The sequence below is a fragment of the Pseudomonas graminis genome (assembly GCF_900111735.1).
In the GTDB taxonomy this organism is placed as follows: Bacteria; Pseudomonadota; Gammaproteobacteria; order Pseudomonadales; family Pseudomonadaceae; genus Aquipseudomonas; species Aquipseudomonas graminis.
Genome location: NZ_FOHW01000001.1, coordinates 282759 through 338441, shown reverse-complemented (window position 1 = coordinate 338441; position 55683 = coordinate 282759). Strand labels below are relative to the sequence as shown.

Below are 55683 nucleotides of genomic sequence, written 5' to 3'. Positions count from 1 at the left end.
GAAACTGAAAGAATATGAGGGCAGTTTTCATCAAGGCATCCCGTTCAACAAACAAGCGCCGCAACTCCCGATCGTAGGATTTGATAACCAGAAAAACGCCCTGATGCTGCTCACCAGCGACCCGGCCAGCGGCATACATTACTTGCTGCGAGCGTCTTACAGCTGGAGTGGCTATTGGGATACTCGCAGCCCGGCGTTGGTGGCTCTGACCGAAAACCAAGAGCTTTTTCGCCAGCTTGAAACCATTAAAACCACTGTATTCACCGCCTTGGGCGCCCTGGACCAGATCCAGCCAAAAACCCAGAACGTCAGCTTCATCGGCGTTCGGGATGTACCCCAAGGCCTGTTGAAGAATGACCGCGACAGCTGGTTCTATGAGATCAACATAAGCCGCAACTGGAACACCAAAAGCTGGCAATTCAACCCACAAAACGCCAACAACTACCTGTTCAGGCATGAAGCGCAAGCCGCCGAAGAAAAGCGCATGGCCGACCTTCAGCGCCAGTACGAAGAGCAGAGAAAACTTGAGCAGGCCGGCTATCAGGCCCAGACCCAGCTTCAACAATTTGCCCAGTTGAAGAGCGAGAGCAGCGACGCTAACTACATCCGCTCTCGACTGCTGTCCGACGTCAGCTACGCGCCCACTTCCGGGGGAAGCTATGCGCGGCTGGTGGCCGGCGGCAAAGCCGCTTACAGCCAGATCGTGCACATAGTCGGCAAGACGGATGAGCGCTGGGAAACCGATTATCCCTACGAATCCCAACTGAATATTGTTGGCCACAACCTGAAGCCTGAGAAAGGCTGGTTCCTGGCCAAAGGCGAGGTCACTGTGGACCCGGTCAAGCGAGACAGCGAAGACCTGCCGTTGACACTCGTGGCAGTCACCTACCTCCAGGCCTGCACCGAAGACGGCTGCACAGATTTGCGTGATCCACTGAAAATAATGCGCATGCAATTGGGTGACGACAACTGGACGCCCGACGCGGCGCGCCAGGTATTCAAGCAGGCCTGGCCTGACCGGAACATTCAGGGGGATGTGCAATGATCCAGAAAAAACTGCTTATCCCCGCTGCGGCTGTGGCGATAATCGCCGCGGGCTACTTTGGCTTGTGCGCCTATGCCAGCAAACAGGCACAGAAGCGTCTGGATGACTTCGTGTATGACAACCATCTCAATGGCACCGTCAGCTGGGCGTCCGTAAGTTCCTCACCCTTTGGTGGCAAGGTCGTGATCAAAGGTGTCGAGTTTGGAGAGGGCAAGGCGGGCGGTCTGCGCGCCGATAAAGTCATCGTGACCGACCTGATCAACAATGATAGCCGCAGTCGTGTGCGCATCGAAGCCAGCGGCATACAGGCTTCCAACAGCTCTTTGCAAAGCTTGCAGGACCTGGGCGGAATGGCCGGCCTGATAGGGATGGGCGGTGGTTCAAGGGGCATGAATAATTTTGGCCCGTTATTAAGCAGCGGCCGCAACGAGCTCAAACCGTTCGACCTCATGCTGTTCCTGGACCTGGATGACGATGCCACTCTTGCCACGGGTGAAACCTTTGTGGACATGCCAGACCTGTTCACCTTCAGCGCCAGCTATCGCATGGATAACGTCAAGGACCTTCACCGTACGATCACCGACTTGCAGCGCGATGGTGAAATGGCCGTCTATGGATTGCTCGGCGGTGCAGCACAAGGCATGCAGGCCGCATTCGCCCGAGCTGAATTGAGCGAATTGAACGTCAGTTTCAAGGACAAGGGCATGGTCAAACGTAGCGCATTGCTCGAACAACGCTACGCCACGCCTTTGGACCCGACTGCCGGCAGCGCGGACAAACAGCGCCAGGCCTGGTTCGAGAAAAGCCTGGATAGCTGGCAGAAAAACTGTGAAAGCGGGATGCGGGTAAAAGCCCCGATGCTCAGTGATGGCTGCGAACTGATGGTTAAACTGTTCAAAGGCAAAAATGACGGCATCCAGCTGAGCGTCGACCCCAAAGACCCGGTCCGGGTCATGGACCTGATGAGTCTGTTCGGCGGCGGCAATAGCAGGCAGGTGCTTGAGCGGTTGAATCCGGAGGTGAGCTCGCTGTAGGTTCGGCGAGACTGGCACTGTTTTATTTGATCAGGACGACGTGCGTACTCGCTTGTAGAAGTTGTTGGCAACCGTTCGGGTGCTTCGCTTGGCATGTCGATGCTCTCCGAACCTCTGTCGACAAGTCACCCGCGCCCTGCACGGCGGACATAGCGGCGCACATCGTCCAGCGCAGGCACGACCGCCAGCACGCCAAGCACCAGGGAGAGGGGCACGGTAGCGGTGTACCCCACGTGCTTAAAGCCGTACGCACCCACTACACCGCCGGCGAAAAAGCTCAAGGCCAGCGCGGTCAATAGTTTCAGGCGCCCCCGATTCGCCAGCACGCGTGGTTGCCCGGGCGGTGTGGGGCCGTTCCAATAGAAGAGCTTGCCGAGTTCAATACCGATATCAGTGATGATGCCCGTGACGTGGGTCGTTCTGATTTCGGCCTTGGACACCTTGGTGATCAAGGCATTTTGCAGGCCCATGATGAAGCACAGCAGCATGACCGTGAGGGAGACGACCAGTCCGTCCACTGCCGCCAGCCTGGGACCCAGAAAACCGAAGCACAGGAGCAAAAACGCCTCGAACAACAGAGGCAGGGCGAAGGCGCTGTGCAGGCGTCTGCGGCGGGAGTAGTTGACCATGATGGCCGAACAGGCGGCGCCTGCCATGAAAGACAGCAGGGCGCTGGCCCCGCGAAGCAGCAGGTCGTATGCACCCAGCACTGCGTTGTCGGCCATTGAAGAGACGATGCCGGTCATGTGCGACGTGTACTGCTGAACCGCCAGAAAGCCCCCGGCGTTGATGGCGCCGGCCACAAACGCCAGGGCTAGTCCCAGCTGCCGGTTGGCGTCCGGGGTGCGTCTTCTGCCGGTCAGGCTGCGGATGTATCTGATCGCCATCAAACGTTCCCGTGGCTGTAGGTTTTCCTGGGGTCGTTGTCATCCGACCTGTGCAATGACTGCGTCGATTCGCCAGTACGCAACCCGCCCATAGTGCTCATACAGCGCCTCTTCGCGCTCGCGATTCAACTGCTGGGTGGATTCGTAATGAGGGGATTTCCTGACGGCGGCCTGTTCGAGGTCCACCGCGACGATCCTGTCCGGCCACGACACCTCGGCGATCCACTCTGGCGCGATCAGCACCTTGTGTCCATGCCACCAATGGCTGGTGTTGACCACCAGGTACTGAATCGCCCAGGTGTCTTCGTTGATCAGCACGTCATCGACATGGCCGATGTCACCGTCTGTGGCTTTGATGTGACAGCCGATCAGCGCCCGGCAACTGCGCAGGCTTTGATCGTCGGTTGGCTCCTGCGTCGGGGCCGCGATGGCCCAACTCTCGACCGCCGGCCGATGTTCAGCGGCTGCGATGGCGCGCCGATTATGTTCGGATTCAAGAATGTCCGTGCCCCCCTGCTTTTCAACGTTAATGGGCAACCGGCGTGATGCCCAATCAGGCAGTCCGATGGAAAACGGTGAAATCAGCACCTGGCCGCCGAATAGCCAGGACCCGGTCTCGACCACCAGGTACCTGATCACCCAGGCTTCGTTGTCGAAATAAAAGTCGCTGACATCACCGATGTCACCGTCGATCGCGACGAGGGTGAAACCTTCAAGGTCTCGCATGCTACGTAACATAAGGGTGTCCTTTGTTGTGCCGTTCGAGTGTTCGGCACAGGGGAAGGGTGCAAGCCAGCCGCTCGATAGGGCCACGGACACTCTGCGCGGTGCTGCACGTCGCGTCTGTTCGTCAGCGCACGGTGACAGCGATGCGTCGCCCGGCGCTCAGAACAGTCCCCTGCTCGGCGCCGCAGCAGCAACGGATATCACTCCCGTCGGCGGGCATAGCTCAGCAAGCGGTCGGACTCGGCCTTTACCACCGAGTAACATTCGCAGCTCAACCGTTCCAGCCGCGGTCGATCGAGGACCTTGATCTGGCCACAGGTGTATTCGATCACGCCCTGGCGCTGCAGCTTGCCCGCCGCCTCGGTAACGCCTTCTCTGCGAACGCCCAGCATGTTGGCCATCAACTCCTGGGTCATGGTCAGCTGATTGCCTTGCAGTCGATCCAGTGACAACAGCAACCACCGGCACAACTGCTGGTCGATCGAATGGTGACGATTGCACAGGCCGGTCTGCGACATTTGCGCAATCAAGGCCTGGGTGTAGCGCAGCATGAGCAGCAACAGGTCGCCATGACGATCGAACTCCTCCTTGAGTTTAGGCCCGGCCAGGCGGAAGGCGCCCCCGGCACTCTGCACGACCGCGCGGCTGGACGTGCTCTCGCCCCCCATGAACACCGCGATGCCGACAAGCCCCTCGTTGCCGACCACGGCGATCTCTGCCGAGGCGCCGCTTTCGGTGACTTGCAGCAGGGACACGATCGAGTCGGTGGGGAAGTACACCTGGCGCAAGGTATCCCCGGGTTCATACAGCACCTCACCCAATACCAGGTCCACCCACTCCATGTGCGGCGCCAGGCGCAAGAGTTCTGCATCCGCCAGCGCAGCGAGCAGGTGGTTATCGACGGGCTGCGGCGCGGTGCACATGGTGGCACTCCGGTAGTAAGGACGACGAACAGAGGGTACTCCAGCGCGGCGCTGGCACTGGAGGTCAATCATCGGCGGCCTTCGCGTATTCCACTGCCGCTGGCGCTGCTGGCTGTGAACCGCCGCACTGGATGCGCACCACCAGCGCAAGCGGGTCACTCATTAATGCGGCCAACCCGCACAATGCGAGCAGGGGCCCGATCCACATCTCGCGGTAGAGACCCGGCAGCGGGTTTTGCGTGTTGCGCTCCACTTCGCGGGAGGGTTGCCATTGCAATAACAGGCGACGGCTGAACAGGATCCGCCAGAGCGAACGTGCGATGGCGCCCACGCTGTAATACATCTCTAACGGCAACCATGCGACGCTGGCAGCGATCTGCGCGAGGTCTTTCCCCAGACTCCTGCACAGCGCGGCCAGGTATTGCCGGTAAGGCACGTTCAACGGTGGTTGCAGCCCGTCGGTCAGGGTCCTGAGCAGCGGTTGCATGACCAGCAAGCCGACCACCGCCAAGGTCCAGGCCAGCGGTTCACTGCTGGCGAACCAGCCCCAGGCCAGCATCAGCAACACCGCCGCCGGCTCAAGACTGCGGCGCAGGTTGTCGAGAATCTTCCAGCGGGCCATGACATCAAGGCGGTTGCGTGCCCGTTCGCCGCGCGTGTTCAGGGTCCAGGGCAGGATCCAGTGGATCAGCTGCCAGTCGCCGCGAATCCAGCGATGGCGTCGTTTGACGTCCACGCTGTAGCGGGACGGGTATTGCTCGTACAACTGCACGTCGCTGAGCAAGCCTGACCGGGCGTAACAGCCCTCGATCAAATCGTGACTGAGGACCTGGTTGTCCGGCAGACGGCCCTCCAGTGCGCAGGTGAAGGCGTCGACATCGTAGATGCCCTTGCCGATGAAAGAGCCCTGTTTGAATAAATCCTGGTAAATGTCCGAGACCGCCCGGGTGTAAGGATCGACGCCGCCGCCACTGCCGAACAGGCGCGAATAGATCGAGCGGGGGGTGCTGGTCAGGCTGATGCCGACCTGGGGTTGCAACAACGCATACCCGGAAATGACACACTCACGGTCCGCGTCGAAAACCGGGCGGTTCAGCGGGTGCATCATGGCGGCCACGCACTGGCGGGCCACCTCGCAAGGCAGGAGCGTGTCCGTATCAAGGGTCAGCACATAACGCACATCCTTCAGGACAGAGGTGTCGCCCACGATGGTGGTAAAACGATTGTCGCCCTCGCCACGCAGCCAGGCGTTGAGGTCGGTCAGCTTGCCGCGTTTGCGTTCGTGGCCCATCCAGGCCCTCCACCAACTCGTCGACGTCCGAATGCGAGCCGATCAGGGTCGGAATGGCCACCAGCGTGCGCGCCTCATCGGGAATCCCGTTGGCGTAGTCCATCTTCGGCAGCATGGCGGGCGTCAGGCTGAAGGTGACCAGCCAGTTGATGAGGCTGAAGGCCAGGCGACTGGTCATGACCAGACAAGGCACTGCCAGTGCGATGAGGGCGAGATCGGGCAGTCCGTCGCGGTGCCGAAGACAGCAGCGGCAGCGCAAAAATAATCGTCAGGGCTCCCGCAGGCGCCAGGTAGAACGTCAGCGGCGAGCTTTCCAGCAGGCGTTTCCAGCGTTCGTGAAAAGGCACACGGGCACCGAGTTTTTGCTCGAGAACGCCGATGCCGGGGCCGACCAGGAAAAAGCCGATATGGCGGGCGAGATCGTCTCCGTCTAGCGCGTCCCGATGTTCCGCTGACAGCGCCACAACGGTCTGGGCGACGAACATTTCAGTGTGTCGACTGCGCCTGGCCAGCCGTTCGATCACATGGCGATAGCTGTCGCGGGTGGCGAAATCCATGCGCGGATAGACCTCGGCGGGGTCCTGTTGAAGGGTCTGCTCGACATGGCTCATCCCCTCGACGAACTCACGCCAGGGGGTTGCTGACAGCAGGCGCAGGCTGGCGATGCTGTTGCTGATGGACATCTGATCCGCAGACTGCTGCTGCGCATCGAATTGCACCTGTCGCTCGATACTCGAACCGGTTTCGGCGAGCAACTGCTCGATCCAGTTGAGCGGCAGTGCCAGGGCAGCGCTTTGGCCCTGCAATCGGCGGGCGAATTCGGCGGCGAATGCAGCCGTCGTGGGCGGCGATGAATGCGCCATGTCGGCGACGCTCAACACCACGCTTTTCACGTCATGCTCGGACACCTCGATGAGCCGTTCTGCCCAGTCATCGGCAAGGTTGCGATCGTCCCAGTTGGCCATGACCCGCGAGGCCACACGCCGCAGGTTCTCGATCAACGCCAGGCGCAGCATGATCGGGATGGCCCACAACTCGCCCAGCGCCAGCGGCATGACCGTCTGATAAGAGACGACGAAGCGCGTGAGGCTCAGTTCGTCAAACCGGCCATCACCATGGGAAATCGTCTCCAGGGCAATGTCATACACCCTTGGCAAACCGCTGGAGGGCCCGTTGCTCAGGCGCGGCAACTCACGGCTGTAACCCTTGGGCAGGTGGGACCTTGCGGTGCGGATATGATCTTCAATCAGGAAAAAATTATCGAGTAGCCACTCGGCGGCAGGGGTGATGCGACGGTCGGAGGCCTGGGCTTCGGTCAACGCGCTGCAGCTTTGTTTGAGCAACGCTTCGTTGTCGTCCAGCCTGCCCAGCAGGAAATCCCGCGTGTTCACTGCACCGAGCTGATGCCGGGTGGCCAGGTCAATTCCGTGGCTGGCCATCTGGTCGGCGTTGAAGAGTTCGGCGCGCAGCAGCCGTTCGTAGGCGAACGCAAGCTTTGGATGGGGCCCGGCCCGACCCGCAAGCCTGACCCGGGAGATCGCCTGTTTGGTGCGTGTCCATGTGCTCGTCATTAGTTTCCCTGAAATGACTTGCACCCCGGCGGACGCACCGTATTGGGCAGTGTGCGCAGCGGAGCGCCGGCACTGATGTGCCCTGGTGAACGAAGCGTTCAGACCACGACAGTGTGAGTACGCTTTCTCAGGGCTGTCTGTTCGCTGGCGCACATAGTGTCGCGCGCAAGCCTTTCCCGGGACGGTTCTCCATGATGATTTCCCCGCCCAGGCGCCGTGCAATGGTTTGCACGATGGTCAGGCCCAGCCCGACGCCCTGATCGTTGCCGCGGCTGTAAAAGCGCTCGAACAGGCGCTCCCGCTCGGCCTCGTCGATGCCAGGCCCCTCGTCGGCAACGCTTAGTTCGAAATAGGGGTGTCTCAAGCCCAGGGTGACCATCACCTGACCGCCTGAAGGCGAGAAGTTGACCGCATTGGTCACCAGGTTTTGCAGGGCGATGTCGATGGCGGCGAAGTCGGTTCGTACCGTCAGAGAAGGCTCATCGCAGTCGAACACCAATTCCAGCCCCCGGCTCAGTACCCACGGCGTCATTTGCACCAGGCTGTCGCGCACGGCCGCAACGAGATCGGCATTGCGGGTCACAACGGGGCCTGCACCGGGTTCCATCCGCGCCACGGTCAGCAGCTGATTGACCAGCCGCGTCGTGCGGTCAACGCCGACGATGAGGTAACTCAGGGACTCGTTGCGCTGCGCCTCGTCGTGTGCCTCCAGCACGTTTTGCGCATGCACCCGCAGCACCGCCAGGGGCGTGCGCATTTCATGGGCGGCGTCGGCGATGAAGCGCCGCTCACGGCTCAGCACCTCCTGAATCTGTCCGAGCAGTCTGTTCAGGGCCGCTTGCATGGGCTCCAGCTCGCTGGGCAGCGGGGCCAGTTGCAAGGGTTCGAGGGAGCCCGGATGACGACCGCGCAGCGTGGCGGCCAGATCGGCCAGCGGCTTGAGTCCCCAGCCAATGGCCAGCCAGATCGCGCCCATCAGCAGCAGGCTGCCGATCAGGTTGGGGATCACGGTGTGACGGACGATGCGGTTGACCAGGTCCGAGCGCACGTCGTCGCGCTCGCCGACCCAGATCAGCAAGTCGTGCTGCTCATCCCTGAGCACAAAGGTGCGCCACTCATGTTTGCCGAGGTCATTGATGTCGCTGAAGCCGGTGTACTGGGGCGCACGGGTCAGGCTCGGCGCGCTGGGGGTATGCACCAGCAGCCGGCCTTGAAGGTCCCAGACCTGAAAGGCGATTTTGCTCTCGTAGGGGTGGCCGTCGACTCGCGGTTCGGCCTGAGCCAATGCCTGATTGAACGCCTGGTACAGCTGCGCGTGCTCTTGCCGCGCCAGGGGCATGCGCATGACGCCCTGCAGCAACCTGGCATTGGTGGCGAGTTGCGCGTCATAGACTTCGGCGATTTCGTGGTTGCTGTCATGGAGGTTGACCAGCGTCAGGATCAGCAGCCCGATCAACACCAGTCCGAGGATCAGGGTCAGGGTGCGGCGGCGGATCGACGTCACGGGCGATCCTCCACCAGGTAGCCGACGCCGCGCACCGTGCGGATCAGCTCGCTGGAAAACTTCTTGCGCAGGTGATGGATGTGCACTTCGAGGGTGTTGCTCTCTGCTTCTTCGTTCCAGCCGTACAACAACTGCATCAAGCGTTCGCGGGTCATCACCCGGCCCGGTGGCGAGAGCAGTTCGTACAACAGCTGGTATTCCTTGGGGGTGAGGGCGACGGGTTCAGCTTTGTAAGTGACTTGCTGGGTGGTCGGGTCCAGGCGGATGCCCGCGTGCTCGATCATGACCCGCGCGCGCCCGGCACTGCGCCGCAACAACGCCCGCAGGCGGGCCTTGAGTTCGGACAGGTCGAAGGGCTTTATCAGGTAATCGTCGGCCCCCGCATCGAGGCCGGCGATGCGGTCCTCGGTGGCGTCCCGTGCCGTCAGGATCAGCACCGGCAGGGCCGAGCCACTCTCACGCAGGCGCCGCAACACCGCCAGGCCGTCCAGCCTGGGCAATCCGAGATCGAGAATGGCCAGATCGAACACTTCGCTCAACAGCGCATGGAGGGCGCTGGCGCCATCTTTCACCCAGTCCACCGTGTAGCCTTCGCGAGTCAACGCCTGATGAATGCCCTCACCGAGGGCAACATCGTCTTCCACCAACAGCAAACGCATGAATGCTCCGTCATTTCAGTTTTTTGTTTACGTCCACCAGCAATAGCTGGATATCTTTGCGGCGTCCACTGTCTGCCACCTCACGCCCGGGCCGAGGTGCGGCGAGCAAGGCCTTGTCCAGCGCTTCCTTTGCCTGAGCATAGTGGCCCTGGCGGTAGAGATGATCGCCCCAGAAGTACAGCGGATCGATGCCGTCGGGATTGAGTTTCAGCGCCTGCTCCAGCAGACCTTGGGCCTTATCCGGATCGCCGAAACCGATCGGCCACCCGGGCACGCGGTCGTACAGCGCAGCCAGGCTGGCGTAGGCGGAGCCTTGCAAGGCATTGGGGTCCAGCGTCATGGCTTTTTCAAGATCGGCCTTCGCGGTTTTCACCTTGCTCAATGCACCGAGCCCGCCCTGAGCACCGGCCCAACTGCTGGTGACAATGCCCGACCATATCCAGGCCTCGGCGACGGCGGGACGCTGCTGCGTGAAGGCGGAGGACTTGGCGGCCAACTGTTCGAATGCCGCGACGCGCTGATCTTCCGGCAGCTGATATTGAATTCGCGCCCACTCCTGCTGAATCCCGGTCAGGCGTTGCTGGTCAGGTGCATCCAGAGCCCACACGGGCAAGGCGAGGGTGGCGAGCAGTACGACGAGTAGACGTTTCATGGCTTGGTGCTCTTTTCGTGAGTGGCGCTGCTGAATCGGCGAATGAGGGGCAGGTGTTTGCGCAGTCCACGGTCCACCACGGCGGGCAGCAGGCTGTTGAGGCGGACGAAGAATTGTTCAGGCCAGCCCATATAAAGCTCGCGCTGATTGCCGACAATGGCGCGGATAACCGCGGCGGCGACTGTTTGCGGATCGTCCTCGGCGGTTTTCAGGGCAGAGTTGAGGGCGCGCGCGGCGGGGCTGTTCATTGTGGTGCGGGTCGCGCGAGGGGCGACATACAGCACGCCGATCCGCGTATCCGCCAGCTCGCGGCGCAACGCTTCGGAAAACCCCCGCAGCGCAAACTTGCTCGCGCAGTACGTGGCATAGCCGGCATAACCGATCGAACCATAGGTCGAACCGACGTTCACCACCATGGCACGGCCGGGCTGGCGCAGCAGCGGCAACAGCAGGCCGGTGAGCTGGATGGGCGCATTCACGTTGATCTCGAGCATCGAATCGATCTCGTGCCCCGGCAGTTGCTCCAGCATGGCGAAATGATTGACGCCGGCGGCGTTGATCAGCAGGTTGACCCCTTCCATCGCCTGTGCCGTCATCAGCACATGCTGACGACCTTCGGCGGTCGTCAGATCGGCCTTTACCCAGTGCAAGAGATGCGGGTACTGCTGTTGCAACGGCAACAGCGGCTCCTGATGGCGGCAGACGGCGAGCACTTCAGCGCCATGGCTGCACAGCGCCTCGGCAATGGCCATGCCGATACCGCCACTGGCGCCGGTCAGCACCACTCGCGCTTCAGACAGACGCATGGTCGTGCTCCTTCACCGGTGCAGCCTGGGCGAGGGGCAACTGACGAAACATGTCGGTGTACAACCCGTAGACCACTTTCGAGGCCTTGATCACGGCCGCCTGATCCTCCGGATCTTCAAGACGGTCCATCAGCTTGCGATAGGTCTCCATGTGGCCGACATCGAGGCTGCCATGGGAGCTCAGGTAACTGAACGCAGTGGCCGGGAGTGCCAGGCGCTGCTGAATGCTGCCGGCGGCATGGGTCGCCAAGGCGATGCTGGTGCCTTCCAGCACGTTGACCATGCCGAACAGTCCCACCGGATTGCCCCGGGCGATGAGATCGTAGAGGTAGGCGACCATGAGCTCGATGGGCAGGCCGGGCGTACCGTTGCGCACGGCATCGGCATCGCCGCCACAGGCGCGCACGTCGTCGAGGATCCACTGCTCGTGGCCGTATTCGTCTTCGATGTACTCGCACACCGCGCCACGCAGCCATTCCAGCCGCGAAGGCAGCCGCGCGCCACAGGCCATCATCAACGGCACGGTATGGCGCACGTGGTAATACGCCTGAGTCAGGAAGGCGCGATAGCTCTCCAGCGAGACCTCACCGTGCAGCGCCTGATGGATAACAGGCAGATTGAACAAGGTCTCGCGCTCGGTGCGGGTGGCGTCTTGCAGGGTTTCGAAAAAACTCATGATTGAAGGTCCTTTGCTCGCGTGGGCTCAGTGAACAGATGTCGGTAATTCGCCAGGATGGCGTCGCGCCGGGGCCGGCCGTTGGCGGTGGCCATGCCATTGGCTGCGGTGAAAGGCTGGTCCAGACGCGTCCAGGTGTGGACGCGTGCGTAGTCCGGCAGCGCCTGATTGGCCTGCTCGACAGCGCTGTGCAGGTGCGAGTCGGTGGCGTCCGGGCGCAGTGGCCACAGCAGCGCATGGTTGCGCGGCAGGGCTTCGCCGTAGACGAATGCCTGAGCGATCAGACCGCGCTGGGTCAGTTCGGCCTCGACCCACTCAGGGTTGACGTTGCGACCGTAGCTGGTCACGAACTGATGCTTCTTGCGGCCGTGAAGATAGAGGTAGCCGTTGGCGTCAAACGCGCCGAGATCACCGCTCGGCCACCACTGCGGGGTGGGTTCCGCGTCGCCGAGATAGCCCAGCATCCGCGACCCGCCAATCAGGACTTCACCGTCCTCGGCCAGGCGTATCTGCACATGGGGCAGCGGTTTGCCAACGCTGCCGGGATGATGGGCGTCGGGGCGGTTGAGGGAGACGACCGACGCGCACTCGGACAGGCCGTAGCCTTCGTACACCGGAATGCCAAGGGTTTCGGCGCGCAGCAACAGTTCATGGCTGACTTTGGCGCCGCCCACCGCGATGAAGCGCAGCGATGACGGGTTGAAAGCGCCCATTTCGCAGGCGCTGACCAGCAACAGCAACAGCTGCGGGACGAGGATCATGCTGTGGGGCTGGCGCACCGCCAAGGTTGACAGCAGACGCGGCAACTCCACGCCGCTGGCCCCTTGAATGCCCAGGGTTCGCTGGCTTGGCAGGCTCAGCATCGCGCCGGCGTAAAGCGCGGCATAGCAGCCGACGTTTTCCAGCAGAATCGCCAGAGGCAGCAGTGAAAGGTGGTGGGCGGGCTGGCGGGACTGGCTGGCGCGCTGCACCTCCATGGCCACCGTCAACACGCTGGCAGCGTCCAGACAGACGCCTTTGGGCGTGCCGGTCGTGCCCGAGGTAAAGGTGAGCTTCGCCGTGCCCACCGGCAGGGGCGACGGCTGAGGGTTCACGCGCAACCAGAACCCCCCGTCATGACGGAACGCCGAGGTGGCGAGTTCACGGGCGTAGTCGTCATCGGCAATGACCACGTCGGCCTGGCTCTGCTCCAGGCAATGAAGGCGCTGCGCGGCGCTGAAAAACGGTGGCAGCGTCACACAGGCCAGGCCGGCGAACAGAATCGCCAGGTCCCAGATCAGCAGGTCCGGACCGTTGTCGAGGGCGAGGGCCACGACCCTGGCGTCGAGGTCCTTGAGCCTCTCCTGGCGCAGATTGATTTCTGCCTCCAGTTCGGCATAACTCAATTTCAGGTCATCGCCCCACAGTGCGCACGTATCGGGCTGCGCGGCGGCGAGATCAGCGATGCGTTGGCGGAAGCTGGTCAGTTCAGGCGACATGGCAGCTGTCCTCCAGAGTCAGGGGCAGCCCGAAGCGTTCAAACACGCCGCTGCTGCTCAGGTGCAGGAACCCGGAGCGAATGTCGCCGACGTGCACGCTGGGTTGGGAATCGTAGTAATTGCCCCAGGCGTGCCGGTCTTCGCCCAGGCGCAGAGGGTCGGCAACGCAAAGGGTAAGGGGGCGCAGGCCGAGGCGATTGAAACTGTTCACCAGCCCGGCGTTGCCGGTGAACGCCACCCATTCCAGACCGCTCATGGCGAGCAGCCAGGTCACGGTGATGATGCTCAGCCGCGCGCTGCCCAGGTTGCTGGCGGCGAGGTTGCCCACTTCGACGATGCCCTGACGGTCCACGGGCCTGCCGGCGCTGGCTTCGATCATCTGCTCGACAGGCTGATCCAGATAGTTCTCCAGGAACAGTGCGCCGGAGGTGGCGACACGCACGCCGGCCACGGCGCACAGCGTGCCGGTGTTGTCATGGAGTCCGAACAACTCCGGCATGAAGCTACGGATCTCGGCGTTGTGCGCCTGGCGAAAGCGCTGCTGGATGAACGTCTCGTAGGCGTCGCGCAGTGGCTCCTGAGACAGCGCACGATTGAGCGAGAGGGCCGGTGATTGCGCAGTGCCGAATCCCATAGGCAGGAAATCCAGGGGCAGCGCACCGGACGGCATTGAGTTCGGTGGTAATCGGTTATTCCAGTCCAGACCCTGCATGGGTGTGGCTCCTCCCCAGTGGTGATGGGGTGGAGTATCTGGGTCGATTCTTAACGAAGTCTGAAGGTGAGAAATTTGCCGCGCCCGGTTTTCCTGGCGATCTGCGCGACGTCTTCAGACTGCCTTAAGACAGGGGCCTCAAGGTGCGGGGCAATTGAGCAACATCCCCCCACTCAGCGAGCGCCCCACCATGATTTCCACCCCACACCGGTACGCCAGATTGTCGATGTCCCTGCACTGGCTGATGCTGGCGCTGTTCATCGGCGTTTACGCCTGTATCGAGCTTAAGGGCTTCGCGCCCCGGGGCAGCACACTGCGCTCGCTGTTGCTAGGGCTGCACGGCATGTTTGGTCTGTCGATATTTGCACTGGTCTGGCTGCGTCTGCTGGGCAGACTGATGTACAAGGCGCCGTCGATCACGCCGGCCCCTCGAACCTGGCAGCTCGGGATGGCCCACCTCGTTCATGGGCTGCTCTACGCACTGATGATCGCGACCCCGGTCCTGGCCTGGCTGATGCTGTCGGCGGGTGGCAAGCCGATGCCGTACTTCGGCTTCTTCCTCCCGTCACCCCTGGCCGTCGACCCCGATCTGGCCAAACAAATCAAAGGCTGGCACGAGTGGGCCGGCAACCTGGGCTACTGGCTGATCGGCGTGCACGCGGCAGCAGGGCTCTTTCATCATTATTTTGTCCGCGACAACACCCTGCGCCGCATGCTGCCGTGGACGGCGGAAAAGCGTTAACAAGCGGTCACTGCTTTTATCACTCCACCGCGACCCAGTGATCCGCCGCCACCGCTGAAAACCGCTGCACCGGCGCGACAAAATCCTTTGTCTTGATCGGGTCAGGCCGGTCCAGCTCTTTGAGCAGGCTCTTGAAATCCCGGCGCCGGCCCACTTCGGGCACCGGCACTGCGGCGAGCAGGCGGCGGGTATAGGGATGCTGCGGGTTGTGCAAGACCTGATCACGGGCGCCGATTTCGACGATGCGCCCGCCATACATCACCGCCACGCGATGGCAGATGCGCTCGACCACGGCCATGTCGTGGGAGATGAACAGGTAGCTCAGCCCATGCTCGGCGCGCAGCCGTTCCAGCAGCTCCAGCACTTGAGCCTGAACCGAGACGTCCAGCGCCGAGACCGATTCATCCGCGATGATCACTTTGGGGTTCAGCGCCAGCGCCCGGGCGATGCAGATCCGCTGGCGTTGCCCGCCGGAAAACTGATGGGGATAGCGCTCCAGGGTGTCCCGTGGCAGATCGACCTGCTGCAGCAATTGCGCCACACGCTCGCGCCGCCGGGCTTCGGGCATCTTGTCGTGAATCAGCAAGGGCTCGCCCACCAGATCGAACACGGTCTTGCGCGGATTGAGCGCCGCGTACGGGTCCTGAAACACCATCTGCACATCGCGGCGCACCCGCTGCAACGCATCACCCTGCAAACCGTTGAGTTCCTGCCCCAGCAATTTGACGCTGCCCTGGTAGCTGAGCATGTTCATCAAGGCTTTGCCGGTGGTGGACTTGCCGCACCCGCTTTCGCCGACCAGCCCCAGGGTTTCGCCCTGACGCAGCTCGAAACTCACGCCCTCGACCGCATGTACCGTGCGCGGGGTTTCGAACCAGCCGTGGCGCAAAGGGAAGCGCACGCTGAGGTCCTTGACGGCGAGCACCACCGGTTGTTCATTCAATGCGTCAGGCGGCGGCGCGCTGCCCAGTACCGGCACCGCGGCCAGCAATTTGCGCGTGTAGGGCGCTTGCGCATCGGTGAAGACCTGGTGCAACGAACCGCGCTCTTCCATGCGGCCCTGATTCATCACCACCACTTCATCGGCCATTTCCGCGACCACGCCCATGTCGTGGGTGATCAGCAACAGGCTGGTCGCGAACTGCTGCTGCAACTCGCGCATCAGCTCAAGGATCTGCGCCTGAATGGTCACGTCCAGCGCGGTGGTCGGCTCATCGGCGATGAGGATTTCCGGCTGGCAGAGCATCGCCATGGCGATCATCACCCGCTGGCGCATGCCGCCGGACAGCTCATGGGGGTACTGGGTCAGGCGCTTGTCCACCTGGGGCATGCGCACGGCATCAAGCATGGCTCGGCAGCGCTGGTGAATCTCGCCGCGACTCAACGCCTCATGCCGGCGCAGGGTTTCCGCCAGTTGCTGGCCGACAGTCAGCAGCGGGTTCAGCGACGTCATCGGCTCCTGAAAGATCATGCCGATGCGCTTGCCGCGCAGGCCTTGCAGCTCCCGTTCCGGCAGGCTCAGCAGGTCGCGGTTGTCGAACAGGATCGCGCCACCGGGAACACTGGCCGCCTTGGGCAACAGGCCCATGATCGCCAGGGACGAAAGGGATTTGCCGCTGCCGGATTCGCCGGCGATACACAGTGTGCGCCGCGGATACAGCGCGAAACTCAGCTCATCGACCACCCGACGCCGTGACGCGCCGCCACCGACGTCGATGCTCAGCCGCTCCACCGACAGACTCGGCTGCTCGTCCGGTTTCACTGGAACACCACTTTCGGAAAGTAGAACGACACCACCCAGTTCGGCAGGTCGACGATTTCGCTGATGCGCAGATCGCCGCACACCGAGCACAGCATGTACGCCTGTTCCGCCGGCATGCGGTGCTCGCGGCACAGCCAGTCGATGGTGTTGGCCACGGCCTGGCGGGCGGCCTCCATCAGGTCCGGACCGATGCCGGTGAAGGCTTCGTAGCCGGCGCTGTCCAGGTGCCCGGTGACCGGGCCGGGTGTGCTGAAACGCGGGGTGGCCAGGGGCGTTTTCTTGATCAGGTCAAGCTTGACCACCACGTCCATGGCGCTCTCGATGGCGGTGCCGCAGACCTCGCCATCGCCTTGGGCCGCGTGGGTGTCACCGATGGAAAACAGCGCGCCGGCGACTTCCACCGGCAGGTACAAGACGCTGCCCGCCGCCAGGTCGCGGATGTCCAGATTGCCGCCGACCCGACGGGGCGGCACGATGGAATGCAGCCCGGCTTCAGCGGGCGCCACGCCCACAGTGCCGGCGAACGGCTTGAGCGGCACCTTGGCGAAATCACCGAAGGCGGCGGGGGCGAGGGTCTGCGTGTCGTAATGCCACAGCGCCAAGGCAGGCGCCTGAAACTGGTCGGCGAGCAGGCCGAAGCCGGGAATGTTGGCGGTCCATCCGAAGCCCCCGGGCTTGAAACTGTCCAGGGTGATTTTCAGGATGTCGCCGGGTTCGGCACCCTCGACGTAGATCGGCCCGGTGACCGGATTGATCTGGTCGAATGGCATCACGCTGACGTCGGCCACTTGCGATTGCGCAGTGAAATAGCCGTTGGACGAATCCCTGCAGTTCATCTGCAAGGTGGTGCCGGGCGCCACGCGCTCGACCGGGGTAAAACTGTGGTCCCAGCCGAAGTGGCTGTTGACGCTGTGGATGGTCTTGACCAGGCAGTTCTGGCACATGGGTGCGGTCCTCGTTGCAAACAGGCGATGGGGGAGGGACGCCGTGGCCTGTGACCCGGCGCTTGCCGGGAACAGACCAGCGCGAGATCACTTCACCCAGATGTAGTCATAGTTGACCGGCACATGGACCGGGTCGACGTACAGCGCGTCGTCGCCGCCCATGCGCTTGGAGCGCACGGTAAAGCGTTGCTCGTTGAAGATCGGCACCCACGGCGCATCGGCCATGGCATCGGTGAAGATCTTCTTCCAGGCCTCGGTGCGTTCAGCCTGTTGTTCCGGGCGTGCCATGGCGTCGGCTTTGGCGGCGCGTTCATCCAGCGCCTTGTTGCAGTACAACGACCAGTTCCAGCCGCCTTCAACCGCGCCGGTGCAACCGAGAATCGGGCCGTAGAAGTTCGACGGATCCGGGAAGTCGGCGATCCAGGCCATGCCGCCGGACCACACCATCGGCGCCTGATCCTTGGAGCTGCCGGCGGCAATCACGTTGGCCTGGGCCAGGGATTTGATCTGCACGCGGATGCCGACCTTGGCCAGGTCCTGCTGGATCGACTGGGCAATGCGCGGCTGCGGGTCGGTGTTCATCACGTACAGCTCGGTGTCGAAACCCTTGGCGAGACCTGCGTCGGCGAGCAGCTTTTTCGCGCCTTCGACGTCGTAGGGCAAGCCCTTGTACTGCGTGTCATAACCGGGCATCGCCGGCGGCAGCGGCTGGTTCGCCGGGACCGCTCGCCCGTTGATGATGCGCACGATGCGTTCCTTGCTGATGGCCATATTGATGGCCTGGCGCACCTTGAGGTTATCGAACGGCGGCAACGTGGTTTTCAGCGTCACGTAGCCGGTCTGCAACTGGTTGCCGGTGACCAGCAACTGCTTGGACGCCGGGTCGTTCTTGAACTGCAGGAACTGCGCGGGCGGCACGCCGTCGCCGGCAATGTCCACCTCGCCCTTGTTCAGGCGCAGCAGCGCAACGGTCGGGTCTTGGCCGATTTCGAAGGTAATCTTGTCGACGTAAGGCAGGCCCTTCTGGAAGTAATTCGGGTTCTTCACCAGTTCCAGTTTTTGCCCCAGCTTCCACTCGGCCAGGCTGAAGGCGCCGCTGCCCACCGGGTGCTTGCCGAAGTCGGCGCCCCATTGCTCCACCGCTTCCTTGGGCACCACCGAGGCAAAGTTGATGGCCATGATGTGCAGGAAGGTCGCGTTTGGCGCGCTCAGCGTGATGGTCAGGTGTTGATCGTCGACCACCTTGACGCCGCTGAGGGTCGTGCTTTTGCCGCCGGTCACGTCTTCATAACCGACGATGGAGCTGAAGAAGCCGGCGCCCGGGCTCTGGGTTTTCGGGTTGACGGTGCGCTCAAGGGAATACTTGACGTCATTGGCGACCAGCTCACGGCCGTTCTGGAATTTCACGCCCTTGACCAGGGTGAAGCTGTACACCAGCCCGTCCGGGGAAATGCTGTAGTCCTCGGCCAGGCTTTTCACAAGCTCCGTGGTGCCGGGCTTGTAGTCCATCAGACGGCCGAACAGGCTTTTGATCATCGACCAGTTCTGCCAGTCGTAGCCGATGGCCGGGTCCAGGGTCGCGACATCGTTCTGGTAGGTCACCACCACATCGCCGCCGCTTTTCGGCGTGTCGGCCCACAGTGGCGTGGTAAACAGCGTGGCCGCCACGGCCAGGGTCAGCGCGTTGATCTTCATTGTTGTGCCCCGTTGTGTTGATGGATTCAGTGCTGCTTGATGTCGATGCGCGGGTCCACCAGGGGGATCACCAGATCCGCCAGCAGGTTGCCCAGAACGATGGCCACCGCCGACAGCGTGGTGACGCCGACGATGACCGGAATGTCGACTTGCTGGATCGACTGCCAGGCGAGCTGACCGATGCCCGGCCAGCCGAATACCGACTCGACCACCACCAGCCCGCCCATGAACACGCCGATGTCGATGCCGATCATCGGGATCACCGGCACGATCGCGTTGGGCAGCACGTGCACCAACACGATCCGCGCACGACTCAGGCCCTTGGCCCGTGCCGTGCGGATGAAATCCTGATGCAGCACTTCGATCATCGAAGAGCGGACCATGCGCGAATACCAGCCGCTGCCCAGCAGGCCGAGGGTCAGCGCCGGCAACATCAAATGGCTCGCGCCGCCATAGCCACCCAGGGGGAACCAGCCCAGTTGCACGGCGAAGAAGTACAGAAACAGCATGGCGGCGATGAACTGCGGCGCCGATACACCGACGAAGGAAAACGCCATGAGCAGCTTGTCGGCGAAGCTGTCGCGCTTGAGCGCCGCGAGCATGCCCAGGCTGATGCCGATCAACAGCTCGAAGCCGATGCCCGCCGCCATGAGTTCCAGCGAAGGCCGAAGTCGCGCGCCGATCAACTCGCTGACGGCGGTGCGCTGGATGTAGGAGCGGCCAAGGTCGCCATGGAGCAGGTTGCCCAGGTAACTCAGGTATTGCTGATAGAAGGGCAGGTCCAGCCCCAGCTGCGCACGAATCGCCGCGACCACTTCAGGGGTGGCGCTGCGCCCGGCGATTTGCCGCGCCGGATCGGCGGGCAGCAGGAACAGCAACAGGTAGGTGATGAAGGTCACGCCCAGCAGAATCAGCAGCGCGTAACCGACCCGTCGGCAAATGAACGGCAGCATCAGCGACGCCCCTTGAGTGTGGGGTCGAGTTCGTCGCGCAGGGCGTCGCCGACCAAGTTGAACGCCAGGGACAGGAGGATGATGGCCGCGCCCGGAATGAACACCAGCCAGGGCGCGGAAGTGAAATACGTCTGGCTCTCGAAAATGATGTTGCCCCAGCTTGGCGTCGGCGGTTGTACGCCCACACCCAGGTACGACAAGGTGGCTTCCAGCAACACCGTGGTGGAAATCCCCAGTGTCGCCCACACCAGAATGGTCGGCAGCAGATGGGGCAACAGGTGCGAGAACAGAATGCGCAGGGAACTGGCGCCGAGGGTGCGCTCCACAGCGACGAAATCCCGCGCACTGAGCGCCACGGTTTCGGCGTAGATCACCCGGGCGATCTGCACCCAGTTGACCATCGCGATGACCATCGCAACGATCCACACGCTGGGCTGAAAAATCGCCGACAGGGCAATCGCCAGCAGCAGGGCGGGGAAGGCCATCATCAGGTCGGTCAGGCGCATCAACACGCTGCCCAGCCAGCCGCGCACAAACCCTGCGGTCAGGCCTACCAGGGTACCGATCAGCACCGCCAGCCCGTTGGCCAGCACGCCGATGAACAGCGAGGTGCGCGCGCCGAAGATCAGCCGCGACAGCAGGTCACGGCCGAGCAGGTCGGTGCCCATCCAGTACGGCGTCGCTGGCGCCATGGGCGCGCCTTCCATCGTCAGCCCCTCGACGAATTGCTCGTCCGGGTCGAAGGGGCTTATCCACGGGGCCAGCGCCGCGAGCAGCACCACGGTGACGATAAACAGCAGCGAAATCGCCACGGCCGGTCGACGCAACAGGGCCTTGAGGGTGTTCATGCGCGGTCCTCGTCCCGCGCCGCGAGCAGGTCGACACACAGCGCTTCGATCGGCCGGTTGAGCTGCATCGACAGGCTGCGCAAGCGCTCGTACGCCGTCGCCTCGTTGACACGCTGGCTCACCATCAAGCGCGCCAGGGCCTGGGCGATGAGCGGACGCAGCGCCAAGCGCTGTTGCAGCTCATTGAGTTGTTCGGCATCGGCGCGCTGCCGGTCGCGCAATCCCACCGCCATCATCAGCGTGGTGTAGACCGAGCCCTGGCTGATGGGTTTGTTGAGCAGTGCCGTCGCGCCAAGCTGCAGCGCCCGCTGGATCTGCGACAGGGTTTCGTGGGCGGTCAGCGCGACGATGGGAATGCTGGTCGCATTCAGCGCCTGAACGGCGAGGGGGCTGGCGAAATGTTCGATCTCAAGGATCGCCGCGAAACAGCCCCGGGTGTCACAGGGCGCGTCGTGATCGAGCACCTGCGAGTGAATCCCCAGGCGTTGCAGGCTCTTGCCCAGGTTGGCCTGACTGCGTTCATCGCAGTCGATCAGCAGCAAGTGACCCTGGTCGAAAGCTGGAAAGGCGCGTGTGTTCATTTGACGATCCTCAAGCGCGGCGCCGGGGTGGCGTGTCGGTCCACCCCATCGGCGTGTACATCCGTAACAGTGAGATAGGGGTCGGCGGCGATCGGGTGGGGCGCCGATTGCACGACTTCGAAGCGTCCCCCGCGCAGTTCGGCAATATGACTGGCTAGCGCGCTGTGATGATTGCGCGCCGACAGGCTGACAGTGCCGAGCACGCTGGCGACCGGGTGGCCGTAAAGGTGCTCGCAAATCGCTTTTGGCGAGGCATCGTCGCTGGCGTGCAAGGCATCGGCGAATACCCTCAACGCCGTGTAGGCGCTGGTGTAATAGTGCGAACAGGTGCGCGGGCCATGACGCTGCTGGCCCTCACAAAACGCCGGGTTCAGGGTCTCGAAAAACGGCCCGCAGGACAGCAGCCGCAGCGCCTGCATCGGGCCCACCCCATCCAGCTCCGCTTCGGTGAGGTTGCAGCTGAGCACCGGCAGGCGCAGGCCTTGGCGCTCGCAGGCCCGATCCAGTTGTTGCAAAAAGGCGTAGGAAGACTCGCCCACCAGGTTGTTCAGCACGAACGCCGGCGGGTCCTGAATCAGCCCTTCGATCAGCGTGTCGAAGCCGGTCGCGCCCAGGTGCCAGTACTTTTCGCCGAGCACTTCAGCGCCGTTGGCTTCCAGCACTTCCCGGGCGATGCGGTTGCTTTCCCAGCCCCATACGTAGTTGGAACCGAGCAAAAAGGCCCGATTACCGAACTCGCGCAGCGCGTAGCGCAGCAGGGGCAGCAGCGTCTGGTTCGGGCATCCGCCAAGGTACAAGACGTTCTCGCTGCTTTCGTAACCTTCGTACGGGCTCGAATACCAGAGCAGCGCGCCGTGCTGGTCCAGGTCCGGGATGATTTCCTTGCGGCTCGCCGACAGCGTGGTGCCGAAGATGTGCCGGACGCCCGCACCCAGCAACTGCGCGACGCCGCTGCTGTAGGCGGCCGGATCGCCCTGGGGGTCGATGCAGATTGCCTCCAGTTGCACGCGACGTCGGGCGTCGGCGTTGATTTCAGCCAGCGCGTCCTGCAACCCGAGCAAGGCACTGCGGCCCATGCGGCGGTAAGTGCCTTCGGTCGAGAGCAGGAAGCCAACGTGAACAATGGGACGAGAGTCGTGCATGAACAGCATCCATAAAAAAAGCCCGATCAACCCGGTGGGGGTCGATCAGGCTTCGATACCTGGCGCATTCGAGGCGCGTATGTGGACGAGACTTAAGGACCGGGGTCCGGCTTGCCGTTTGTTTTAACCATGAAATAAGCGTGCCAAGTGAAAATCCCCGGCGTTACGAGCTTCATCGCCGATCGCCTCCCCGGGAATGCTCCGCCGTGGGGCGCTCGTGTATCGCCAAGCGCCGATGCGGAGCAGGGCGAGGATCACAAAGCCCCGGCCGGCAACACGCGGCGCTGCCGATAGAGCCTTTAATACTATCCTGCGCACAGTTCTTCACAGCGTCTTTGACATCGCACGCTCTAGCGCTTAGTTTTCGCAGCCTGGATCAGGACAACACGCAGGAGCGGTGAATGCCTTTCATAAAATGGATACCCAGCTGGCTTGATATTGAGGGGCAGGCCGACAGGCTCTTTGGCAGGAACAGGGTCGCGGAGCGCCCTACAGGCTTGAACCCTCTCAGCCCCCCGACTTCTCTCAATGCACCGAGTATGAACCTGATCTACCGACGCATACGTTGCGTGCGCACTGCGTGTCATCTTGCTGAAAGGGAGGCTGCCGATAGCCTCCTGAAACGCTTCGCTGATTTGGATATCCGCAGCATCCTCGATGAACTGATCAGCGTCGTTGCCGACATGGCGATGATCATCATTGGAAGTGCATTGACCGGCGCTGTGATAGGAGGCGGGGTAGGTTTATTAGCCGGCGGCATCGGTGCGTTCCCCGGCGCCGCCGCTGGCGCCTTGGTCGGTGTGGAGGCCGGAACCTGGATTCTCGGAATATTGGGGCTGGCCTCGATCGCCGAGTTTCTCGAAGACGGCTGGAAGCCTATTGTCAACGGCTACATTCAGGGTGTCTCCACCGCGTGGAATGGCCCGCAAGAGCGTACCGGCAATCCACTGGGTTCTTTCTCAAGCGACGGAATGGCTGCCCAACAGGGCTCATGGGATATCGCCCGGTCCCATGAGGCGGTCGTCATACTTTTACTAAGCGGTATGGTTGCTTACCTGACCCGTGGCCGTGGAAACGCAAGTGTGCTTGCTGGTGAGATGAGCCGCAGCAAGCGAGGAGCGGACCTTGGCCAGTGGATGGTCAAACATGAAGAGGCCATGAAACAGCACCCCGACCTGAAACCTCCGGAGCCCCGGCGAGGTGCGCTTGGACCGGAGGAGCCCGCGCCGACCAATCGCCCCGGTGGTAAAGACACAGAGCCGCCGAATGGCAAACCAAACAGAATGCCCCGGCATGAAGCTGAATGCTTTAAAGCGGACAAAATGCCAGCTTCGAAGATCGGGGAGTTCGAGCGGCAGCTGAAGGGACACGAGGAGGGGCTGAATAGGCTGACGGTTGATGAATATCTGCAGAATATTGCTAATCCGGTAAAAAGAAATCAGGCCACTGCCAGGCAGGCTAGAAAGGAAATGCAAGATGCCCTAACAGAGCGCTTTCAGAATGAGTTCTCCGAGTTAAATGCAGTGGAAGCTGAGCAAGCCGCACTTAAAAAAGCCAAGGAAACGATGGCAAATATTGCGGGGCTGCATAACCCTGAACTTACCTCAGGTGGCTGGGACATTATTAGTGATTTCGGGGACCGACAGGTCAACTCTAGCATTGGGGCTCAGTGGAGAACAAAAACTCCCGGCATTAAAGCAGCTGCTGAGAAGGTACCCGAAGAAAAGCGAGCTTCGACTTTAATTAACCTAAAACTACATAAGTGCTAATCAAAACTGGAGTTAACCATGGACCCAGCATTTGCAAGATTCCTAGAAAAGTTTGGTAACCCGGTTGATCGTCAGGAGGTGCCGGTTTCTAGCATCGAGCGTTATAAAGGCAAACTACCCAATCAACTGCTGGAATACTGGTCAGAACACGGCTGGTGCGGATATGGAAATGGAATTTTCTGGCTGGTGAATCCTCAAGAATATGAAGGAGTAGTGGCGTCTTGGATTGAGGGGACAGCAATCAACCAGCGTGATACCTACCATCTCATTGCACGGGGCGCTTTTGGTGATCTGTATTTTTGGGGGGAGGAAACTGGGTTCACTCTGAAGATAACGAGTATCTACTCTCGATGTGTCATTCATGACTTTCGGCCCACGCCAGAGCAACTAGACCGTAAGGTGCAAGACTTTATAGTATCAAGAAATGTAGACTCTAATAACTTCGAAGATTTGTTCGAGCCGGCAAGAAAAAAGCTCGGCACGCTTCGCCACGACGAAATGTACGGCTTCGTCCCTGCACTAATGCTCGGCGGTTCCGAAGCAGTAGACAACTTGGAGAAGGTAAAAGCGGTTGAGCACTTGATAATTCTTTCTCAGCTTGCTGAACTCGAGCCTCACAACTTCTAGTTTGCGGTCTGCGTAGGACTATCATCCTTACATTGCAGGGAGGTGCTGCATGGATGGAATATTTTCCATATTCCTGGAGGAGTTCGGTGGTCCGGTCGACCGTCAGCAAGTACCGGAATCAAGTATTGAGCGATACAGAGGAAAGTTGCCCGGCAAGCTGTTGGAGTACTGGGCAGAACATGGTTGGAGTGGCTATGGTAACGGGATTTTTTGGATTGTAAACCCACAGGAATATGAAGGGGTAGTGGCTTCTTGGTTGGAAGGCACCCCTTTTGAAAGTTGTGATAATTACCATCTTATTGCTCGTGGAGCTTTTGGTGATCTTTATCTTTGGGGTGAAGCCACCGGATATTCACTCAAAATAACTAGCCTATATTCACGTTGCGTAATAAACGATCCTGTCGCTTCAGCTGGCGAGATGGATGGAGAATTGCAAAGTTTTATATTGTCCAGAAATCCTGACTCCAACAACTTCGAAGATTTGTTCGGGTCCGCGAGAAAAAAGCTCGGCACGCTTCGCCATGATGAAATGTATGGTTTCGTACCGGCTTTGATGCTGGGTGGCTCCGAGACCCTTGCTAACCTGGAGAAGGTAAAAGCGGTTGAGCATTTGATGATTCTTTCTCAGCTCGCTGAACTTGAGCCTTACAACTTCTAGTTTGCAGCTTGCGCTGTGATGCCATTTCCAAATTACAGGGAGGTGTATGGATAAGGTATTTGCAAGGTTTCTGGAGAAATTTGGTGATCCTATTGATCGTCATGAGGTTCCGGTGACCAGTATTGAGCGCTACAGGGGCAAGCTGCCGGATCTACTCTTGGAATACTGGGCCGAGCACGGCTGGTGCGGATACGGAGACGGCATCTTCTGGATTGTCAATCCACAGGATTATGAAGGTGTAGTAGCGTCATGGATCGGGAATACGGAGTTAGAAAAGCATGACAGCTATCACGTTATTGCCCGTAGCGCCTTTGGAGACCTTTATTTGTGGGGCGAGAGGACGGGATTTTCCCTTAAGATAATTAGTTTTCTTTCTAGGTGTGTTGTCGACGACTTTGAACCGGCTCCTGAACAAATGGATCGCAAGGTTCAAGACTTTCTGTTGTCAATCGATGCAGAGTCCAACGACTACGATGACCTTTTTAATTCAGCAAGAAAAAAGCTTGGTCCGCTCCGACATGATGAATTGTACGGCTTCGTCCCTGCACTAATGTTCGGTGGTCCGGATACCCTCGACCACCTAGAAAAGCTAAAGGCTGTAGAACACCTGATATTTCTCTCTCAGCTCGCTGAACTTGAGCCTTATGAATTTTAGGTCAAAGCGTGCCATGGGATGACACTTGAAAAAAAACGCTTCGAGGTACCTATGGATAGGGTATTTGCTAGATTTCTGGAAAAGTTTGGTAACCCGGTTGATCGTCAGGACGTGCCGGTTTCTAGCATTGAGCCTTATAGAGGCAAACTACCCGATCAACTGCTGGGATACTGGGCTGAACACGGCTGGTGCGGATATGGTAATGGAATTTTCTGGTTAGTAAACCCTCAAGAATATGAAGGAGTGGTGGCTTCATGGCTTGAAGGTACGATTTTTGAGAAGCGTGATATCTACCATATAATTGCCCGCAGCGCGTTTGGCGACCTGTATTTTTGGGGTGAAACAACCGGGTGCGCGCTGAACATCACAAGCATTTTTTCTCGCTGTGTAATAAACGATCCCCCAACAATGCCGCTGGACATGGACAAAGCATTTCAAAACTTTCTGATATCCAGAAAAGTTTCCTCCAACGATTTTGAAGATTTGTTCGAGCCGGCACGAAAAAAGCTTGGTACGCTTCGCCACGATGAAATGTATGGCTTCGTACCCGCACTAATGCTCGGGGGTTCCGAAACAGTAGATAACCTGGAGAAGGTAAAGGCGGTTGAGCATTTGATGATCCTCTCTCAGCTTGCTGAACTTGAGCCTTACAATTTCTAGTTTGCAGCTAGCGCTGTGATGCCATTTCCAAATTACAGGGAGGTGTATGGATAAGGTATTTGCAAGGTTTTTGGAAAAGTTTGGTGATCCTATTGATCGTCATGAGGTTCCGGTGACCAGTATTGAGCGCTACAGGGGCAAGCTGCCCAATCAGCTCTTGGATTACTGGGCGATTCAGAGCATGGCTGGAGCGGATATGGTAATGGTATTTTCTGGCTCGTGAACCCTCAAGAGTATGATGGCGTGGTGGCGTCCTGGATTGAGGGCACGAAAATTGAAAGGCGTGACGTCTATCACCTTATAGCGCGCAGCGCCTTTGGTGACCTGTATATATGGGGTGAAAAAACAGGATTTGCGTTGAAGATAACAAGCGTCCTTTCGCGGTGCGTTATTTTTGATTTTCAACCCACCCCCGAGCAGATGGATCGCAAGTTGCAAGATTTTTTACTTTCCACAGATGTGGAGTCCAATGACTATGGCGACTTGTTCGACCGAGCGAAGAAAAAACTCGGCACGCCAAATCATGACGAGATGTACGGCTTCCTCCCTGCACTAATGCTGGGCGGTCCGGATACTCTTGACCACCTAGAAAAGCTTAAGGCCGTAGAGCACCTGATATTCCTCTCGCAGCTCGCTGAACTTGAGCCTTATGACTTTTAAACTAAAAACCTTTCTTGGGATGGCACTAGCCAAACTCGGTGGAGGCATCAATGGATAGTGTATTTGCAAGATTCCTAGAAAAGTTTGGTAACCCGGTTGATCGTCAGGAGGTGCCGGTTTCTAGCATCGGGCGTTATAAAGGCAAACTACCCAATCAACTGCTGGAATACTGGTCGGAACACGGCTGGTGCGGATATGGAAATGGAATTTTCTGGCTGGTGAATCCTCAAGAATATGAGGGAGTAGTTGCGTCTTGGATTGAGGGGGCAGAAATTGACCAGCGTGATACCTACCATCTTATTGCACGGGGTGCTTTTGGTGACCTGTATTTTTGGGGGGAGGAAACTGGGTTCACTCTGAAGATAACGAGTATTTACTCTCGATGTGTCATTCATGACTTTCGGCCCGCACCAGAGCAACTAGATCGTAAAGTGCAAGACTTCATAGTCTCAAGAAATGTCGACTCTAATAACTTCGAAGATTTGTTCGAGCCGGCAAGAAAAAAGCTCGGCACGCTTCGCCACGATGAAATGTATGGCTTCGTCCCTGCACTGATGCTCGGCGGTTCCGAAACACTAGATAACCTGGAAAAGGTAAAAGCGGTTGAGCATTTGATCATTCTTTCTCAGTTAGCTGAGCTTGAGCCTTACAACTTTTAGAATTCATAGCCGGCCCACATTCGAGTTCACGCTCGATCTCACGGGAGCCATGGGATACGCCGGTAGGGCCACACTCAGTGCCGTGTAAAGTGCACGCAGCCTGCTCAGCCGTCCAGCCGCGCTTTCATGAAATCAATGAACACGCGCAGTTTCTGTGGCACGTGGGTACGGCTCGGGTAATACAGATAGAACGGCGAAACTTCGGGCCAGAAGGGCTTGAGCAGCGCTACCAGCTGTCCGCTGTCGATCTCGTCTTTCACCTGGGCTTCGAATGCGCCACCGATGCCCACGCCCGCGCGAATGGCCTGCATCAAGGTGTCGCCATCATTGGTGATCAGCACGCTGGGCGGAAGAATCTCCATGGCAACGCCTTCGTGAATGTACTCCCATCGGTACACACCGCTGGCCAGGCGAATGTTGAGGCAGCGATGCAGATGCAGGTCTTGCGGGGTGCTCGGGTGTTCGCGGCCCCGCAAGTAGCCGGGCGTTGCAACGGTGGCGATGCGGTGAGCGCCGCCCATGGGAATTGCGACGACATCCTGAGCCAGGTAGTCGCCAACCCGGATGCCGGCATCAAAGCCGCCGGCCACCAGATCCAGCAATGCGTTGTCGCAGTGGACCTCCAGGGTGATGTCCGGATAGGCGTCCATGAACGCCGCCAGGTGCGGCATCAGGACGATGTCCGCAGTGGTACGAGACAGGTTGAGGCGCAACACGCCGGTGGGCTTGTCCCGCAATTCATTGACGTCCTCGACGGCGGAGGCCAGTGCGGCCAGACCCGGCTGCGCGTATCCCAGAAAACGTTGCCCCAGCTCAGTCACGCCAACCTTTCGGGTGGAGCGGTCGAGCAGCCGCACGCCGAGCCTGCCTTCCAGCGTCCGCAGGGTTTGCGACAGGGCAGAGGGCGACATACCCATGACCGCCGCCGCTTTGGTGAAGCTCCCGTGCTGGGCGATCTGCACGAAAGCCGCAATGCCGGGCAGCAGGTCCGGCCGGATGACGCCGTTTTGAAGCAACGCTTCATACTGCATGCCGATTGCACCTCTAAATAAACGGGATCGCCGAGCCTACCATGCGCCCTCACATTCATTCACAGGAGCGGCAAACATGGGTCAGTTAGCAGGCAAGGTGGCGATCGTCACAGGGTCTTCAAAAGGCATCGGCGCAGGCATCGCCGAGCGATTGGCGGCAGAGGGTGTAAAGGTCATCGTCAACTATTCACGAAGCGTCGAAGACGCAGAGCGTGTCGTTGCCCGCATTGTGGCGGGCGGTGGCGAAGCGATTGCGCACAAGGCGGACCTTTCACGGCCGTCCGAGATCGGTCCTTTGATCGATACAGCGGTTCGGGTGTTTGGCCGGCTGGATATTCTGGTGAATAACGCCGGCATCTATAAACCCGATTCCCTGGACGAGTTGAGCGCTGAAAGCTTCGATGAGCATTTCAACCTCAACGTACGCGGCCTGTTGCTCACCACACAGGCCGCCGCTCGGGTCATGCAGGCGGGCTCGGTCATTATCAATATCAGCTCGGGTCTGGCCCACAGCCCTTTTCCCCAAGTGCATGTTTATTGCGCCACCAAAGGCGCGGTCAATACGCTGACCCGCTCCCTGGGCATGGAACTGGGTCCTCGGGGCATTCGAGTGGTCGGCATCGCGCCAGGCTTTGTGCATACCGAAGGCAACGCTGAATCCGCCCAGGGCATGGACGAGTTCTTTATCGCCAAAACGCCATTGGGACGCGTCGGCAAGCCGAGGGACATCGCTGCGGCAGTCGCGTATGCCGTGTCAGAAGACGCCGCCTGGGTGACGGGTACGACGCTTGATGTCTCAGGCGGTATGGTTTTTTGAGGTTGCGTTACGCCACGTCAGCGTCGAAGGCCAATGACGTAGCTCTCTAGACAGTCATGCAGCACAAAACCAAGTACCAGCAGACTTATCACCGCAACAATATCCAGGACGCGACTGCCTCCTGCCTGGGGCGTGCGTGCGCGCAATCTGAAATACCAGGGGCTAAAGCAGACCCATCCATAGCCGAACAGAAGCAGCGCGCCCGCGAAGCTCACGGGCCCCTGAATCTGCACACTATGGCCCGCGGCGGCTGCTCGCAAGGGTTCAACCACCAGGTAGTAGAGGCACGCGAGTGCGGGCACCACCAGCGCCAGTCCGATGGGCCAGGCCGGAAAACCTTTGGGTTCGATCGGCCCCGACTCGTCGGAATCCTTTCCCTCAAGCAGATCCACGATACGCGGCCAGCCGGCAACGCTCGCCAGCGCCAACGAAGTCTGGCCGTTGCAGTTGGGTGTGAGTGGATCTGCACCGTGGCGCAGCAGCGCACGAACCACCGTGTAATTGCCCGCCAGCACTTCGCGGTGCAGGAGCAGCCACCCCTCGGCGTCCAGGTCGTGGATCGCTTCGGGATGCTGGGCCAACTCTTCTTCGACTTTGCCCCGCATGTTCAGCGCCATCGGGTGCTCGGTACGTTCCAGGGCGGCCAGCGTCTTCTGGTCCTGCGGGAGATCCAGACTTCGAGAGAGCAGCCGTGGCGTCTGGCCTTCTTCAGCAGGCACCACTTCAACGCTGCCGGCTTTTCCGAAATCCAGGCCCCAGGCGCGGTCATGGGCTTCGCGGGCGTCCGTGGACATTCCGCTGCGCAGCGCATCGACGGTGAAGCCCCCGTAGACATGCCCGTCACGGACAAACATCCAGTCATTGAGGGCTTCCAGCGGCAGCGTCACCGGGTCCGACGCATTCAGTGAGGAGAGCCATCGAGGTGAGTTCATGAGCACACCGCTGATGGACTCCCCGTCAAACTCGATGTCAGTGACCCACATGTTTTCGACGGCGGGAATGTCGGGGTCGTCGGCATCCAGCACAAAAGACATTTTGACCGCCGCCATGTCCAGACTTTTGACGATTCTGCGTGCCTCCCAGGACAGCTCACGCCAGAAGAACTTGAAAGTGGCCTGGGCGCTGGCGACCGCCGCCTTGAGTTCGTCGCTTTCGCCTTTCACGCTGTAGATGATCTGCCCGGTCATAAGAAAGTCGTTCCCTCTTTCAATCTGAATAATGTTCTACCATGAGCCGTCATTCATGGCGTGAGCCGCTGCGTTAATGCCCCTAGAGGCCCGATGTTATGAGAGACCTGCCACCCACCGCCACCTTGCGCGCCTTCGAAGTTGCCACCCGTCACGGGACGTTCACCTCCGCGTCCGAGGAGCTGCACGTTACCCAAAGTGCGGTGAGTCACCAATTAAAAAATCTTGAAGACATCTGGGGCGTGCAGCTGTTCCAGCGCGGCAAGACGTTGAGCCTGACACCGGCGGGTGCCGCCCTGGCGCCGATTGTGCGGACGTTTTTCATGAACCTGGAGGCGACGCTTGCGGACCTCCGGGAAGAGAACGGCCGGGTCAGGCTCAAGGTCAGTACGACCTATTCCTACGCACTCAAATGGCTGTTGCCGCGCTTGCCCAATCTGGCCGAGCTTCACCCGGAAATCCTCGTCACGCTGGACAGCACAGACACCGCCATCAACTTCGCCAGCGGCGAGGCGGACGTCGCGATCCGTCTGGGTGGCGGCAACTACCCGGCGCTGCACTCGGAATTCATGTTCAGGGAACACATTTTCCCCGTGGCGAGCCCTGACTTGCTCAAACGCTTCGGCATGCCCCGGGAGCCCGCCGAATTGTTGCGCTATCCGCTGTTGGCCCGGGACGGTTCGGATCTGGTGCCGAAGTGGGAGGTGTGGTTTCAGAACATCGGCCTGGGCGTGACCTCGCTCAAGGAAAGCGTACGTTTTCCCGACACCAACATGACCGTGGAGGCGGCCTTGTTAGGGCAGGGCATCGCCCTCGTTCGAAGTGGACACGTGGAAAAAGAAATGCGCGACGGCAGTTTGATCAGGTTGTTCGATGTGCCGTTTCCCTCGCCTGTGGCCTATTACTTCGTCTGCCCGAAGGGGATCGAAACCCGGACCCACGTGGTGAGCTTTCGCAACTGGCTGCTCAGGGAGTCGACCGCTGCGGGCCTGAGTTACGACTGAAGCATGAGGAATTGCTCATGATTAAATGAGCAGACTTCGCTTCCGTTTTCTGGGTCGGCCTGACTAAGATCCGCCCCATGCCTACTCATATCATCCTGTTAATCCTCTTCGCCGCCTTGCTGCATGCTGGCTGGAATGCCTTGCTGCGCGGCGGTGGCGACAAGCTCTGGTCGATGACCATTATGTGCGTGGCAGTGGCCATCGTCAGCATTGCAGGGGCACTGTACATCGACGCCCCGGCGCCGGAAAGCTGGCCCTACGCGGTGCTCTCGGCGCTGCTGCATGTCGGCTACAACCTGTTTCTGGTGCGTACTTACCGCAGCGGCGACCTCGGGCAAACCTATCCGATCTCCCGAGGTTCATCGCCGGTGCTGATCACGTTATGTGCGTCGATATTTGCGGGGGAGGTGGTGGAAACCGGCGCGATGGTCGGCATTGCACTGGTGTCAGCGGGGATCATTTCTCTGGCGCTCAAGGGCCGGAAACTGGACATGACCAGTCTTCCTTATGCGCTGGGCACCGGTTGCTTCATTGCGGCCTATAGCGTGACGGACGGCATCGGCGGGCGTCTGTCCGGCGCGCCGATGGCTTACACCGTCTGGATGTGCGCGATGTGGGGCGTACTGATGCCGATCACTTATATCTGTCTGCGGGACGCGCGCAGTCTGTTTACGGTCCGGCCCGGCTTGCTCGCCTCGTTGGGCGGAGGTGTGGTGTCCTTGCTGGCTTACGGCATCGTCATCTACGCCATGACCCTCGCGCCCATGGGCGCAGTGTCCGCCCTGCGTGAAACCAGCGTGCTGTTTGCCGCGTTGCTCGGGTATCTGTTTTTGGGCGAGTCGCTGACCGTGCGCAAGATCCTCGCGTGCGTGGTCATTGCGGCCGGCACGATCATCATTGGCTGAGCGGCGGGTGCTCACCTGCGCAGCTTCGGTTTCACCGCCTTCAACCGCGCAATAGCCAAGTTATGGAGGTATTGGCGTACGGCATCGTGGTGCTCGACGCTCACGTGATAGCTGTCCAGCAGTCCCAACAAATAGCCCTCGGCCATGGCGTGGTATCGCGACACGCTTTCCCGCGTGTCACTGGTATTGAGCCTGGCAATCAGCTCGTCGATCCGGGCGTGGTGCTCGGGTGAGAACCAGTCCTGCTGAGGCGCAGAGCCGGCGTCATCGGTCAGGGGCGTGTGCAGAATCATCGGGTCTCCAGGCAATCACATGGGTCGTAGTCTGAACAGGCGCGGGACGCTTTTGAGGGGTTGATCCTGCGACCCTGGCGTTGGACAGCGGATCAACCGCAAAATCCTGTACTACGCTGAGCGCGGGATCCACCCACTGAGATGTCTCAAGTTTGAAAAAAGAGGCCGGCATGGGCGACGCGGGTGTGCGCTTTCGCGCGTTCGCCGCCCCGGCTAAAACCGGTCCTGCCTTCACATTCACCCCCTGACGGAGTTGCCCCATGGCGTTTGACTGGCACAGCGAGCCCCTTTCCAGAGACACCGCTGTCACGCAGGATTACCGCAACACCCAAAACGTCCGCCGCTTCCTGACCGAGCAGTGCGGCCCGGCGTTCAAATTTGACCGGGACTTCATGGCCTGGATACGCAACGACACCCGCAAGACATTGGGTGATGTTGCGGATGAATGGCAACGGCGACAGGGCAACAACGGATAACCCATGGAGGGCGGCGAGATGTTCACGTTATTCGGTGCAAACCGATCCGGCTCGGCAGCCATCGAGATCGCGCTCACATTGTGCGGGGCCGATTATCAACTGGTCGCTGCCAGCGCCTGGGAAGAGGGCGCGGGGCAGAACGAGCTGAAACACCTGAACCCGTTGATGCAAGTGCCTACCCTGGTCGTCCCTGACGGCGCCGTGCTCACCGAAAGCGCGGCCATCCTCATCCACCTGGGTCTGGAGTTTCCGTCGTCGCGCCTCATGTCTCACGAAGCCCTTGAACGCACTCAACAACTCCGAGCATTGGCGTACATCACCACCAACTGCTACGCGTCCATCGGGCTGATCGACTACCCGGAACGCTGGCTGCCAGACGCAGATCCTGATCAATTAGACCGATTGGTCGCAGGCGCCCGGAGAAAACTCCGCAGCCAGTGGGACGTTTTTAGCGATGTGTTTTACAACCCGGTTGCCTGGCATCCCCATGCGCCCGGCGCTGTCGAAATCCTTGCCAGCGTGGTCAGCCAGTGGAGTGGGGCGCGGGAACATCTGGGACGATCGCGCCCCGAGTTTTACGCCTCTCTCGGGATTATTGATCGTCATCCCGTCATCAAGGCGGTACTGCAACGACACGGTTGGTGACGCGTGACGCGTTAGGCGTGAGGCGTTACGGCGACAACTGACTGCGCAGCTTCGCCGGGCTGATGCCCATGCGCAGCCGAAAGGCCGTCGCCATATGGGCCTGGGAGCTGAAGCCGCAGCAGAGGGCGATCTCGGCCAGTCCTGCCGCAGGCTCACGCATCAGGGTTCGGGCCTTGGCCAGGCGTCGGTCGATCAGATAACTGTGGGGGCTTTTACCCGTGGTGTTTTTGAAGGCCCGCATGAAATAACCCTCTGACAACCCCAGCATTTGCGCCATCGCCTGAACCCCCAACGACCCGTCGATGCCGGCGTCGATGAACTCATCCAGCCTGCGCATCCGGCTGCCGTTTATCGTGCCTGGCAGCGGCGCTTCGAAGGTGTTTCTGCCCTCGATCCGGTCGGCCAAAGCCAGCGCCCAGCCCTCCCAGTCATCCGCCGCCGAGGCCTGCAACAACCCCGCGCGCATCCTCATGGCGAGGGCGATCGCCTGGGCATCAATGCGGTTGTTGAAAGCGTGGTTGCCTGTCAGCGCCAGCCCGTCCGTGCGCAGCAGCCGCAGGTATTCGCCGCCCGTGGGCGACTCCGACAACACGTCGCAACCGGCAGGCACGAACGCCAGGCCGTTAGGCACTGCGTCGAAGGGCTGCACCCGGTCGCTGCCGATGGCGTGAACGCCGCGCTGGCTTTCGAAAGCAAAGCCGATCGCCGCCTGCGTCGCCACGTAGCGGGTTTCGTAGCGGGCGGCGGGGAGCAATTCGATCATCCACGGGCCCGCCTCGACACGGCGAACCGGTTCAGACGGGAGCGGGTGAGGTGGGCGTTTTGTCGGGCTCATGGCAGTCATAGTAATGAAGCGAGCGGGCAAAAGTCAGGTCAGTTTTTTGAAAGCCGGCGCGGCGAGCCTCTGCCTAGACTGGGCCACATTTCCGAGGAGATCCCCCATGCACGGACTGACCCGCGACGATATCGAACAGGCTGCGCGCCAGGTGTACGCGGTCATGCCGCCGACCGCTCAATACGCCTGGCCGTTGCTGGCCGAGCGGCTGAACAGCGCGGTGTGGGTCAAACATGAAAACCACACGCCCACCGGTGCGTTCAAGGTGCGCGGGGGGATTACCTTCATGCACTGGCTAAAACGCACGTACCCGAGCGTCAACGGCATCGTCACCGCCACCCGGGGCAATCATGGCCAAAGCCTGGCCCTGGCCGCCACTGCCTTGGGCTTGAGTGCGTTGATCGTGGTGCCTGAAGGCAATTCGCCGGAAAAGAACAACGCCATGCGCGCCCTCGGCGGTACCGTGATCGAATGTGGCCGGGATTTCGACGAGGCCCGGGAAGAGGCGGCGCGGCTGGCGGATCTGCATGGGCACTACCTGGTTCCGCCCTTTCACATCGAGTTGCTCAAGGGCGTGGCCACGTATGCGCTGGAGTTGTTCATGGCCGCGCCGGATCTGGACACCGTTTATGTGCCCATCGGCTGTGGCTCCGGGATTTGCGGCGTGATTGCCGCCCGCGACGCGCTGGGCCTGAAGACGAAGGTGGTTGGCGTGGTCTCCACCGAGGCGGCGGCCGCCAAGTGGTCGTTCGAGGAAGGCACCATTTTGCAAACCCCATCGGCGAACACCTTTGCCGACGGCCTCGCCGTGCGCAGACCCATTCCTGCGGCCTTTGCCATCTATCGATCAGGGGCGCAGCGCATCGTCGCCGTCAGCGAAGAAGAAATCGCCGAGGCCATGCGCGTTTATTACACCGACACCCACAACCTCGCGGAGGGTGCGGGCGCCGCGGCACTGGCGGCGCTCATTCAGGAGCGCCGGGCCATGGCAGGGAAAACGGTCGGGGTGATTCTGTCCGGCGGCAATGTGGATCGGTCGGTGTATGCGCGGGTTATAGGCTGAAGCGGCAAGCGTTTCAGCAGGGAGGCGGTCAGCGCGCCATTGGGTGGAAGATGTAAGCGTCGCTCGGTGAGTCGGCCAGTGACAGGGACTGCGCGTGCAGATACGCCCTCAATGCCGGGTCTTCTGCCTTGATCTGCCAGGGCTGAGCCGCCGGGCTGGGGCTGACTTCGGACCTTTCGCAGGCGGCAAGCAGCGTTTCGACCGAGGGCTGGTGAATGACCAGGCCGTTGCCTTTCCAGCCGGCAACGGTCAGGCCCAGGCTTTCGCACAACGCGACTTTGTCATGGGCATCCTCGCGATCGGTCTGGCGTGATTGCTGGACCAGCATCGCCAGCCCCACATCCGACGCCAACAGGCTGCCCTGCTGCCAGCTTTCGGGCGGACAGTCCTTGGCCTGGGGTTTTAGCTCAATGAAAGGGCTGATCTCCATCGGGTAGATCCGGCACACCATCGGGCGCTCCAGGTACACCGAGCAGAGCCCGTCCTTTTGAAGGTTCGGGCATTCAGGGATCGCGTTGGCCGCCAGAATCACCGTCACTCGCAGCGTGCCAGACCCGCCAGCCACCGGCGCGGATCGCCCGGCGTTGTAGGCATACTCGGGCGAGTCGACAGGCCAGAGTGATTCGTCGAACGCCTCCAGCAATATCCCCACGGAATGCCCGCGTTTGAGCCAGGTTACGGCTTCGGCGAGGGTCAAAGGGACGAAGCGGCCACGACAGCATGCGCCGCACCCGACGCATTCGAATTGCACGTCGGGGTCCACGGCAAGGCCATGGGCGGTGGAGGGCGCTTCTGATTCGTTGATGTCCATGTGACCTGCATCCCTGTTCGTTGATCGGTGAATCATAACTGGATGTACGCGATCAGTCAGTGGGATCGGCTTCAACCGGGAAGAGGCCCGTTTCGGCACCTTCGATTCCACTGCGTCGCGTAAGGCCGTTACAAAAACAACGCACCGATGTCCTGCAGGTCACGCCTCGGTCTCAACTCATCCAGTTGCCGCCGTCAACGTTGTAGGTCTGGGCGACGACGTAATCGCTCTCGGTGGACGCGAGAAAGATGGCCATGCCGGTCAGGTCTTCGGCGGTGCCCATGCGGCCGAAGGGCACTTCCTCGCCGACGAGGCGTTTCTTCTCGCCCAGCGGCCGGCCCTCGTGTCTGGCGAACAGCGCGTCCACGCCATCCCAGTGCTCGCCGTCAACGACGCCCGGAGCGATCGCATTGACGTTGATCCGGTGCTTGATCAGGTTCAGTCCGGCGGATTGGGTCAGGCTGATGACGGCGGCCTTGGTCGCGCAGTAGACGCCCACCAGTGCCTCGCCGCGGCGCCCGGCCTGGCTCGCCATGTTGATGATCTTGCCGCCATGACCCTGGGCGATCATCTGTTTCGCTGCCGCCTGAAGGGTGAACAACGTGCCGGCCACATTGATGGAGAACAGCCGCTCGTAACTCTCGCGAGTGATCTCGGTGATGGGCGCCAGATCAAACAACGCGGCGTTGTTGATCAGGATATCCAGCTTGCCGGTGGTGGTGACGACCGCCGCAATGGCGGCGTCGATGGACGATTGATCGGTCACATCCATCCTTACCGCGTAGGCACTGGCGCCCAGTTCGCTGGCCGTTTGGGTCGCGCGCTCCAGGTTGATGTCGGCGATGGCCACCGTCGCGCCTTCGCGAATGTAGGCTTCGGCATAGGCCCGTCCGATGCCCCGGGCCGAGCCTGTGATCAGTGCGCTTTTACCTTCGAGTCGTTTCATTGAAAGAGTCATCCGTCATGCAGAGAGAGGCGGCAGAGGCCTGCCGGCAGGGCGTTTATTGCTTCGGGTAACCGGCGCGCTTCATTTCCCGCTCGGTCGTCGACTGCGCGGCCGCGAGGGCTTGATCGACGGAGGTCTGGCCGGTGAGCGCGGCCGAGAGGAGCTTGCCGACGGACGTGCCGATGGCCTGAAATTCCGGGATGGTCACGTACTGGATGCCGACATAGGGCACCGGCTTGGCCGAAGGATGCGCCGGATCGGCGTGCTTCATCATCTCCAAAGTCACTTTGGCGAACGGCGCAGCCTTGAGATAGGCGTCGCTGTAGGTGGAAGTGCGGGTGCCAGGCGGCACGTTGGTGATGCCATCCTTCTGCGCGACCAGCTGGATGTATTCTTTGGAGGTGGCCCACGTGGTGAAGGCCTTGGCGGCGTCTTTGTGTTTGGAGGTCGCCGGGATCGCCAGGGACCAGGCGTACAGCCAGGACGACCCTTTGTCGGTCACTTCAACCGGTGCCGGGGCGAAACCCACGCTGTCCACGACCCGGCTCTGTTCCTTGTCGGTGGTGAACGAGCCTGCCACGCTGGCATCGACCCAGATCGCGCATTTGCCGCTGTTGAACAGCGCCAGGGTTTCATTGAAGCCGTTACTGGAGACGCCGGGTGGCCCGTAGTTTTTGAGGGTGTTGACGTAGAAGTTGGCGGCGGCTTTCCACTCGGGGCTGGTCAACTCGGGTTGCCACTGTTCGTCAAACCAGCGGGCGCCAAAGGCGTTGGCCATGGTGGTCAGCAAGGCCATGTTCTCGCCCCAGCCGGCTTTGCCCCGCAGGCACATGCCGTACTGGCCCTGGTCCGGGTGATGCAGTTTGGCGGCAAACTCGCCGAGCTGGGTCCAGGTTGGGTGCTCGGGCATGCTCAGCCCGGCTTGCTTGAACAGGTCGGTGCGGTAGTAGGTCACCGTGCTCTCGCCATAGAAAGGCAAGGCATACAGGGTGTCGTTGACCGACAGGCCCTGGCGCACGGAAGGAATGATGTCGTCGAGGTCGTAGCTGGCGGGCAGGTCCTTCATCGGTTCGAGCCAGCCTTTTGCCCCCCATAACGGCGTCTCGTAGGTGCCGATGGTCAATACATCGAACTGGCCGCCCTGGGTCGCGATGTCGGTGGTCAGTCGCTGGCGCAGAACGTTTTCTTCGAGCACCACCCAGTTGAGCTTGATGTCCGGATGCTGCTCTTCGAATACCTTGGAGAGCCGCTGCATGCGGATCATGTCGTTGTTATTGACGGTGGCGATGGTGATCGTCTCGGCGGCGTGACTGATGCCAACCAGGGACAGACCGGCAGACAGCAGCAGCGCGTGATGCGTGATCTTCATGGTGATCTCCACTCCACGCCGGTGGCGCGGAATCGTTATTGTTGTTTTTGAGCACTGCCGGGCGATCTGAAGTAACACTTCGGGGCAGTAGCGTGTCGATTACAGCAGCTTGCACGCCCTGCAAACAAACACACCGAGGACGTGCCACTGATGCTTTTTTAACCGTGCAGACCTGGCGTGGAGCCGGCTAAAAAAGTATCAGCCCGCAGTGACAGGCGAGGTGGAGCAGGGGAATGCACTGCGCGTATGGTGGGGTGATGCATGCGCCAACAATGACAAAAAAGGGCCAGACCATGCCTGCAAGCCGAACCGCCTTATTCGAGCAGTTGCCTGCCGAGCTGGAAATCATCCTGCCGGCGCCCCAGCAGAGTTTTCGCTGGTACGAGCACGACTATCCCTATGCGCTCGCGCGCTGGAACCATCATCCCGAATACGAGATTCATCTGATCCGCAAAGGCAGCGGCAAACTGGTCGCGGGCGATTACATCGGCGCCTTCGGCCCTGGCCATGTCGCGTTGATCGGCCCTGATTTACCCCATGACTGGATGGGCGATCTGACGCCGGGGGAGCACCTGCAAGGCCGTGACGTTGTGCTTCAATTCGACGGCGCTACGTTGCTGGCGCTGCGCGAGACGCTGCCTGAACTGGGTGAATTGCAGGGGTTGTTTGACCGTGCCCGCCGCGGGCTGGAATTTACCGGAGAGACCGCCGTGCAGGCGGCGGAGCTGCTTGAACGCATCGGCATGGCGCAGGGATTGCCACGCCTGCTGCTGTTTCTTGAACTGCTCAACACCCTAAGCACGGCGCCCGCCCGTGAAGCTCGCACCCTGGCGAGTTCGTGTTACGCGCCGGCACTGGATGCCAGAAGCGCCGAGCGCGTTCACCGCGCGTTCGATTATCTGCAACGTGAGCTCACGGGTGATATCAGGCTGTCGGTGATCGCCGAGCGGCTGCACATGAGCGAACCCGGGTTTTCACGGTTCTTCAAGCGCGCCACAGGCCACGGTTTCATCGACCTGATGCGCAAGCTGCGCATTCAGAAAGCCTGCCGGCTGTTGCTGCAGACGCAGATGTCCATCGCCGATGTCTGTTTTGAAGTGGGCTACATCAACCTGTCGAACTTCAATCGACACTTCCGTTACGAGATGAACCAGACGCCGTCGGACTACCGAAGAGGGACGGCGGCGACGCGGTTCCACTTGAACACGTCGAAGGCGTCCTAGCCGTTCTTCCCCGGCATCGTTACCGCGCTGACCTCATCGCAGGTCCAGGCCCGAACCGGCGGATCCCGGTATGTCGGTTGTCTCAGTCAGCCATGAACCACTTGGGATGCAGGGCCGGGAAGTGTTCACGCAATGGCGCGCGGCCGCTTGGCAAGGCGGTCATCAAGGTCGGTTGATGCCGGAAGTGCGTGCAACGAGCGGCTCATCGTGTGATCGCAGAAACAATTTGACATCTGATATTTGTGATCACATATTTGCGCTACAAAAACAACTTCAGGCTTCACCCCATGACTGACCGTCCTATCCCGTTGCCGACTCTCCGTCACGTATCTCGTGACACCTTGCAGGATCAGGTCTACCGCCAGATTCGCGAAGCGTTGATGAGTGGTCGCTTCCAGCCAGGCCAGAAGCTGACCATCCGTGGCCTCGCCGAGGCGCTGGGTTCCAGCCCCATGCCAGTGCGCGAGGCGCTGCATCGGCTCAGCGCTGAAAACGCATTTGAAGTCACCGAAACCGCTCGACTGCGCGTTCCGGTCATGACGCCCACGCGGCTTCGCGAGATTCGTGATGCACGCGTCGCCCTTGAGGGTTTGCTGGCGGAGAAGGCAGTGGCGCTGATTCAGGACGCTGATCTGGTTGACATCAATGACCTCTGCCAACAAATGCAGCAGGCCGCCGACACCGTCGATGTGTCCCGCTATCTCTGGACCAACTTCGCCTTCCATCGCCGCATTTATGCCGTCGCTCAGGCCGGGCTTACCGTCGCAGCCGTTGAGAACTTCTGGCTGCACATGGGCCCCTGTTTTGCTTTGGTCGCGCCTGATAAAGGGCACCTTCAGCGCTCGATGGAAGCCCATGACCGCATCGTTGCCGCGTTGACCGCCCGGGATGGCGCCGCCGCGCGGGCTGCGGTCACCGACGACATCATGCAGGCCGCCGATTCGTTGATCCGCTTGCTCGTCAACAGCGGCCGTTCCCGGTCGACGTCATCAGGAGTGAAGAAAGCATGAGCGTTCTCGATCGTTTGATCCCCTACAGCGGTTTACGCGTGCTCATCTCGGGAGGGGCCGCCGGTATAGGTGAGGTCCTCGCTGCGGCCTACCTCGAGGCGGGCGCCCAGGTGCATGTCTGCGATGTGAGCGAGCCTGCGCTGGCGGCATTTCGTGACCGCTACCCGGGCAGCGTGGCCACCCGTGCCGATGTCAGTGATCCCGCGCAGATCGAAGCTGTGTTCAAGGTGCAGCGCGAGCAGTTCGGGGGCCTTGATGTGCTGGTCAATAACGCGGGAATCGCCGGGCCAACGGCGGGTATCGACGCCGTCACCGACGAGGACTGGCAGCGGACGATCGACATCAACCTGACTGCCCAGTATCGCTTCGCGCACCATGCGGTACCGCTGCTGAAGGACTCGCCCAACGGACACCTGATCCACATCGCCTCGGTGGCTGGCCGTCTGGGTTACGCCTGGCGCACACCCTACGCCGCGACCAAATGGGCAATTGTCGGGCTGATGAAGTCGCTGGCCTCGGAGCTTGGCGAAAGCGACATCCGTGTCAACGCCCTGTTGCCCGGAATCGTCGAGGGCCCGCGCATGGATGGAGTGATCCGCGCCCGCGCCGAGCAGATGAACGTGCCGGAATCCGAGATGCGTGAGGAATACCTGAAGAAGATCTCCCTCAAGCGCATGGTCACTGCCGAAGATGTCGCTGCCATGGCGCTCTTTCTGTGTTCGCCAGCCGCGCGCAACATCACCGGGCAGGCCATCAGCGTGGATGGCAACGTCGAGTACCTGTAAGCGTCGTACGTCGCGCGCACCCAGCGGCCGGAGCCAATCGCCGAGCCGGATTTGACCCGAAGATTCTCGCCAAGAACAAGAACGGAGAACACTCATGTCCGAAAAACGTCCCGTCATCATCACCTGTGCGGTCACCGGCGCCATTCACACGCCATCGATGTCGCCGTACTTGCCGGTCACACCCCAGGAAATTGCTGAAGCCGCCATCGGCGCGGCCCAGGCAGGCGCCGCTATCGTCCACTTGCATGCCCGTGACCCTGTCGATGGTCGGCCCAGCCAGGATGTCGACCTGTTCCGCCAGTTCCTGCCGCAGGTCAAGGCCAGCAGTGATGTGGTCATCAACATCACCACGGGCGGCGCACCAACGATGGGCGTTGAGGAACGGCTGCAACCGGTGGCGCAGCTGCAGCCTGAGCTGGCGTCTCTGAACATGGGCTCGATGAACTTCGGGCTGTACGAAATGCTCGACCGGTTCACCGAATTCAAACACGACTGGGAGCGCCCGTATCTCGCCGAAAGCGATGACCGAATCTTCCGCAACACCTTCCGGGACATTGCCCACATCCTCAACGTATGCGCTGAAAACCGGACGCGGTTCGAGATCGAGTGCTACGACATCGGCCATCTGTACACCGCCGCCCACTTCCTGCAGCGGGGTCTGCTTAAAGCGCCGATTTTCATTCAGTCCGTATTTGGTTTGCGCGGCGGTATCGGTGGTCACCCGGAAGACCTGGCCCATATGCGCCGCACCGCCGACAGGTTGTTCGGCGATGCCTACGAGTGGTCGATTCTGGGTGCAGGACGCAATCAGATTCCGCTGGGCACGATGGGACTGGCGATGGGCAGCAATGTTCGCGTGGGCCTGGAGGACTCACTCTGGGACGGGCCGGGCAAGCTGGCGGCCTCCAATGCCGATCAGGTCAAAAGGATACGCACTGTGATCGAGGCCCTCGGAGGCCGTGTGGCCACGCCGGATGAAGCCCGGGAAATGCTCAGCCTGAAGGGTAAGAACGAAGTCAATTTCTGAATGCGGCCAGCCACTGCCAGTGAACACAGGCCGTCTGCGCCGGTGCACAACGCAGTCATCTCCCATGAAAAACAAGACAGGGGTGAATCCATGCGTATCGAAATCGTCGCTGATGTGAAAACCACGCTGGGCGAAGGCCCGGTGTGGGACGTTGAGCACCAGCGCCTGTACTGGATCGACAGCTTCGACGGGCGAGTCCTGCGGTGCACCGAGGATGGACGCGAGCTCCGCGCCTGGGACGTGGGCGAGAAAATCGGCTCCATGGCACTGCGCCGAAACGGAGACGCGGCGATTGTGGCCTTGCAGAGCGGACTGCACACGCTGGATCTCGCAACCGGTGAACTCGGGTTAATCATTGATCCCGAACCAGGGCTGCCAGATAACCGGCTCAACGACGGCAAGGTCGACCGTCAGGGGCGGTTTGTTTTCGGCTCAATGGACACTCGGGAAGAGCAGGCCAGCGCAAAGCTGTATCGCCTCGATCCAGACCTGAGCCTGCACACACTGGACGAGGGCATCATCTGCTCCAACGGGCCGTGCTGGAGTCCTGACGGGGAGACGTTGTATTTCGCCGATACCTGGTCCGGGGACATCTGGGCCTACGACTACGACACCAAAACAGGCGCGGCAAGCCACCGACGGACCTTTGCCAGGGTCGACACGTCAGGGGGTGGCGCGGCCGATGGCTGTACCGTGGATGCCGAAGGCTGCCTCTGGCAGGCACTCGTGTACGCCGGAAAAATCGTGCGCTACACACCAGACGGGCAGGTCGATCGGGTGATCGATATGCCTGTAAAGAAGGTCACCAGCGTGGCGTTCGGCGGGCCGAATCTTGACACCCTGTTTGTGTCGTCGATGGCAAAACCGCCACTCCCGCGTTTCCCCTCTGACGGCCAGCAGCGCGGTGCGCTCTTTGCCGTTACCGGGCTGGGCGTGAAAGGTATTGCCGAGCGGCGCTTCGCTTCCTGATCCATTGATTAGCCGGAACTGACGGTCACGGACGATTGAATCCTCTCGTGAAGGCGTGTGCGTCACGCCTGGAGAAACCCATGAACAATAATAAAAAAGCATCGCTAGGCCAGATTCATCGTTATTCCTGGGTGTCGTTGCTGGTCTGTTGGTTGATCTGGATCCTCAACGCTTACGATCGCGAAATCGTCTTGCGACTGGGACCGACCATTTCCAAGCATTTCGATCTGTCAGCCGATCAGTGGGGCACGACCGCGACGGTGGTCATGCTGGCCCTTGCGGTGCTGGATATTCCCGGTTCGGTCTGGAGCGACCGCTACGGCGGCGGCTGGAAACGGGCGCGGTTTCAGGTGCCCCTGGTCCTGGGCTACACCTTCATTTCGTTTGTGTCCGGCTTCAAGTTTCTCAGCGGCCATCTCGCGTCGTTCATCGCGTTGCGGGTGGGCGTAAACCTGGGCGCTGGCTGGGGCGAACCCGTGGGCGTCAGTAACACCGCCGAGTGGTGGCCCGTCGAGCGACGTGGCTTTGCCCTTGGCGCCCACCACACCGGATACCCGATCGGCGCATTGCTGAGCGGCCTGGTTGCCAGTTTCGTGATTACCACGTTCGGTGAGGACAATTGGCGCTACGTGTTTTTCTTCGCATTTGTGGTGGCATTGCCGCTGATGATTTTCTGGTCGCGCTACTCGACAGCCGAACGCATCACGGCGCTCTACGTCGACATTGCCGCCAAAGGCATGACGGCGCCCGACAGCACGCCGTCGCCCAATATCAAAGGCCAGGCCTGGAAAATGTTCAAGGCCACAATCAGCGACCGAAACATTGCGCTGACTGCCGGCAACACGATGCTGACGCAAGTGGTGTACATGGGCGTGAACATCGTGCTGCCGGCGTACCTGTACAACATTCTTCATCTGTCGCTGGCCGAGTCGGCCGCCATGAGCGTCGTGTTTGCCCTGACCGGTATTCTCGGGCAACTGATCTGGCCGTCGCTGTCGGACATCATCGGTCGGCGCATCACGCTCATTATCTGCGGGCTATGGATGGCGGCCAGTGTGGGGGCTTTCTACTTTGCCAACACCACCACGATCATCGTCGTCGTGCAGTTGCTGTTCGGCCTGGTGGCGAACGCCGTGTGGCCAATCTACTACGCGGTGGCTTCTGACGCGGCGCAACCCTCCGCTACCTCCACTGCCAACGGCATCATCACCACGGCGATGTTTATCGGCGGTGGCGTTGCGCCGGTGCTGATGGGGATGTTGATCAGCGCGGGCGGAGGCTGGACGAGCCTGGGCGGGTACACCGTGTGCTTCTTCGTCATGGCAGGTTGTGCAGTGGGCGGTGCGGTGCTGCAAATGTTCTCCCATCGTCCGCAGGCGCTCGTCGTTCAGCCCGGGCTCTGACTGTCTCACCTGCGGCGCTCAGTGCGCCGCCCCGACCCGTACCACGAGCAAGAGGATTCGTATCATGACAATGACAAGAACGCTTGATCCCCATGCTCCTCCCCGTGACGCGGCAACGCTGAACAGGTTGCTTTTCACCAAACTCATGCCGCTGCTGATAGCGGCGTATGTGCTGAGTTTCCTGGACCGCACCAACATCGCCCTGGCCAAGCATCACCTTGACGTTGATCTGGGCATTTCGGCGGCGGCCTACGGCCTGGGGGCCGGTCTGTTTTTCCTGACGTATGCGCTGTCCGAGATACCCAGCAACCTCATCATGCACAGGGTCGGCGCGCGTTTCTGGATTGCCCGCATCATGATCACCTGGGGGCTGATTTCGGCGGCCATGGCTTTCGTCCAGGGCGAGACGTCCTTCTACCTCCTGCGCCTGCTTCTGGGTATCGCCGAGGCGGGCCTGTTCCCCGGCGTCATGCTCTACCTCACCTACTGGTTCGGGAGGGAGCAGCGTGCCCGTGCCACGGGGTATTTTCTGTTGGGTGTGTGCCTGGCCAACATCATCGGCGGCCCCTTGGGCGCAGCATTGATGCAACTGGACGGCGTATTCGGTTGGCGCGGATGGCAGTGGATGTTCATGCTTGAGGGGCTGCCGGCGGTGTTCTTTGCCTTCGTGGTCTGGAAGAAACTTCCGGATCGGCCAAGCAAGGCGCCATGGTTGAGTGCTGCCGAAGCGCAGCAGATCGAGCGCCAACTGGCGACCGAGGCAGAGGAGGGCACGGGTTACGGCGGTCATGGGCTGAAGCAGTGCCTGACGCCGCAGATTCTATTGGCGATCTTCGTTTACTTCTGCCATCAGATCACTGTGTACACCGTGATCTTTTTTCTCCCCGGCATCATCGGTAAATATGGGGAGATGAGCGCTCTTCAAATTGGCTTGCTGACGTCCCTGCCGTGGCTCGCCGCAGCGATTGGCGCCATTGCCCTGCCTAAATTTGCCAGCACCCCTCGGCGGGCGCGGCACATGCTGGTGGCAGGATTGCTGACGATGGCCCTCGGACTGGCCATTGCGTCGCTCGCCGGGCCTGTTATTAGCCTGACGGGCTTCTGCCTCTCGGCAGTGATGTTTTTCGTCGTGCAGTCGATCATCTTTCTTTATCCGGCGTCACGCCTGAAAGGGGCTGCACTGGCGGGAGGGCTGGGTTTTGTGAACAGTTGCGGACTGCTGGGCGGGTTTGTCGGGCCTTCGGTGATGGGACTGATCGAGCAAAGCACGGGCAACGCCATGAACGGGATGAAGGTGATTGCGGTGGTGCTGGTCGTGGCCGCACTTGCCGCCACGCGGTTGCGACAGGGTCAGGAACAACGCGCCGTTCAAGCGGTACCGGGCCGGCGTCAGCGAGCATGATCTTGTCTCTCGCTCTCTGAATCACGGGCATGAGCAGACTGGCCCCTGTCCGGTTCAAACCGCAGAAAGAACCCGCAGGCACCGACCGCGCCGAGGGTTTCAAGAGGCGGTGGCGGGCTTTATCCCTGATCCAGAACAACGGGCTGAAAACACAAACGCAGAGACAGGCCAAACGCCTGTCTCTGCGTCATGCTCAGGGCCGAATCAGACCGTGATCGGGTCGACCTTCTCGACGTCAATCTGCATCTCGGCCAGCGCGCTGGCGACAACCTGGCGGTCAATCACCCCTTCATCGGCCAAGGCCTTCAGGGCAGCCAGTACGACAAACTGACGGTCCACTTCGAAGTGCCGGCGCAGCGCTTCGCGAGTGTCCGACTGGCCGAATCCATCGGTGCCCAGTGCGACGAAGCGGCGATTGCCAATCCAGGGACGGATCTGGTCGGCGTGGATTTTCATGTAATCCGTTGCGACCACGACCGGGCCAGGATGCCCTCCGAGCACCTCGCTCAGATACGGCACTTTCGGCTCCTCAAGCGGATGCAGCAGGTTCCAGCGCTCGATCTGCTGCGCCTCGCGGCGGACCTCGGTAAGGCTGGTGGCGCTCCAGACGTCGCTGCTGACTTGATATTCGCTGGCAAGAATCTCCGCCGCAGCGATGACTTCCGGAAGGATCGAGCCACTGCCCATCAGTTGAACGTGGCGATCAGACTGCCTTTCGCGTTCGATCGGCAGTCGATACAGGCCCTTGAGAATGCCTTGCTCGGCGCCTTCGGGCAGCTCGGGGTGCGGGTAGTTCTCGTTGAGCAGGGTGATGTAGTAGTAAATGTCCTCCTGATCGACGTACATCCGACGCATGCCGTCGTGGACGATGACCGCCAGCTCGTAGGCATAGGTCGGGTCGTAGGACACGCAGCACGGCACGGTGGCCGACATCACGTGGCTGTGGCCATCGTCATGCTGCAGGCCTTCCCCCATCAGGGTGGTACGGCCAGAAGTCGCGCCCAGCAAAAAGCCCCGGGCCCGTGCGTCGCCTGCTGCCCAGAGCAAATCGCCGACGCGCTGGAAGCCGAACATCGAATAGAAGATGTAGAACGGCAGGGTCATCACGCCATGGTTGGCGTAGGAGGTACTTGCCGCGATCCAGGATGACGTCGCCCCGGACTCATTCAGGCCTTCCTGCATGATTTGCCCGTCAACGCTTTCCTTGTAGTAGGACAGCGTGCCGGCATCCTGCGGCGTGTAGAGCTGGCCGACGTGGGAATGAATGCCGATCTGGCGGAACAGGTTTTCCATGCCGAAGGTGCGCGACTCGTCAGGCACGATAGGGACGATCAGCTTGCCGATGTTCGGGTCTTTCAACAGCGTGGCAAGGATGCGCACGAAGGCCATGGTGGTGGAGATCGATCGATCACCCGTGCTTTTCAGCTGCACCTCGAGCGCCGACAACGGCGGGATCTGCAACGGCTCGACCTGGGCGTGCCGGGCGGGGATCTGGCCTCCGAGGCTTGTGCGGCGCGCCTTGAGATAGCGGGCTTCGACGCTGTCTTCGGCGGGACGCAGGTAGGGCATTTCCCCCAACTGATCATCGGCCAACTCCAGCCCGAAGCGGTCGCGGAATGCCTTGACCGCATCGCCACCCATCTTCTTGAGCTGGTGGTTGATGTTCTGGCCTTCGCCAGCCTCACCCATGCCAAAACCCTTAACGGTTTTCGCCAGGATCACCGTGGGCCGTCCGGTCTTGCGGGACGCCGCAGCGTAGGCGTTGTAGACCTTGACCGGGTCGTGGCCACCGCGGGTCAGCTTCCAGATCTGGTCGTCGGTCATGTCGCTGACCAGCTCCAGCAATTCCGGATATTTGCCGAAGAAGTGCTCGCGCACGTAAGCGCCGTCCTGGGATTTGTAGGTCTGGTACTCGCCGTCGACGCATTCCATCATGCGCTGACGCAGCAGGCCGGACTTGTCTTTGGCCAACAGTTCGTCCCAACCACCGCCCCAGATCACCTTGATCACGTTCCAGCCGGCTGCCCGGTACAGGCTTTCGAATTCCTGGATGACTTTGCTGTTCCCGCGCACCGGCCCGTCGAGACGTTGCAGGTTGCAGTTGACGACGAAAATGATGTTGTCGAGCTTCTCGCGCCCGGCAAGGGAAATGGCGGCCAGGGATTCCGGCTGGTCCATTTCGCCGTCGCCCAGGAACGCCCAGACCTTGCGGCCCTGATGCTCCTTGAGGCCACGGTTTTCCAGATAACGCATAAAGCGCGCCTGGTAAGCCGCCGTGATCGGGCCCAGTCCCATGGACACCGTCGGGAATTGCCAGAAATCGGGCATCAGGCGGGGGTGAGGGTAGGACGACACACCGTCGCGATCGGTTTCCCGGCGGAAGTTATCCAGTTGCGCTTCGGTGAGACGGCCCTCGGTGTAAGCCCGGCCGTATATGCCCGGCGCCGAGTGACCCTGGATGTACACCAGATCGCCGGCGAAGGTGTCTGTCCGGCCGCGGAAAAAATGGTCGAAACCCACGTCGTAGAGAACTGCCGCCGAGGCATACGTGGCGATGTGGCCACCGACGCCTGAATGTTTCCCGGCCCGCAGGACCATGGTCAGGGCGTTCCAGCGGATGAAGGCGTTGAGGCGTTTTTCGATGCCAAGGTCGCCCGGATAAGGCAGCTCGCGCTCGGGGGGAATGGTGTTCACGTACGGGGTGGTGACGCGTCCGTGGAAGTCACCGTGGACGGAAACGTCGAAATCGAGCAGTTGGTCGATCAGGAAGTGGGCCCTGGGGCGGCCTTCTGCCTCGACGACCGATGCAATGGAGTCAATCCATTCGCGGGTTTCTTGTGGATCCTCGTCGCGAAGCAGGTAGCTCTGTTCCATCATTACATCTCCTGAAAATGGCATCAGCGAGTCGTTGTTCAACCCGCTCATCGTTGCAATTGCAATTGAATCTAGCGTCATTGCCGCTATGATTGCAACTGCAATCAACCCTAGGATTTGGAGATACCATGGCCACCCCATCGCCAGACCTCTGGTACAACTTCATTCGGGCGCATCGCTGTCTGATCAAGGAAATCGAGCGGCGACTGGCCGAAGAACAGCTGCCGCCGTACGACTGGTACGACGCACTCTGGGGTATCGAAAGCGGGCAGGACGGCGCCCGTAGAATGCACGAGCTCGCTGACGTCATGGCCATTGAACGCTACAACCTTACGCGGCTGGTTGACCGCCTGGAGAAGGAGGGGCTGGTCACCCGGGAGAAGTCCCTCGACGACGGGCGCGGCGCCATCGCCCGGATTACCGACGCCGGGCGGGGGCTGCGCAAGCAGATCTGGCAGGTCTACAAGCAGGCCGTCGAAGAACTGTTTCTGGTGGAGTTCGACGAGGATCAGAAGCGCCTGTTTGCGGACGCGCTCGAAAATGCCAGCCGCAACGCCCGCCAGTCCCGCAAAACCTCTCAGACCAGCCGGTAGCGGTTCAGCGCCTGGCTGACCATCGAGGTGCTGATCTGCTCAAGGTTCGCCAGTTCGCGCAAGGCCGTCATCGCGATCCAGTGGCGGTCCAGGCGTTGATGGGGTTCCAGGCTATCGGCGCCGAGCGCGGCGAACGGCCCCCGGACATGCGCCGCCAGTTGTGCTGCGACGAACTCTGCATACCCGGTGACGGCGACCACCGGGGTCTGCGAATTGCCGAGGCAGTCGTGCAGATGACTGGACCTCGGGGCCTTGCCGCGCAACAGGCGTTTGTGTCGGGACTGGCGCTCAGCGCCCCGCGCCAGCTTGGTGTAACTGGGGCAGCTCCACACTTCGGCGGCGATGCCCCAATCATCGTGGAGGATCCTGGCGGCAGCTTGCACCTCCCGCAGCATCAGTCCCGCGCCCAGTAACCGGATATGCGGCGCGCCCGGGGGCTGCGGGTTCAACCGGTACATTCCCAGAAACGCCTGGGCAGGGTCACACACCAGCCCGTCGCCGGTTTCATCGTGCAGCGTCATGTAGCAGAAACCGGGCGATCCTTGCACATAGAGTTCATCGAGTGCACCGGCGAGAATGGCCCGGGCCTCATCGCCCGTGGCGGGGTCAAAAGGGATGCAGTGCCGGTTTGAGGCCAGCCACAGCGGCAACCAGGGGTGAGCACCTTTTGCCCATCGCGAGGGTGTCGACTCGATGTCGTTGAGGATGATGCCCCGTTGCCCGGTCTGGGACGTGAGCATCGAGAGGTGCGCGGAAGTGGCTGACTGGGTCATGTAGAACAGCGGCCGCTCATCGTTGCGCGCCGGCTCGCTGAACCGCAGCGGCCATGTACTGATCGCAGTGCCGGTGGAAAGCTCGGACGCACGGTCGTTGATCTTCCAGAATTGCCCGCGGCTGCGCGGATCGCTCTCCAGGCGCTTGATCAGATCGACAACGGTAAAGAGGGGAGAACTCTGAGTGACCGCCTCGGTAAGGTGGCTCTGATCAATGCATTCGATGCATGCCCGGGCCGCGGATCCGGTCTTGGCGGTGTGCTGTAAACGAAGGCTATCCATGAAGATGAAACTCCTGTGACTGTCTTGCGGGTTGCTAAAGGAATAATGCAGACTCATTGCAAATGCAACCACAAGGACGGAACCTTCGATGAACACTGCCTCGCTGCACCTCTACACGGCCGATACCCCCAACGGCCAGAAAATCCCCATCGCCCTTGAAGAACTCGGTCTCGATTACACCCTGACCCACGTCGACCTCAACAAGGGCGAGCAGAAAGCCCCTGACTTCGTTGCGCTCAATCCAAACGGAAAAATCCCGGTCCTGATTGATCGCGGTAGCGGCGTGACGCTGTTTGAGTCGGCGGTGATTCTCACTTATCTGGCTGATCAGCACGACTCACTCGGGGGCCAGGGCCGGGACGAAAAGCTGCGCGTCCAGCAATGGCTGAGTTTCCAGATCGCAAGCGTGGGGCCGATGCTCGGCCAGCTCTGGTGGTTCCGCCATGCCAGCAGCATCGCAAACGATCAGGCGCTGGATCGCTACCGTAACGAGTCGCTGCGGCTTTACGAGGTGGTGAACGGCCAACTTGCCAATCGCGAGTACATCGCCGGCGGCTGCTACACCATCGCCGACATCGCGCTGTTTACCTGGCTGCGGACCTACGAAGAACTGAACCTGGATATCTCGCCCTTTGCGGCGGTGCGCACGTGGTTGCAGAGTATCGAGCAGCGACCGGCCGTCAAGCGAGGGCTGGCAACATCCCGCCAGGAAACCTGAACCCCACCCGCCTGATGCCCATAAAAAGAAGATGCTGATCATGCATTTCAACGCTCCGCTTCTCGTCAGGCCGGGCCAGGATCCTAACCTGGCCACTCTGATCGAGCATTTGCCCTGCGAAATCGACTGCCCCTTCACCTATGCCACGATCGACAAACGCACCTTTGGCCTGTCGAACTTCCTGTCGAGCTTCCCCATTGCCTGGCAGCGCAAGTACTGCAGCGAGGCGCTGCACCGGTTCGACCCGATCATTTTCCACGGTGTGCAAAGAGTCGCGCCTTTCCACTGGAACGAGGCCTACCGGCGCAACCCGGTGCAGGGGCAGGGCGCATTCGAGCAGCTCACCCGGGAGTTCTCGATGCAGGACGGCTACACCTTCGTCGTCCACGACCCGCAACAACGCATGGGGCTGTTGAGTCTGTTCAACCGCGAGCAGAACCCGCACTTCCATCACCAGATCCAGCACATCAAAGGGACACTGCAGCTGGCGTTGGTGGCGTTCCACAGCGGCATGAATCCGGACTCGATGGCGCAGGACACCGCAGAGCCGCCACTCACGGTCCGCGAGCACGCGATTCTCGGCTGGGTGTCGCTCGGCAAGTCCTACAGCGAGATCGCCTGCATCTGTGATATCCGCGTGCGCACGGTCAAGTTCCACATGGCCAACATCGTGCGCAAGCTCCAGGTTGACACCGCCAAGCAAGCGGTCTTCGCGGCTGCACGGCTGGGCATCGCTTGAGTAAACGCCCGCTGCGCCTTTTGCACAGGCGCTGCGGGCAAATCTGCGGGAGGAACGGGTCCTGTACCTAGGTACAGTTTCGGGGCGAAAAAGAAAACAGAATCATTGTGGGGCAACCTCGATAACAACCCACAATGAGAGGGATTCCTCATGACGTTCTCTGCCCAGCCCGTCAGTACGCTTGAAGCACGTGTCCTGGAAGACATTACTCAGCATGAAATTTCTGCTCTGAAAACCCGGCACAATCTTGCCGACGCCCATACCCACCAAAACCAGAGCTGCACCCAGGCCGAAATCGTCCGAAAGCTGCCCCAGCTGTGGCAACGCGCGCAGACGCTGACCCAATACGAGAGCGAGCAAGCGTTCATCAAGGCGTTCTACCAGTTTCACGGTCAGCACCACGCGCTGCAGCGCAGCGATGAGATCTACCTGGTGTACGCCGCCTCCGTCGCGATGCACATCACGGCCACCTTCCTGCGCAAGCACGACATGAGCGTCGCGCTGATCGAGCCGTGCTTCGACAATCTTCACGATTTGCTCAAGCACATGGAAGTGCCGATGACGCCGCTGCCGGAAGCCATTCTTGCCGATCCCACGCAGGTCTACCGCCTGCTGCAGGAAACCGCATCGGCGGTTGACGCGATTTTCCTGGTGGACCCGAACAACCCGACTGGCACGTCCATGTTCGCCGAGGGCCCGGAAACCTTTATCGAAGTCGCGAAATACTGCCGCGATCACGACAAGATCCTGATTCTGGACTTCTGCTTCGCCTCCTTTCTGAAGGTGGCTGGCGGTCAACGTGTCGATGCCTACGCGATTCTCGACGAAATCGGCACCGACTACCTGGTGATGGAGGACACGGGCAAAACCTGGCCACTGCAAGACACCAAGTGCGCCACCTTGATGAGCAGCCGTCGGCTGAACCCCGAGATCTACAGCATCGTGACCAGCGTGCTGCTCAACGTCTCGCCCTTCATTCTTCAGGTCGTCACCGAATACATCAACGACAGCGAGGCCGATGGCTTTGCCTCGGTTCGCGACGTGCTGCAGACCAACCGAAGGGTGGCACGGGAATACCTTGATGGCACGATGCTGCGTTACGTCGAGCCGGCCATTGAGACCAGCGTTGCGTGGTTTGAAATCCAGCGCGATGACCTCTCGGGCGATGACCTGCAAGCCTACCTGCTGACCCATCAGGCCTACGTTCTTCCCGGTCGCTATTTCTTCTGGAGCCATCCGGAGCAGGGCCGCTCTTTCGTGCGCCTGGCCCTGGCCCGTGACCCTGACGCTTTTGAAGGGGCCCTGCAGGTTATTCGCCAGGCGCTGGAGGCTTACGATGTTTAAGGAGGCGCCGATGATCGATGCGACCGTGTTCATGGGCATGCACCATCAAAACCAAGGCATTCGCGACAGCTCGCTGGCGTTCTTCACCCAGCGATATCACAGCGAAGTGCGCATGAGCTTCAGCCAGATTGGCGTCTGCGATGCAATCATCTGGAAGAAAGCCCGCGAGCTTCAGGACGTTTACTACCCGTTCATGGATGTGCTGCATTCCGACATGAACATCCAGCGAGCAGGGTATAGCAACGCGGCGCTGACCCGGGCGGCCAACAGTGCGGCCTTGTCCGGGCTGTCTGCCGAAAAGCGCCTGCAAGCGGCGCAGGTCCTTGAGGCCAATTGCCTGTTTTACACCCATGACCGCGATTACCAGAACTGCCCGGCGCTGAAACCGCACCTGGCTTCATTCGAGGCAGAGCACACTGGCCATACGTTTCCGGAGGGTTTGCATCGGCTGTATCGCGCGTCCCTTGAGCTGATCATTACCGAGGAGGATTACCGGCATGTCTAAACGTCAGGTGCTGGTCCCGCTGGTGACGCCGCTCGACGCACACGCGAACGTCTGCCGTCACAGCGTGCAGCAGCTCGTCCGTGCCTGCGGGCCGCTGGTTGACGGATTTATCCCGTGTCTGACCTCCGGCGAAGGCTGGAATCTTTCGGTTGCGCAGTGGACCGACATGCTCAGGTACACCCTGGAGTTTGCCGGTCACACCCACCGCGTAGTGGTCGGTATCGAGCTTCCCACCACTGAGGAGGTGATTGAACGGGCCGAACTCGCGGGGGAGCTTGGCGCCAGGGAAATCATCGTGACGTCACCCTTTGCCGAAGGCATCAGTCAGGAGCACA

General features: G+C 60.8%; 56 protein-coding genes and 1 pseudogene (2 of these 57 running past the window's edge). 29 read left to right on the top strand and 28 right to left on the bottom strand.

All coding sequences use genetic code 11. The annotated features are described in order from the left end of the window. Both BMY98_RS01515 and BMY98_RS01510 read left to right on the top strand, forming a co-directional pair. A protein-coding gene (locus BMY98_RS01515; RefSeq protein ID WP_139214418.1) for a hypothetical protein crosses the window boundary here: on the top strand, nt 1-1045 show its 3' portion. It extends 674 nt beyond the left edge of the window; the window shows 1045 of its 1719 coding nt (coding positions 675-1719); its start codon lies off the left edge, out of view; it ends in the stop codon at nt 1043-1045. After that, nucleotides 1042-2079 carry a hypothetical protein gene (locus BMY98_RS01510; protein ID WP_074883656.1) on the top strand — a complete coding sequence of 346 codons (1038 nt, stop codon included), beginning with the start codon at nt 1042-1044 and terminating at the stop codon, nt 2077-2079. Before BMY98_RS01515 ends, BMY98_RS01510 begins: the two co-directional genes overlap by 4 nt. Nucleotides 2080-2204: 125 nt before the next feature. On the opposite strand, the gene BMY98_RS01505 is transcribed toward BMY98_RS01510, so the two are convergent. From BMY98_RS01505 to BMY98_RS01455, 12 genes are all read right to left on the bottom strand, one after another. Beyond that, nucleotides 2205-2966 (bottom strand): YoaK family protein, encoded by a 762-nt coding sequence (locus BMY98_RS01505; RefSeq protein ID WP_074883653.1) that lies wholly within the window; start codon nt 2964-2966, stop codon nt 2205-2207. A gap of 39 nt (nt 2967-3005) precedes the next feature. Continuing rightward, on the bottom strand, nt 3006-3704 hold the full coding sequence (locus tag BMY98_RS27520; RefSeq protein WP_083398683.1) for a PRC-barrel domain-containing protein: 699 nt from the start codon (nt 3702-3704) through the stop codon (nt 3006-3008). Nucleotides 3705-3892: 188 nt separating this feature from the next. Next, nucleotides 3893-4615 (bottom strand): Crp/Fnr family transcriptional regulator, encoded by a 723-nt coding sequence (locus BMY98_RS01495; RefSeq protein WP_074883650.1) that lies wholly within the window; start codon nt 4613-4615, stop codon nt 3893-3895. A gap of 64 nt (nt 4616-4679) precedes the next feature. After that, entirely contained in the window at nt 4680-5906 is a 1227-nt protein-coding gene (locus BMY98_RS27885) for a glycosyltransferase family protein (RefSeq protein ID WP_074883647.1), read from the bottom strand. A 74-nt stretch (nt 5907-5980) separates the two neighbouring features. Further along, nucleotides 5981-7477: a hypothetical protein gene (locus BMY98_RS27880; RefSeq protein WP_074883644.1), complete on the bottom strand. Its 1497-nt coding sequence runs from the start codon at nt 7475-7477 to the stop codon at nt 5981-5983. Nucleotides 7478-7604: 127 nt separating this feature from the next. Then, nucleotides 7605-8981, bottom strand: coding sequence for an ATP-binding protein (locus BMY98_RS01485; protein ID WP_074883641.1), 1377 nt, complete (start codon nt 8979-8981; stop codon nt 7605-7607). Next, nucleotides 8978-9640, bottom strand: a complete 663-nt coding sequence (locus BMY98_RS01480; RefSeq protein WP_074883636.1) for a response regulator — start codon at nt 9638-9640, stop codon at nt 8978-8980. The genes BMY98_RS01485 and BMY98_RS01480 overlap by 4 nt, the downstream gene beginning before the upstream one ends. A gap of 10 nt (nt 9641-9650) precedes the next feature. Beyond that, on the bottom strand, nt 9651-10292 hold the full coding sequence (locus tag BMY98_RS01475) for a tetratricopeptide repeat protein (RefSeq protein WP_074883633.1): 642 nt from the start codon (nt 10290-10292) through the stop codon (nt 9651-9653). Next, nucleotides 10289-11098, bottom strand: coding sequence for an SDR family oxidoreductase (locus BMY98_RS01470; protein WP_074883630.1), 810 nt, complete (start codon nt 11096-11098; stop codon nt 10289-10291). The genes BMY98_RS01475 and BMY98_RS01470 overlap by 4 nt, the downstream gene beginning before the upstream one ends. After that, nucleotides 11085-11774 carry an iron-containing redox enzyme family protein gene (locus BMY98_RS01465; protein WP_074883627.1) on the bottom strand — a complete coding sequence of 230 codons (690 nt, stop codon included), beginning with the start codon at nt 11772-11774 and terminating at the stop codon, nt 11085-11087. Before BMY98_RS01465 ends, BMY98_RS01470 begins: the two co-directional genes overlap by 14 nt. Beyond that, the gene (locus tag BMY98_RS01460; protein WP_074883625.1) at nt 11771-13252 is read right to left on the bottom strand and encodes an AMP-binding protein; all 1482 of its coding nucleotides are present in this window, start codon (nt 13250-13252) and stop codon (nt 11771-11773) included. The genes BMY98_RS01465 and BMY98_RS01460 overlap by 4 nt, the downstream gene beginning before the upstream one ends. Continuing rightward, entirely contained in the window at nt 13242-13964 is a 723-nt protein-coding gene (locus BMY98_RS01455) for a thermostable hemolysin (protein WP_083398682.1), read from the bottom strand. Before BMY98_RS01455 ends, BMY98_RS01460 begins: the two co-directional genes overlap by 11 nt. 190 nt (nt 13965-14154) lie before the next feature. Here BMY98_RS01455 and BMY98_RS01450 point away from each other — a divergent pair, with 190 nt between their 5' ends. Next, entirely contained in the window at nt 14155-14706 is a 552-nt protein-coding gene (locus tag BMY98_RS01450) for a cytochrome b (protein ID WP_074883619.1), read from the top strand. Nucleotides 14707-14725: 19 nt separating this feature from the next. Here the strand turns inward: BMY98_RS01450 and BMY98_RS01445 are convergent, their stop codons facing one another. The 7 genes from BMY98_RS01445 to BMY98_RS01415 form a co-directional block, all read right to left on the bottom strand. After that, entirely contained in the window at nt 14726-16468 is a 1743-nt protein-coding gene (locus BMY98_RS01445) for an ABC transporter ATP-binding protein (protein ID WP_074883616.1), read from the bottom strand. After that, entirely contained in the window at nt 16465-17412 is a 948-nt protein-coding gene (locus tag BMY98_RS01440; protein WP_074883613.1) for an acetamidase/formamidase family protein, read from the bottom strand. The genes BMY98_RS01445 and BMY98_RS01440 overlap by 4 nt, the downstream gene beginning before the upstream one ends. An 87-nt stretch (nt 17413-17499) precedes the next feature. Then, nucleotides 17500-19107 (bottom strand): ABC transporter substrate-binding protein, encoded by a 1608-nt coding sequence (locus BMY98_RS01435; protein WP_074883610.1) that lies wholly within the window; start codon nt 19105-19107, stop codon nt 17500-17502. A 26-nt stretch (nt 19108-19133) separates the two neighbouring features. Continuing rightward, nucleotides 19134-20060, bottom strand: a complete 927-nt coding sequence (locus BMY98_RS01430; RefSeq protein ID WP_074883607.1) for an ABC transporter permease — start codon at nt 20058-20060, stop codon at nt 19134-19136. Continuing rightward, nucleotides 20060-20908 (bottom strand): ABC transporter permease, encoded by an 849-nt coding sequence (locus tag BMY98_RS01425; RefSeq protein WP_074883604.1) that lies wholly within the window; start codon nt 20906-20908, stop codon nt 20060-20062. The genes BMY98_RS01430 and BMY98_RS01425 overlap by 1 nt, the downstream gene beginning before the upstream one ends. Next, entirely contained in the window at nt 20905-21489 is a 585-nt protein-coding gene (locus BMY98_RS01420; RefSeq protein ID WP_074883600.1) for an ANTAR domain-containing response regulator, read from the bottom strand. The genes BMY98_RS01425 and BMY98_RS01420 overlap by 4 nt, the downstream gene beginning before the upstream one ends. Continuing rightward, nucleotides 21486-22631, bottom strand: a complete 1146-nt coding sequence (locus BMY98_RS01415) for a transporter substrate-binding protein (protein ID WP_074883598.1) — start codon at nt 22629-22631, stop codon at nt 21486-21488. Before BMY98_RS01415 ends, BMY98_RS01420 begins: the two co-directional genes overlap by 4 nt. A gap of 401 nt (nt 22632-23032) precedes the next feature. On the opposite strand from BMY98_RS01415, the gene BMY98_RS01410 reads away from it, so the two are divergent. From BMY98_RS01410 to BMY98_RS01380, 7 genes and pseudogenes are all read left to right on the top strand, one after another. Then, complete coding sequence (locus tag BMY98_RS01410; RefSeq protein ID WP_074883595.1) at nt 23033-24400, top strand: DUF6861 domain-containing protein; 1368 nt, start codon at nt 23033-23035, stop codon at nt 24398-24400. 18 nt (nt 24401-24418) lie between these two features. Further along, nucleotides 24419-25027 carry a GAD-like domain-containing protein gene (locus tag BMY98_RS01405; RefSeq protein ID WP_074883594.1) on the top strand — a complete coding sequence of 203 codons (609 nt, stop codon included), beginning with the start codon at nt 24419-24421 and terminating at the stop codon, nt 25025-25027. A gap of 49 nt (nt 25028-25076) precedes the next feature. Beyond that, complete coding sequence (locus BMY98_RS01400) at nt 25077-25685, top strand: GAD-like domain-containing protein (RefSeq protein ID WP_074883592.1); 609 nt, start codon at nt 25077-25079, stop codon at nt 25683-25685. Between the two features lie 46 nt (nt 25686-25731). Then, complete coding sequence (locus BMY98_RS01395) at nt 25732-26340, top strand: GAD-like domain-containing protein (RefSeq protein WP_074883589.1); 609 nt, start codon at nt 25732-25734, stop codon at nt 26338-26340. 51 nt (nt 26341-26391) lie between these two features. Continuing rightward, a complete protein-coding gene (locus tag BMY98_RS01390) occupies nt 26392-27000 on the top strand; it encodes a GAD-like domain-containing protein (protein ID WP_074883880.1) in 609 nt (202 codons plus the stop codon). 46 nt (nt 27001-27046) lie between these two features. Further along, nucleotides 27047-27660, top strand: a pseudogene (locus BMY98_RS01385) (GAD-like domain-containing protein). A gap of 50 nt (nt 27661-27710) precedes the next feature. Further along, a complete protein-coding gene (locus BMY98_RS01380) occupies nt 27711-28319 on the top strand; it encodes a GAD-like domain-containing protein (protein WP_074883587.1) in 609 nt (202 codons plus the stop codon). A 104-nt stretch (nt 28320-28423) separates the two neighbouring features. Here BMY98_RS01380 and BMY98_RS01375 read toward each other — a convergent pair whose 3' ends face one another. Continuing rightward, nucleotides 28424-29350: a LysR family transcriptional regulator gene (locus BMY98_RS01375; RefSeq protein ID WP_074883585.1), complete on the bottom strand. Its 927-nt coding sequence runs from the start codon at nt 29348-29350 to the stop codon at nt 28424-28426. A gap of 76 nt (nt 29351-29426) precedes the next feature. Here BMY98_RS01375 and BMY98_RS01370 point away from each other — a divergent pair, with 76 nt between their 5' ends. Then, nucleotides 29427-30167 carry an SDR family NAD(P)-dependent oxidoreductase gene (locus BMY98_RS01370; protein WP_074883582.1) on the top strand — a complete coding sequence of 247 codons (741 nt, stop codon included), beginning with the start codon at nt 29427-29429 and terminating at the stop codon, nt 30165-30167. A 17-nt stretch (nt 30168-30184) separates the two neighbouring features. Here BMY98_RS01370 and BMY98_RS01365 read toward each other — a convergent pair whose 3' ends face one another. Beyond that, entirely contained in the window at nt 30185-31354 is a 1170-nt protein-coding gene (locus BMY98_RS01365) for a DUF2314 domain-containing protein (protein WP_074883578.1), read from the bottom strand. Between the two features lie 98 nt (nt 31355-31452). Between BMY98_RS01365 and BMY98_RS01360 the strand changes: the two genes are divergently transcribed. Both BMY98_RS01360 and BMY98_RS01355 read left to right on the top strand, forming a co-directional pair. Next, nucleotides 31453-32358, top strand: a complete 906-nt coding sequence (locus BMY98_RS01360) for a LysR substrate-binding domain-containing protein (RefSeq protein ID WP_074883575.1) — start codon at nt 31453-31455, stop codon at nt 32356-32358. A gap of 77 nt (nt 32359-32435) precedes the next feature. Beyond that, nucleotides 32436-33263 carry an EamA family transporter gene (locus tag BMY98_RS01355; RefSeq protein ID WP_074883571.1) on the top strand — a complete coding sequence of 276 codons (828 nt, stop codon included), beginning with the start codon at nt 32436-32438 and terminating at the stop codon, nt 33261-33263. Nucleotides 33264-33274: 11 nt separating this feature from the next. Here BMY98_RS01355 and BMY98_RS01350 read toward each other — a convergent pair whose 3' ends face one another. Continuing rightward, nucleotides 33275-33556, bottom strand: a complete 282-nt coding sequence (locus tag BMY98_RS01350; protein WP_074883569.1) for a hypothetical protein — start codon at nt 33554-33556, stop codon at nt 33275-33277. 260 nt (nt 33557-33816) lie between these two features. Here BMY98_RS01350 and BMY98_RS01345 point away from each other — a divergent pair, with 260 nt between their 5' ends. Both BMY98_RS01345 and BMY98_RS01340 read left to right on the top strand, forming a co-directional pair. After that, nucleotides 33817-34032 carry a DUF6434 domain-containing protein gene (locus BMY98_RS01345; RefSeq protein WP_074883566.1) on the top strand — a complete coding sequence of 72 codons (216 nt, stop codon included), beginning with the start codon at nt 33817-33819 and terminating at the stop codon, nt 34030-34032. Nucleotides 34033-34050: 18 nt separating this feature from the next. Continuing rightward, entirely contained in the window at nt 34051-34677 is a 627-nt protein-coding gene (locus tag BMY98_RS01340; protein ID WP_074883876.1) for a glutathione S-transferase family protein, read from the top strand. A 25-nt stretch (nt 34678-34702) separates the two neighbouring features. Here the strand turns inward: BMY98_RS01340 and BMY98_RS01335 are convergent, their stop codons facing one another. After that, nucleotides 34703-35521: a helix-turn-helix transcriptional regulator gene (locus BMY98_RS01335; protein WP_074883563.1), complete on the bottom strand. Its 819-nt coding sequence runs from the start codon at nt 35519-35521 to the stop codon at nt 34703-34705. A gap of 97 nt (nt 35522-35618) precedes the next feature. Here BMY98_RS01335 and BMY98_RS01330 point away from each other — a divergent pair, with 97 nt between their 5' ends. After that, a complete protein-coding gene (locus BMY98_RS01330; RefSeq protein ID WP_074883560.1) occupies nt 35619-36575 on the top strand; it encodes a threonine dehydratase in 957 nt (318 codons plus the stop codon). Between the two features lie 28 nt (nt 36576-36603). Here BMY98_RS01330 and BMY98_RS01325 read toward each other — a convergent pair whose 3' ends face one another. The 3 genes from BMY98_RS01325 to BMY98_RS01315 all read right to left on the bottom strand — a co-directional run bounded on the left by BMY98_RS01325 (nt 36604) and on the right by BMY98_RS01315 (nt 39701). Continuing rightward, nucleotides 36604-37386: a YkgJ family cysteine cluster protein gene (locus tag BMY98_RS01325; RefSeq protein WP_074883557.1), complete on the bottom strand. Its 783-nt coding sequence runs from the start codon at nt 37384-37386 to the stop codon at nt 36604-36606. 172 nt (nt 37387-37558) lie between these two features. Further along, entirely contained in the window at nt 37559-38332 is a 774-nt protein-coding gene (locus tag BMY98_RS01320; RefSeq protein ID WP_074883555.1) for an L-iditol 2-dehydrogenase, read from the bottom strand. Nucleotides 38333-38387: 55 nt separating this feature from the next. Beyond that, the gene (locus BMY98_RS01315; RefSeq protein ID WP_074883552.1) at nt 38388-39701 is read right to left on the bottom strand and encodes an ABC transporter substrate-binding protein; all 1314 of its coding nucleotides are present in this window, start codon (nt 39699-39701) and stop codon (nt 38388-38390) included. 293 nt (nt 39702-39994) lie between these two features. On the opposite strand from BMY98_RS01315, the gene BMY98_RS01310 reads away from it, so the two are divergent. From BMY98_RS01310 to BMY98_RS01280, 7 genes are all read left to right on the top strand, one after another. Continuing rightward, the gene (locus tag BMY98_RS01310) at nt 39995-40924 is read left to right on the top strand and encodes a helix-turn-helix domain-containing protein (RefSeq protein WP_074883874.1); all 930 of its coding nucleotides are present in this window, start codon (nt 39995-39997) and stop codon (nt 40922-40924) included. Nucleotides 40925-41211: 287 nt separating this feature from the next. Next, entirely contained in the window at nt 41212-41934 is a 723-nt protein-coding gene (locus BMY98_RS01305; RefSeq protein WP_074883548.1) for a GntR family transcriptional regulator, read from the top strand. After that, nucleotides 41931-42719 (top strand): SDR family oxidoreductase, encoded by a 789-nt coding sequence (locus tag BMY98_RS01300; RefSeq protein ID WP_074883545.1) that lies wholly within the window; start codon nt 41931-41933, stop codon nt 42717-42719. The genes BMY98_RS01305 and BMY98_RS01300 overlap by 4 nt, the downstream gene beginning before the upstream one ends. A gap of 94 nt (nt 42720-42813) precedes the next feature. Further along, nucleotides 42814-43746: a 3,5-dioxohexanoate:acetyl-CoA acetone transferase gene (kce, locus tag BMY98_RS01295; protein ID WP_074883542.1), complete on the top strand. Its 933-nt coding sequence runs from the start codon at nt 42814-42816 to the stop codon at nt 43744-43746. Between the two features lie 90 nt (nt 43747-43836). Further along, the gene (locus BMY98_RS01290; RefSeq protein ID WP_074883871.1) at nt 43837-44715 is read left to right on the top strand and encodes an SMP-30/gluconolactonase/LRE family protein; all 879 of its coding nucleotides are present in this window, start codon (nt 43837-43839) and stop codon (nt 44713-44715) included. Nucleotides 44716-44795: 80 nt separating this feature from the next. Continuing rightward, nucleotides 44796-46118: an MFS transporter gene (locus BMY98_RS01285; protein WP_074883540.1), complete on the top strand. Its 1323-nt coding sequence runs from the start codon at nt 44796-44798 to the stop codon at nt 46116-46118. Between the two features lie 64 nt (nt 46119-46182). Next, nucleotides 46183-47520 (top strand): MFS transporter, encoded by a 1338-nt coding sequence (locus BMY98_RS01280; protein ID WP_083398681.1) that lies wholly within the window; start codon nt 46183-46185, stop codon nt 47518-47520. A 204-nt stretch (nt 47521-47724) separates the two neighbouring features. Here the strand turns inward: BMY98_RS01280 and aceE are convergent, their stop codons facing one another. Next, the gene (aceE, locus tag BMY98_RS01275) at nt 47725-50394 is read right to left on the bottom strand and encodes a pyruvate dehydrogenase (acetyl-transferring), homodimeric type (protein ID WP_074883866.1); all 2670 of its coding nucleotides are present in this window, start codon (nt 50392-50394) and stop codon (nt 47725-47727) included. A 128-nt stretch (nt 50395-50522) separates the two neighbouring features. Here aceE and BMY98_RS01270 point away from each other — a divergent pair, with 128 nt between their 5' ends. Next, nucleotides 50523-50987, top strand: coding sequence for a MarR family winged helix-turn-helix transcriptional regulator (locus BMY98_RS01270; protein ID WP_074883536.1), 465 nt, complete (start codon nt 50523-50525; stop codon nt 50985-50987). On the opposite strand, the gene BMY98_RS01265 is transcribed toward BMY98_RS01270, so the two are convergent. Beyond that, a complete protein-coding gene (locus BMY98_RS01265) occupies nt 50972-52042 on the bottom strand; it encodes a transketolase-like TK C-terminal-containing protein (protein WP_074883533.1) in 1071 nt (356 codons plus the stop codon). The two genes, BMY98_RS01270 and BMY98_RS01265, sit on opposite strands and share 16 nt — an antisense overlap. An 88-nt stretch (nt 52043-52130) precedes the next feature. On the opposite strand from BMY98_RS01265, the gene BMY98_RS01260 reads away from it, so the two are divergent. The 5 genes from BMY98_RS01260 to BMY98_RS01240 form a co-directional block, all read left to right on the top strand. Beyond that, nucleotides 52131-52760 (top strand): glutathione S-transferase family protein, encoded by a 630-nt coding sequence (locus tag BMY98_RS01260; RefSeq protein ID WP_074883530.1) that lies wholly within the window; start codon nt 52131-52133, stop codon nt 52758-52760. Nucleotides 52761-52800: 40 nt separating this feature from the next. Further along, the gene (locus tag BMY98_RS01255; RefSeq protein ID WP_245760000.1) at nt 52801-53499 is read left to right on the top strand and encodes a LuxR family transcriptional regulator; all 699 of its coding nucleotides are present in this window, start codon (nt 52801-52803) and stop codon (nt 53497-53499) included. 150 nt (nt 53500-53649) lie between these two features. Then, nucleotides 53650-54843 (top strand): pyridoxal phosphate-dependent aminotransferase, encoded by a 1194-nt coding sequence (locus BMY98_RS01250; RefSeq protein WP_074883525.1) that lies wholly within the window; start codon nt 53650-53652, stop codon nt 54841-54843. A gap of 10 nt (nt 54844-54853) precedes the next feature. Further along, the gene (locus BMY98_RS01245; RefSeq protein ID WP_245759999.1) at nt 54854-55348 is read left to right on the top strand and encodes a DUF6190 family protein; all 495 of its coding nucleotides are present in this window, start codon (nt 54854-54856) and stop codon (nt 55346-55348) included. Beyond that, on the top strand, nt 55341-55683 hold the beginning of the coding sequence (locus BMY98_RS01240; protein WP_074883517.1) for a dihydrodipicolinate synthase family protein. Its footprint extends 503 nt past the window's final position; the window shows 343 of its 846 coding nt (coding positions 1-343); the start codon lies at nt 55341-55343; its stop codon lies off the right edge, out of view. The genes BMY98_RS01245 and BMY98_RS01240 overlap by 8 nt, the downstream gene beginning before the upstream one ends.

Coding starts and splice junctions, on each gene's coding strand:
- BMY98_RS01450 (WP_074883619.1), top strand. CDS start 14,155: ATGATTTCCACCCCACACCGGTACGCCAGATTGTCGATGTCCCTGCAC.
- BMY98_RS01335 (WP_074883563.1), bottom strand. CDS start 35,521: ATGACTGCCATGAGCCCGACAAAACGCCCACCTCACCCGCTCCCGTCT.
- BMY98_RS01260 (WP_074883530.1), top strand. CDS start 52,131: ATGAACACTGCCTCGCTGCACCTCTACACGGCCGATACCCCCAACGGC.
- BMY98_RS01325 (WP_074883557.1), bottom strand. CDS start 37,386: ATGGACATCAACGAATCAGAAGCGCCCTCCACCGCCCATGGCCTTGCC.
- BMY98_RS01360 (WP_074883575.1), top strand. CDS start 31,453: ATGAGAGACCTGCCACCCACCGCCACCTTGCGCGCCTTCGAAGTTGCC.
- BMY98_RS01270 (WP_074883536.1), top strand. CDS start 50,523: ATGGCCACCCCATCGCCAGACCTCTGGTACAACTTCATTCGGGCGCAT.
- BMY98_RS01395 (WP_074883589.1), top strand. CDS start 25,732: ATGGATAAGGTATTTGCAAGGTTTCTGGAGAAATTTGGTGATCCTATT.
- BMY98_RS01425 (WP_074883604.1), bottom strand. CDS start 20,908: ATGAACACCCTCAAGGCCCTGTTGCGTCGACCGGCCGTGGCGATTTCG.
- BMY98_RS01455 (WP_083398682.1), bottom strand. CDS start 13,964: ATGCAGGGTCTGGACTGGAATAACCGATTACCACCGAACTCAATGCCG.
- BMY98_RS01380 (WP_074883587.1), top strand. CDS start 27,711: ATGGATAGTGTATTTGCAAGATTCCTAGAAAAGTTTGGTAACCCGGTT.
- BMY98_RS01370 (WP_074883582.1), top strand. CDS start 29,427: ATGGGTCAGTTAGCAGGCAAGGTGGCGATCGTCACAGGGTCTTCAAAA.
- BMY98_RS01430 (WP_074883607.1), bottom strand. CDS start 20,060: ATGCTGCCGTTCATTTGCCGACGGGTCGGTTACGCGCTGCTGATTCTG.
- BMY98_RS27880 (WP_074883644.1), bottom strand. CDS start 7,477: ATGACGAGCACATGGACACGCACCAAACAGGCGATCTCCCGGGTCAGG.
- BMY98_RS01330 (WP_074883560.1), top strand. CDS start 35,619: ATGCACGGACTGACCCGCGACGATATCGAACAGGCTGCGCGCCAGGTG.
- BMY98_RS01510 (WP_074883656.1), top strand. CDS start 1,042: ATGATCCAGAAAAAACTGCTTATCCCCGCTGCGGCTGTGGCGATAATC.
- BMY98_RS01375 (WP_074883585.1), bottom strand. CDS start 29,350: ATGCAGTATGAAGCGTTGCTTCAAAACGGCGTCATCCGGCCGGACCTG.
- BMY98_RS01435 (WP_074883610.1), bottom strand. CDS start 19,107: ATGAAGATCAACGCGCTGACCCTGGCCGTGGCGGCCACGCTGTTTACC.
- BMY98_RS01285 (WP_074883540.1), top strand. CDS start 44,796: ATGAACAATAATAAAAAAGCATCGCTAGGCCAGATTCATCGTTATTCC.
- BMY98_RS01470 (WP_074883630.1), bottom strand. CDS start 11,098: ATGCGTCTGTCTGAAGCGCGAGTGGTGCTGACCGGCGCCAGTGGCGGT.
- BMY98_RS01310 (WP_074883874.1), top strand. CDS start 39,995: ATGCCTGCAAGCCGAACCGCCTTATTCGAGCAGTTGCCTGCCGAGCTG.
- BMY98_RS01400 (WP_074883592.1), top strand. CDS start 25,077: ATGGATGGAATATTTTCCATATTCCTGGAGGAGTTCGGTGGTCCGGTC.
- BMY98_RS01355 (WP_074883571.1), top strand. CDS start 32,436: ATGCCTACTCATATCATCCTGTTAATCCTCTTCGCCGCCTTGCTGCAT.
- BMY98_RS01465 (WP_074883627.1), bottom strand. CDS start 11,774: ATGAGTTTTTTCGAAACCCTGCAAGACGCCACCCGCACCGAGCGCGAG.
- BMY98_RS01390 (WP_074883880.1), top strand. CDS start 26,392: ATGGATAGGGTATTTGCTAGATTTCTGGAAAAGTTTGGTAACCCGGTT.
- BMY98_RS01245 (WP_245759999.1), top strand. CDS start 54,854: ATGATCGATGCGACCGTGTTCATGGGCATGCACCATCAAAACCAAGGC.
- kce (WP_074883542.1), top strand. CDS start 42,814: ATGTCCGAAAAACGTCCCGTCATCATCACCTGTGCGGTCACCGGCGCC.
- BMY98_RS01405 (WP_074883594.1), top strand. CDS start 24,419: ATGGACCCAGCATTTGCAAGATTCCTAGAAAAGTTTGGTAACCCGGTT.
- BMY98_RS01340 (WP_074883876.1), top strand. CDS start 34,051: ATGTTCACGTTATTCGGTGCAAACCGATCCGGCTCGGCAGCCATCGAG.
- BMY98_RS01280 (WP_083398681.1), top strand. CDS start 46,183: ATGACAATGACAAGAACGCTTGATCCCCATGCTCCTCCCCGTGACGCG.
- BMY98_RS27885 (WP_074883647.1), bottom strand. CDS start 5,906: ATGGGCCACGAACGCAAACGCGGCAAGCTGACCGACCTCAACGCCTGG.
- BMY98_RS01480 (WP_074883636.1), bottom strand. CDS start 9,640: ATGCGTTTGCTGTTGGTGGAAGACGATGTTGCCCTCGGTGAGGGCATT.
- BMY98_RS01440 (WP_074883613.1), bottom strand. CDS start 17,412: ATGTGCCAGAACTGCCTGGTCAAGACCATCCACAGCGTCAACAGCCAC.
- BMY98_RS27520 (WP_083398683.1), bottom strand. CDS start 3,704: ATGTTACGTAGCATGCGAGACCTTGAAGGTTTCACCCTCGTCGCGATC.
- BMY98_RS01345 (WP_074883566.1), top strand. CDS start 33,817: ATGGCGTTTGACTGGCACAGCGAGCCCCTTTCCAGAGACACCGCTGTC.
- BMY98_RS01410 (WP_074883595.1), top strand. CDS start 23,033: ATGCCTTTCATAAAATGGATACCCAGCTGGCTTGATATTGAGGGGCAG.
- BMY98_RS01315 (WP_074883552.1), bottom strand. CDS start 39,701: ATGAAGATCACGCATCACGCGCTGCTGCTGTCTGCCGGTCTGTCCCTG.
- BMY98_RS01460 (WP_074883625.1), bottom strand. CDS start 13,252: ATGTCGCCTGAACTGACCAGCTTCCGCCAACGCATCGCTGATCTCGCC.
- BMY98_RS01290 (WP_074883871.1), top strand. CDS start 43,837: ATGCGTATCGAAATCGTCGCTGATGTGAAAACCACGCTGGGCGAAGGC.
- BMY98_RS01250 (WP_074883525.1), top strand. CDS start 53,650: ATGACGTTCTCTGCCCAGCCCGTCAGTACGCTTGAAGCACGTGTCCTG.
- BMY98_RS01365 (WP_074883578.1), bottom strand. CDS start 31,354: ATGACCGGGCAGATCATCTACAGCGTGAAAGGCGAAAGCGACGAACTC.
- BMY98_RS01305 (WP_074883548.1), top strand. CDS start 41,212: ATGACTGACCGTCCTATCCCGTTGCCGACTCTCCGTCACGTATCTCGT.
- aceE (WP_074883866.1), bottom strand. CDS start 50,394: ATGGAACAGAGCTACCTGCTTCGCGACGAGGATCCACAAGAAACCCGC.
- BMY98_RS01475 (WP_074883633.1), bottom strand. CDS start 10,292: ATGAAACGTCTACTCGTCGTACTGCTCGCCACCCTCGCCTTGCCCGTG.
- BMY98_RS01415 (WP_074883598.1), bottom strand. CDS start 22,631: ATGCACGACTCTCGTCCCATTGTTCACGTTGGCTTCCTGCTCTCGACC.
- BMY98_RS01495 (WP_074883650.1), bottom strand. CDS start 4,615: ATGTGCACCGCGCCGCAGCCCGTCGATAACCACCTGCTCGCTGCGCTG.
- BMY98_RS01420 (WP_074883600.1), bottom strand. CDS start 21,489: ATGAACACACGCGCCTTTCCAGCTTTCGACCAGGGTCACTTGCTGCTG.
- BMY98_RS01320 (WP_074883555.1), bottom strand. CDS start 38,332: ATGAAACGACTCGAAGGTAAAAGCGCACTGATCACAGGCTCGGCCCGG.
- BMY98_RS01255 (WP_245760000.1), top strand. CDS start 52,801: ATGCATTTCAACGCTCCGCTTCTCGTCAGGCCGGGCCAGGATCCTAAC.
- BMY98_RS01505 (WP_074883653.1), bottom strand. CDS start 2,966: ATGGCGATCAGATACATCCGCAGCCTGACCGGCAGAAGACGCACCCCG.
- BMY98_RS01265 (WP_074883533.1), bottom strand. CDS start 52,042: ATGGATAGCCTTCGTTTACAGCACACCGCCAAGACCGGATCCGCGGCC.
- BMY98_RS01350 (WP_074883569.1), bottom strand. CDS start 33,556: ATGATTCTGCACACGCCCCTGACCGATGACGCCGGCTCTGCGCCTCAG.
- BMY98_RS01300 (WP_074883545.1), top strand. CDS start 41,931: ATGAGCGTTCTCGATCGTTTGATCCCCTACAGCGGTTTACGCGTGCTC.